This window comes from Microbispora sp. NPDC088329, from assembly GCF_040685655.1.
In the GTDB taxonomy this organism is placed as follows: domain Bacteria; phylum Actinomycetota; class Actinomycetes; order Streptosporangiales; family Streptosporangiaceae; genus Microbispora.
Window position 1 is genome coordinate 112416 of record NZ_JBFBIP010000020.1, and the last position, 57161, is coordinate 169576.

Annotated in this window: 48 protein-coding genes (1 of these 48 only partly in view); 20 read left to right on the forward strand and 28 right to left on the reverse strand. The window is 71.1% G+C overall.

Features of this window, described 5'->3' with window-relative positions; genetic code table 11:
* The 3 genes from AB0O28_RS30475 to AB0O28_RS30485 form a co-directional block, all read right to left on the reverse strand.
* Window positions 1–679 carry the start of an AAA family ATPase gene (locus AB0O28_RS30475; RefSeq protein ID WP_363645999.1) on the reverse strand. It extends 2579 nt beyond the left edge of the window, so 679 of the gene's 3258 nt are visible here — the first part of the coding sequence; its start codon is at window positions 677–679; its stop codon lies beyond the left edge, outside the window.
* A 72-nt stretch (window positions 680–751) separates the two neighbouring features.
* Window positions 752–1543, reverse strand: coding sequence for an alpha/beta hydrolase (locus AB0O28_RS30480; protein ID WP_363646000.1), 792 nt, complete (start codon window positions 1541–1543; stop codon window positions 752–754).
* A gap of 98 nt (window positions 1544–1641) precedes the next feature.
* Window positions 1642–2286, reverse strand: coding sequence for a dihydrofolate reductase family protein (locus AB0O28_RS30485; protein ID WP_363646001.1), 645 nt, complete (start codon window positions 2284–2286; stop codon window positions 1642–1644).
* A 99-nt stretch (window positions 2287–2385) separates the two neighbouring features.
* Here AB0O28_RS30485 and AB0O28_RS30490 point away from each other — a divergent pair, with 99 nt between their 5' ends.
* Window positions 2386–2883: a helix-turn-helix domain-containing protein gene (locus tag AB0O28_RS30490; protein WP_363646002.1), complete on the forward strand. Its 498-nt coding sequence runs from the start codon at window positions 2386–2388 to the stop codon at window positions 2881–2883.
* A gap of 18 nt (window positions 2884–2901) precedes the next feature.
* The gene (locus AB0O28_RS30495; protein WP_363646003.1) at window positions 2902–3579 is read left to right on the forward strand and encodes a cyclase family protein; all 678 of its coding nucleotides are present in this window, start codon (window positions 2902–2904) and stop codon (window positions 3577–3579) included.
* 120 nt (window positions 3580–3699) lie between these two features.
* Here AB0O28_RS30495 and AB0O28_RS30500 read toward each other — a convergent pair whose 3' ends face one another.
* The 3 genes from AB0O28_RS30500 to AB0O28_RS30510 form a co-directional block, all read right to left on the reverse strand.
* Window positions 3700–5613: an acetoacetate--CoA ligase gene (locus AB0O28_RS30500; protein ID WP_363646044.1), complete on the reverse strand. Its 1914-nt coding sequence runs from the start codon at window positions 5611–5613 to the stop codon at window positions 3700–3702.
* Window positions 5614–5675: 62 nt separating this feature from the next.
* Window positions 5676–6551, reverse strand: coding sequence for a serine hydrolase (locus AB0O28_RS30505; RefSeq protein WP_363646004.1), 876 nt, complete (start codon window positions 6549–6551; stop codon window positions 5676–5678).
* Window positions 6552–6559: 8 nt separating this feature from the next.
* Entirely contained in the window at window positions 6560–7507 is a 948-nt protein-coding gene (locus AB0O28_RS30510) for a LysR substrate-binding domain-containing protein (RefSeq protein WP_363646005.1), read from the reverse strand.
* Window positions 7508–7615: 108 nt separating this feature from the next.
* Here AB0O28_RS30510 and AB0O28_RS30515 point away from each other — a divergent pair, with 108 nt between their 5' ends.
* Entirely contained in the window at window positions 7616–9163 is a 1548-nt protein-coding gene (locus tag AB0O28_RS30515; protein WP_363646006.1) for a penicillin-binding transpeptidase domain-containing protein, read from the forward strand.
* Between the two features lie 19 nt (window positions 9164–9182).
* Here the strand turns inward: AB0O28_RS30515 and AB0O28_RS30520 are convergent, their stop codons facing one another.
* The 3 genes from AB0O28_RS30520 to AB0O28_RS30530 all read right to left on the reverse strand — a co-directional run bounded on the left by AB0O28_RS30520 (window position 9183) and on the right by AB0O28_RS30530 (window position 12231).
* Window positions 9183–10670 (reverse strand): SMP-30/gluconolactonase/LRE family protein, encoded by a 1488-nt coding sequence (locus tag AB0O28_RS30520; RefSeq protein WP_363646007.1) that lies wholly within the window; start codon window positions 10668–10670, stop codon window positions 9183–9185.
* Window positions 10671–11073: 403 nt separating this feature from the next.
* Window positions 11074–11322, reverse strand: a complete 249-nt coding sequence (locus AB0O28_RS30525) for a hypothetical protein (RefSeq protein WP_363646008.1) — start codon at window positions 11320–11322, stop codon at window positions 11074–11076.
* 189 nt (window positions 11323–11511) lie between these two features.
* Window positions 11512–12231 carry a haloacid dehalogenase-like hydrolase gene (locus tag AB0O28_RS30530; protein WP_363646045.1) on the reverse strand — a complete coding sequence of 240 codons (720 nt, stop codon included), beginning with the start codon at window positions 12229–12231 and terminating at the stop codon, window positions 11512–11514.
* Between the two features lie 304 nt (window positions 12232–12535).
* Between AB0O28_RS30530 and AB0O28_RS30535 the strand changes: the two genes are divergently transcribed.
* Genes AB0O28_RS30535 through AB0O28_RS30545 form a run of 3 tightly spaced genes read left to right on the forward strand, consistent with a single transcriptional unit; the run spans window position 12536 to window position 23476 of the window.
* Complete coding sequence (locus AB0O28_RS30535) at window positions 12536–16666, forward strand: LamG-like jellyroll fold domain-containing protein (RefSeq protein WP_363646009.1); 4131 nt, start codon at window positions 12536–12538, stop codon at window positions 16664–16666.
* 26 nt (window positions 16667–16692) lie between these two features.
* Entirely contained in the window at window positions 16693–23040 is a 6348-nt protein-coding gene (locus tag AB0O28_RS30540) for an RHS repeat-associated core domain-containing protein (protein WP_363646010.1), read from the forward strand.
* A 1-nt stretch (window position 23041) separates the two neighbouring features.
* Window positions 23042–23476 (forward strand): hypothetical protein, encoded by a 435-nt coding sequence (locus AB0O28_RS30545; protein ID WP_363646011.1) that lies wholly within the window; start codon window positions 23042–23044, stop codon window positions 23474–23476.
* 4 nt (window positions 23477–23480) lie between these two features.
* Here the strand turns inward: AB0O28_RS30545 and AB0O28_RS30550 are convergent, their stop codons facing one another.
* From AB0O28_RS30550 to AB0O28_RS30595, 10 genes are all read right to left on the reverse strand, one after another.
* Window positions 23481–24113: an HAD hydrolase-like protein gene (locus tag AB0O28_RS30550; RefSeq protein ID WP_363646012.1), complete on the reverse strand. Its 633-nt coding sequence runs from the start codon at window positions 24111–24113 to the stop codon at window positions 23481–23483.
* Window positions 24114–24163: 50 nt separating this feature from the next.
* A complete protein-coding gene (locus AB0O28_RS30555; RefSeq protein ID WP_363646013.1) occupies window positions 24164–24670 on the reverse strand; it encodes a hypothetical protein in 507 nt (168 codons plus the stop codon).
* A 33-nt stretch (window positions 24671–24703) separates the two neighbouring features.
* Window positions 24704–25378 (reverse strand): HAD family phosphatase, encoded by a 675-nt coding sequence (locus AB0O28_RS30560; RefSeq protein ID WP_363646014.1) that lies wholly within the window; start codon window positions 25376–25378, stop codon window positions 24704–24706.
* Between the two features lie 55 nt (window positions 25379–25433).
* On the reverse strand, window positions 25434–26753 hold the full coding sequence (locus tag AB0O28_RS30565; protein ID WP_363646015.1) for a glycoside hydrolase family 3 protein: 1320 nt from the start codon (window positions 26751–26753) through the stop codon (window positions 25434–25436).
* Window positions 26754–26821: 68 nt separating this feature from the next.
* Window positions 26822–28552, reverse strand: a complete 1731-nt coding sequence (gene ptsP, locus AB0O28_RS30570) for a phosphoenolpyruvate--protein phosphotransferase (RefSeq protein WP_363646016.1) — start codon at window positions 28550–28552, stop codon at window positions 26822–26824.
* A gap of 5 nt (window positions 28553–28557) precedes the next feature.
* A complete protein-coding gene (locus AB0O28_RS30575) occupies window positions 28558–28815 on the reverse strand; it encodes an HPr family phosphocarrier protein (protein WP_363646017.1) in 258 nt (85 codons plus the stop codon).
* Between the two features lie 24 nt (window positions 28816–28839).
* Window positions 28840–29475 (reverse strand): HAD-IA family hydrolase, encoded by a 636-nt coding sequence (locus tag AB0O28_RS30580; protein WP_363646018.1) that lies wholly within the window; start codon window positions 29473–29475, stop codon window positions 28840–28842.
* Complete coding sequence (locus tag AB0O28_RS30585) at window positions 29475–29921, reverse strand: PTS glucose transporter subunit IIA (protein ID WP_363646019.1); 447 nt, start codon at window positions 29919–29921, stop codon at window positions 29475–29477. The genes AB0O28_RS30580 and AB0O28_RS30585 overlap by 1 nt, the downstream gene beginning before the upstream one ends.
* Window positions 29922–30000: 79 nt before the next feature.
* Window positions 30001–30237 (reverse strand): PTS glucose/sucrose transporter subunit IIB, encoded by a 237-nt coding sequence (locus tag AB0O28_RS30590; RefSeq protein ID WP_363646020.1) that lies wholly within the window; start codon window positions 30235–30237, stop codon window positions 30001–30003.
* A gap of 52 nt (window positions 30238–30289) precedes the next feature.
* Complete coding sequence (locus AB0O28_RS30595) at window positions 30290–31324, reverse strand: SIS domain-containing protein (protein WP_363646021.1); 1035 nt, start codon at window positions 31322–31324, stop codon at window positions 30290–30292.
* Between the two features lie 153 nt (window positions 31325–31477).
* On the opposite strand from AB0O28_RS30595, the gene AB0O28_RS30600 reads away from it, so the two are divergent.
* From AB0O28_RS30600 to AB0O28_RS30610, 3 genes are all read left to right on the forward strand, one after another.
* A complete protein-coding gene (locus AB0O28_RS30600; RefSeq protein WP_363646022.1) occupies window positions 31478–32218 on the forward strand; it encodes a GntR family transcriptional regulator in 741 nt (246 codons plus the stop codon).
* A gap of 42 nt (window positions 32219–32260) precedes the next feature.
* Complete coding sequence (locus AB0O28_RS30605) at window positions 32261–33628, forward strand: PTS transporter subunit EIIC (protein ID WP_363646023.1); 1368 nt, start codon at window positions 32261–32263, stop codon at window positions 33626–33628.
* 262 nt (window positions 33629–33890) lie between these two features.
* The gene (locus AB0O28_RS30610) at window positions 33891–34364 is read left to right on the forward strand and encodes an Rv3235 family protein (protein WP_363646024.1); all 474 of its coding nucleotides are present in this window, start codon (window positions 33891–33893) and stop codon (window positions 34362–34364) included.
* Between the two features lie 89 nt (window positions 34365–34453).
* Here the strand turns inward: AB0O28_RS30610 and secA are convergent, their stop codons facing one another.
* Window positions 34454–37255 carry a preprotein translocase subunit SecA gene (secA, locus tag AB0O28_RS30615; RefSeq protein WP_363646025.1) on the reverse strand — a complete coding sequence of 934 codons (2802 nt, stop codon included), beginning with the start codon at window positions 37253–37255 and terminating at the stop codon, window positions 34454–34456.
* 217 nt (window positions 37256–37472) lie between these two features.
* On the opposite strand from secA, the gene AB0O28_RS30620 reads away from it, so the two are divergent.
* Window positions 37473–37745 (forward strand): HGxxPAAW family protein, encoded by a 273-nt coding sequence (locus AB0O28_RS30620; protein WP_363646026.1) that lies wholly within the window; start codon window positions 37473–37475, stop codon window positions 37743–37745.
* Between the two features lie 68 nt (window positions 37746–37813).
* Window positions 37814–39028, forward strand: coding sequence for a crosslink repair DNA glycosylase YcaQ family protein (locus tag AB0O28_RS30625; protein WP_363646027.1), 1215 nt, complete (start codon window positions 37814–37816; stop codon window positions 39026–39028).
* A gap of 2 nt (window positions 39029–39030) precedes the next feature.
* Here AB0O28_RS30625 and AB0O28_RS30630 read toward each other — a convergent pair whose 3' ends face one another.
* Together AB0O28_RS30630 and AB0O28_RS30635 are read right to left on the reverse strand one after the other, a co-directional pair.
* Window positions 39031–39735, reverse strand: a complete 705-nt coding sequence (locus AB0O28_RS30630; RefSeq protein ID WP_142623623.1) for a response regulator transcription factor — start codon at window positions 39733–39735, stop codon at window positions 39031–39033.
* Window positions 39736–39983: 248 nt separating this feature from the next.
* Complete coding sequence (locus tag AB0O28_RS30635; protein ID WP_363646028.1) at window positions 39984–40328, reverse strand: hypothetical protein; 345 nt, start codon at window positions 40326–40328, stop codon at window positions 39984–39986.
* A gap of 209 nt (window positions 40329–40537) precedes the next feature.
* On the opposite strand from AB0O28_RS30635, the gene AB0O28_RS30640 reads away from it, so the two are divergent.
* Window positions 40538–40696 (forward strand): hypothetical protein, encoded by a 159-nt coding sequence (locus AB0O28_RS30640; RefSeq protein WP_363646029.1) that lies wholly within the window; start codon window positions 40538–40540, stop codon window positions 40694–40696.
* 152 nt (window positions 40697–40848) lie between these two features.
* A complete protein-coding gene (locus AB0O28_RS30645) occupies window positions 40849–41172 on the forward strand; it encodes a hypothetical protein (RefSeq protein WP_363646030.1) in 324 nt (107 codons plus the stop codon).
* Window positions 41173–41445: 273 nt separating this feature from the next.
* Here the strand turns inward: AB0O28_RS30645 and raiA are convergent, their stop codons facing one another.
* The 5 genes from raiA to mtrA all read right to left on the reverse strand — a co-directional run bounded on the left by raiA (window position 41446) and on the right by mtrA (window position 47625).
* Window positions 41446–42117 carry a ribosome-associated translation inhibitor RaiA gene (gene raiA / locus AB0O28_RS30650; protein ID WP_363646031.1) on the reverse strand — a complete coding sequence of 224 codons (672 nt, stop codon included), beginning with the start codon at window positions 42115–42117 and terminating at the stop codon, window positions 41446–41448.
* Between the two features lie 527 nt (window positions 42118–42644).
* Window positions 42645–43391 (reverse strand): phosphoribosyltransferase family protein, encoded by a 747-nt coding sequence (locus AB0O28_RS30655; protein ID WP_363646032.1) that lies wholly within the window; start codon window positions 43389–43391, stop codon window positions 42645–42647.
* Window positions 43392–43435: 44 nt separating this feature from the next.
* On the reverse strand, window positions 43436–45202 hold the full coding sequence (locus AB0O28_RS30660; protein ID WP_363646033.1) for an LpqB family beta-propeller domain-containing protein: 1767 nt from the start codon (window positions 45200–45202) through the stop codon (window positions 43436–43438).
* Entirely contained in the window at window positions 45192–46931 is a 1740-nt protein-coding gene (gene mtrB / locus AB0O28_RS30665) for an MtrAB system histidine kinase MtrB (protein WP_363646034.1), read from the reverse strand. Before mtrB ends, AB0O28_RS30660 begins: the two co-directional genes overlap by 11 nt.
* A gap of 16 nt (window positions 46932–46947) precedes the next feature.
* Window positions 46948–47625, reverse strand: coding sequence for an MtrAB system response regulator MtrA (gene mtrA, locus AB0O28_RS30670; RefSeq protein WP_363646035.1), 678 nt, complete (start codon window positions 47623–47625; stop codon window positions 46948–46950).
* 293 nt (window positions 47626–47918) lie between these two features.
* Here mtrA and AB0O28_RS30675 point away from each other — a divergent pair, with 293 nt between their 5' ends.
* Genes AB0O28_RS30675 through AB0O28_RS30695 form a run of 5 tightly spaced genes read left to right on the forward strand, consistent with a single transcriptional unit; the run spans window position 47919 to window position 53316 of the window.
* Window positions 47919–49253, forward strand: coding sequence for a glycerophosphoryl diester phosphodiesterase membrane domain-containing protein (locus AB0O28_RS30675; RefSeq protein ID WP_363646036.1), 1335 nt, complete (start codon window positions 47919–47921; stop codon window positions 49251–49253).
* Entirely contained in the window at window positions 49253–49885 is a 633-nt protein-coding gene (locus AB0O28_RS30680) for a DUF4129 domain-containing protein (protein ID WP_363646037.1), read from the forward strand. The genes AB0O28_RS30675 and AB0O28_RS30680 overlap by 1 nt, the downstream gene beginning before the upstream one ends.
* Window positions 49882–51021 carry a DUF4350 domain-containing protein gene (locus AB0O28_RS30685; protein WP_363646038.1) on the forward strand — a complete coding sequence of 380 codons (1140 nt, stop codon included), beginning with the start codon at window positions 49882–49884 and terminating at the stop codon, window positions 51019–51021. The genes AB0O28_RS30680 and AB0O28_RS30685 overlap by 4 nt, the downstream gene beginning before the upstream one ends.
* The gene (locus AB0O28_RS30690) at window positions 51018–51983 is read left to right on the forward strand and encodes a MoxR family ATPase (protein ID WP_363646039.1); all 966 of its coding nucleotides are present in this window, start codon (window positions 51018–51020) and stop codon (window positions 51981–51983) included. The genes AB0O28_RS30685 and AB0O28_RS30690 overlap by 4 nt, the downstream gene beginning before the upstream one ends.
* A gap of 7 nt (window positions 51984–51990) precedes the next feature.
* Window positions 51991–53316, forward strand: coding sequence for a DUF58 domain-containing protein (locus AB0O28_RS30695; RefSeq protein WP_363646040.1), 1326 nt, complete (start codon window positions 51991–51993; stop codon window positions 53314–53316).
* A 31-nt stretch (window positions 53317–53347) separates the two neighbouring features.
* Here AB0O28_RS30695 and AB0O28_RS30700 read toward each other — a convergent pair whose 3' ends face one another.
* On the reverse strand, window positions 53348–54340 hold the full coding sequence (locus tag AB0O28_RS30700; RefSeq protein ID WP_363646041.1) for a stage II sporulation protein M: 993 nt from the start codon (window positions 54338–54340) through the stop codon (window positions 53348–53350).
* Between the two features lie 181 nt (window positions 54341–54521).
* On the opposite strand from AB0O28_RS30700, the gene AB0O28_RS30705 reads away from it, so the two are divergent.
* Both AB0O28_RS30705 and AB0O28_RS30710 read left to right on the forward strand, forming a co-directional pair.
* A complete protein-coding gene (locus tag AB0O28_RS30705; protein WP_363646042.1) occupies window positions 54522–55433 on the forward strand; it encodes an RDD family protein in 912 nt (303 codons plus the stop codon).
* 858 nt (window positions 55434–56291) lie between these two features.
* Window positions 56292–57161: DUF222 domain-containing protein (locus tag AB0O28_RS30710; RefSeq protein ID WP_363646043.1), on the forward strand; the 870-nt coding region annotated here is incomplete at its 3' end.

The following is a 57161-nucleotide window of genomic DNA, read 5'->3' on the forward strand; positions in this document are numbered from 1 at the left end:
GCGCGCCGACCTCCTCCCGCTCGAGCCCGGTCAGCGACACCGTGGTCGCCCGCGCCGCCAGCGGAAGCACGAGGGGCCGCAGCGGATGGTCGGCCGACTCCACCTCCACGTCCCGGTAGGTGCCGACCAGCAGCACCCGCTCGAACCAGGTGTGCTGGGCCGCGAACTCCAGCAGCCTGAGTGACGCCGTGTCCGCCCAGTGCAGGTCTTCCAGCACGACCACCAGGGGACGATGCTGCGACACCGCGACCAGGGCGCTCGTCACCGCGTCGTACAGCCGGAAACCCTCGGCGGCGTCGGCGCCGGACGACTCGCCGAGCAGCGCGCCCAGGCCGGCGCCCGCGGCCTCCTCGGCCGCCGCCCACTCTCCGGGCCCGGCGCACCGCCGCATGCTCCGCAGGACCTGCACCCACGGCCAGTACCCCGGGGCGCTGTCGGAGTCCCAGCACGATCCGCCGAGGACCAGCGCGCCCAGCCGCCTGGCCTCCTCCGCGGCATCGGCGACGAGCGCGGTCTTGCCGATGCCGGCCTCACCGGCGACCAGGATCAGGCCCCCGTGGCTGCCGACGACCCGTGTGATCTCGGCACGCAGCATCGCGGCAGGATGCTCCCTGCCGATCAGTCCGGTGCCGATCAGTTCGGTGCCCATCAGCTCAGTGGTCGCGCCGTCGATTCGCATGCCGACTCGAAGGTAACCGCTCGCTCCGACAATTTCCCACCGTCCCGCGCGGGCGTGTGCGCGGGCAGGCGCTCAGCCGAAGAACTTCGTCAGGATCTGCGCCAGTGCCGCCGGACGCTGCAACACCGCGTGGTCCTCTCCGGGCATCACCGTCAGCTCGGCGCCGGGCACGGTCGCCGCGACGGCCTTCGTCCCCTCCGCCAGGTTCGGCGCGGTCCGGTCGCCGTAGACCGCCAGCACCGGCACGCCGACCCCGGCGAGCCGGTCGTACGGCATGACCTGCCAGGGCGCGCTGACCAGCACGTCGTACGGCAGGCTGGGCGCCTTGTCGGCCATGAACGCCCACCCCTCCCCCGCCTTCATCCCGGCGATGATCTCCGTCGGGACCCCGACCGCCTCGTGGAGGAACAGCTCCACCGCGCCGTCACGGTCTCCCGCGGCCACCAGGGCCTTGAGCCGGTCGTAGATGTCGGCCGCCGGCCTCGGCTGGTTCTCGTCGGCGCAGTACGGCGGCTCGTAGACGGCCACCCGATCGACCGGCAGCCCGCGCATGGCCCCTTCGAGCACGAGGACCGCGCCCGAGGAGTGGCCGAACACCGAGGCCCGGCCGCCCACGTGCTCGATGACGGCCGCCAGGTCGTCGACCTCGTTGGCGACCGCATAGTCCTCGCTCCTGTCGTCGCTGCCCACCCGGCCGCGCCGGTCGTAGGTCACGACGGTGAACGCCGACGCGAGCTCGGCGGCGAGCCCGGCCACCGTCGAGCGGTCGTTGAACGCGCCGCCGACGAGGATCACCGGCGCGCCCTGGCCGGCTGTGTCGACGGCGAGCGTCGTGCCGTCCTTCGACGTGATGTTCGTGGTCATGTTTTTCCGCCTTTCCGCGCCGCCGTACGCGGCGGCAGTCGAGTGATCGGGGGGGACGACGCGCAACCGTACGGGAGAGTTACGACACTCTCCCGGGATCACCGTCGCGTGAAGGTCATGTGGGTGACGCCGCTAGGACCGGTCACCGACTCGATCCGGAAACGCTTCTCGAGTCCTTCGAGACCGTCCCACAGCCGCTCGCCGCGGCCCAGGGTGATCGGGACGACGGCGATGTGCATGTGGTCGACCAGGTCCGCGGCCAGGAACTGGCGCACGGTGCTCGGCCCGCCGCCGATCCGCACGTCGAGACCGCCCGCGGCCTCGCGGGCCTGACGCAGCGCCTCCTCCGGGGTGGCGTCGACGAAGTGGAACGTGGTGCCGCCCTCCATCTCCACCGAGGGCCGGGGGTGATGGGTCAGGACGAAGACCGGCGTGTGGAACGGCGGGTTCGGTCCCCACCAACCGGTCCACTCGTGGTCCTCCCACGGGCCGCGCTGGGGCCCGAACTTGTTGCGGCCCATGATCTCCGCGCCGATGCCCGCGTCCCACTGACGGACGATGGCATCCTCGACCCCCTCGCTCCCGCCGGTCTTCCCCTGCATGGCGCGGAAGGTCCGCGTGTCGAAGAACCACTCGTGCAGCCGTCCGCCGGCGTGGCCGAACGGCTCTTCGAGGGTCTGTCCCTCACCGGTGGCGAAGCCGTCCAGGGAGACGGCGAAGTTGTGCACCCTGACACGAGACATGGCGTGATCTCCTGGTTTCGACGAGTGGTTGCGGATTGCAATCACTGAGAAGAAGCGTAAGCTAGGTAGTAGCAAAATGCAATCACTTTGGAGGTGGCCGTGCGAGAAGGACCGCGATCCGGCTGTGCGATCAACGCGGCGGTGGAGGCGCTCGGGGACCAGTGGAGCCTCATCGTGCTGCGCGACGTGATCTTCGGCGGACGCCGGCACTTCCGTGACCTGCTCACCAACTCCGAGGAGGGGATCGCCTCGAACATCCTCAGCAGCCGCCTCAAGGCCCTCGTCGCCGCGGGCCTGCTGACCCACGAGGACGCCGGGCGGGGACGGCGGGGGACATACAGCCTCACCGAGGCGGGCATCCAGACCGTGCCGGTCATGGTCGCGCTCGGCTCCTGGGGCCTGCGGCATCGGCCGACGACACCGGAGCTCGGCATCCGGTCCCGCCTGCTGGAGGAGGGCGGCCCACCCCTCTGGGACGACCTCATGGACGAGCTGCGCGAGCAGCACCTGGGCATCCCCCGTCCCGATCCCGATCGCCCGCGCGCGTCCCAGCTGCTGCGGGAGGCGTACGAACGCGCCCTGGCGACGTCGTCCTGATCACATAGGGTGATCCACGTGACATCTCACCCGGGCGGCCGTGTCGTCGACCTCAGCCACGTGATCCGGCACGGCATGCTCACCTATCCGGGCGTGCCCGGGCCGGAGATCGGCGACTATCTGACGCGCGAGGACTCCCGCGGCCGCTACGCCCCGGGCACCGAGTTCCACATCGGCCGCATCTCCATGGTGGCGAACACCGGCACGTACCTCGACACGCCGTTCCACCGGCTCGCAAACGGCGAGGACCTGGCCCAGGTCGACCTGTCCCGGCTGGTCGACGTCCCCGGTCTGCTGATCGACGCGTCCGGCGGCCCCGGGCGCGGCATCGACGCCGACGCGTTCGACGGCCACGACGTCACGGGGCGCGCGGTCCTGCTGCGTACGGGCTGGGACAGGCACTGGGGCGGCCCGTCCTACGGCGACCCGGACCACCCCTTCCTGACGGCGGACGCGGCCGCCCTGCTGGCCGACCGGCGGCCGGCCGTCGTCGGCATCGACAGCGTCAACATCGACGACGTGGCCGACGGCCTGCGCCCGGCCCACACCGCCCTGCTCACCGCGGGCATTCCGATCATCGAGCACCTGCGCGGGCTGGAACGGCTGCCGCGGACCGGGTTCCGCCTTCACGCGGCGCCCGTCGCCGTGTCCGGCATGGGGACCTTCCCCGTCCGGGCGTACGCCCTCGTCCCCTGACCGCCTCACCCGCTGTGGCGCGAAAAGGAGGTTGGCGATGTCAGAGGGCGCCAACGAGCAGTACGACATTCAATTCTTAGAAGTCGGCTTCTAAGGAGTCTACTTATACACGTAGCCGTCCTACTGCTGTGGCGCGAAATGGGGGAGGACTTCGGGGTTGGCCATGGCGTCGGGGTTGGCGGCCTTCTCGACCGGGGTGCCGAGCAGGATCTTCCGTACGGGGACTTCCAGCTTCTTGCCCGACAGCGTCTTCGGGATGCCGGGGACGACCTGGATCTCGTCGGGCACGTGCCGGGGCGACAGCTCGGTGCGCAGGGCCGTACGCAGGCGGGACACCAGCGAGTCGGACAGGGACGCCCCGTCGGCCAGGGTGACGAACAGCAGCAGCCTGCCCTCCCGGCCGAGCTGCCCGGTGTCGATGACCAGGCTGTCGGCGATCTCGTCGAAGCGCTCCACGACGCGGTAGAACTCGCTGGTGCCCATGCGCACACCGCCGCGGTTCAGCGTCGAGTCCGAGCGGCCGTAGATGACGCAGCCGCCGTCGGGGAGGATCTTGATCCAGTCGCCGTGCCGCCAGACGCCCGGGTAGTCGGCGAAGTACGACTCCCGGTAACGGTCGCCGGAGGGGTCGTTCCAGAACATGACCGGCATGGACGGCATGGGCCGGGTGATGACGAGCTCCCCCACCTCGCCCACGGTCGAGGCCCCGGTGGGGTCGAAGGACTCGACGGACGCGCCGAGGCAGCGGCACGGGATGACGCCGGCCCGGATCGGCAGCAGCGGCACCGCGCCGACGAACCCGGTGCACACGTCGGTGCCCCCGGAGAACGAGCCGAGCTGCACGTCGGGCTTCACATCCGAATAGACCCAGGCGAACCCCTCGGGCGGCAGCGGCGAGCCGGTCGAGCCGATGCCACGCAGCCGCTCCAGCCCCTCCGGCTTCACCCCGGCCTTCATCGACGCCATGATGTACGGCGCGCCGGTGCCGAAGTAGGTCACCCCCTCCTCGGCGGCCAGCCGCCACAGCGCGCCGGTGTCGGGGTGGGCCGCGCTGCCGTCGTACAGCACGACGGTGGACCCCACCAGCAGCCCGCCGATGAGGTAGTTCCACATCATCCAGCCGGTGGTGGTGTACCAGAAGAACACATCGCCCTCGCCGAGGTCCTGGTGGAAGGACAGCGACTTGAGGTGCTCAAGCACGATCCCGCCGTGACCGTGGACGATGGGCTTGGGCAGGCCGGTGGTGCCCGACGAGTACAGCACCCACAGCGGGTGGCCGAACGGCACCCGCTCGAATTCCAGCGGCGCGGTCTCGGCGCGCAGGTCGTCCCAGCTCAACCCGTCATCACTCGCATCGGCGCCGAGGACGGGGATCCAGACGGTCGCCTCCAGCGTCGGCAGCTTCCCGGCGATCTCGCGCACCACCGCCGCCCGGTCGTACGCCTTGCCGCCGTAGCGGTAGCCGTCCACCGCGACCAGCACCTTCGGCTCGATCTGCGCGAACCGGTCGGTGACGCTGGGCGCGCCGAAGTCGGGCGAGCAGGAGGACCAGATCGCCCCGAGTGAGGCGGTGGCGAGGAAGGCGATGAGAGCCTCGGGGACGTTCGGGACGTAGGCGGCGACCCGGTCGCCACGCCCCACGCCCAGCCGCACGAGCCCCGCCCGGACCCTGGCGACCTCCTCGCGGAGCTCACCGAGCGAATACTGCCAGCGGCTGCCCGACTCGTTGCGGAAAATCACCGCCGTCCGGCCGGGATGGCCGCGCAGCGCGTTTTCGGCGTAATTGAGGGTCGAGCCCGCGAACCATTCCGCGTCCGGCATCGTTGCCTGGATGACGGGCCCGTCGCCACGCGTACCCACCACGCCGAAGTAGTCCCATATGGAAGTCCAGAAGTCGGCCGGAGACTCGACCGACCACTTCCACACGTCCTCGTAGTCGCCCGGACGGCCCAGTCGTTCCATGTAACGGGTGATCCGGGCCGCGCGTACGACGTCGGGCGTGGGTTCCCAGAGCAGAGCGCCTTCCTCGACCATGCTCCCATCTTTGCCACGCTTGGGCCGCATGTCACCCTCCCGGCCCACATAGAAAGGGTCTGTCATATGTGGGTTCTGAGCTGGTCGATCGCCATCCGGGCGGCGGCCCCGATCGCGGCGTCGGCGCGCGGCTGGTTCTGCGCCGTGCTGAGCGACCGGGTGAACACGGCCACGGCGTAGCGCCCGCCGTCGGGATACTCCACCACCCCGACCTCGTTGCGGAGCGTGGGCAGCGTCCCCGTCTTGCCGCTGACCGCGACGTCGTCGAACGGGAACCCCGAGGCGAGCCGGTGCGGCCACACCTGCAGGCCCATCAGGCGGCGGATCGCCGCGCAGGACGTCGCTCCCGCCGCCTCGTCGCGCCAGACCATGGCAAGCAGCCGGGTCATCTCGCGCGGCGTGCTCCGATTGCTCAGCGCCGGATCGAGCGCGCGCAGCCGCGCCACCACCTCGGGGTCGGTGCACGCCTGATTCACGTCCGACTGCTCCGCCACGCCCGTGTCCACCCACAGGCTGGTGAGCATGTCGCGGCAGTCGTGCACCACCCGCGTCGCCGTCAGCCCGAGGCCGTCGAGCAGCGTGTTGACCGCCTCCCTGCCCACCCGGGAGAGCAGCACGTCGGCCGCCGCGTTGTCGCTCACCGCCATCATCAGGTAGGCCAGGTCGCGCAGCGACAGCGTGGCGTCGTCCAGCATCGCCGCCAGTCCGGTGCCCCCACCCGTACGGTCCGCCGCCGGCACCCGGACGCGTTCGGCGAGGTCGAGCAGGCCGCGATCGGCCTGGCGGTGCAGTTCCAGCAGCAGGGGCACCTTGAAGACCGACGCGAGCACCACCGGCTCGTCGGCCCGCAGGCCCACCTCGCGCCCGCCGTCGATGTCGACCGCGTGCAGCCAGCCGGTGACGCCGGCGTTGCGGAACACACGCTCCAGGGGACTCATGCCGGCGTTCATGCCAGGAACCCGGTCGCCGGGCGCGGCGCGACGCGAGGAGCGGGCGGCGCTCCTTCGTCCACCATGCCCGCGCTGCCTTTCAGCACCTCTACGGCCACGGCCGTGAATTCTCGCACGTACGGGCTCGGCTCGCCCCGCCAGGCCGGTGAGCACCGCCACGCCAGGGGCGTGCCCGCGAGGGGCCGCCACACCACGCCCGGCACCTCGGCGGGGACGCCGAAGGCGACGGCCGTGCCGGACAGGACCAGACCGAGGGCGAACTCCGCGCGGTCGGTGCAGGTGATCTCGGTGGGGACGAAGCCGCCGCGGCGGCAGGAGACCAGCGTGTCGTCGTACAGGCCGGGCTCCGCGTCGCGGGAGAACAGCACCAGGTCCCGCCCCGCCAGGTCGCCCAGGTGCACCGTCGCCCAGGCGGTCAGCTCGTCGTCCTCCGCCAGCAGGACACCCGGATGCCGGACGAGCACCGGCCCGTAGGCGAGCCCGTTGGCGGCGACCGGATGCCGCAGCAGCCCGACGTCGAGCCTGCCCTCCAGCAACGCGGCGACCTGCGGGGCCGTGCCCATCTCGGCCAGCGACAGCCGTACGTCGGGGCGCCGCTCGCGGAACCTCGCGATGAGCGCGGCGAGCACGGCGGCGCCGAGGTCGGCGGGGACGCCCGCCCGCACGACCGCCGTGCCGCCGCGCGCCAGGTCGGACATGAGGTCGCGCATCCGCTCGGCCCGGGCGACGATCTCGCGGGCCTCCGGCACGAGCAGCCGTCCCGCCTCGGTCAGCGCGACCCGCCGGCTGGACCGCTCGAACAGGCGCACGCCCAGTTCCTCCTCCAGACGCCTGATGCGCTGGCTCAGCGGCGGCTGGGCCATCCCCAGCCGCGCGGCCGCGTTCCCGAAATGCAGCTCTTCCGTAACGACGAGGAAGTAGCCGAGATGCCGGACCAGGTCCACGAGCTGGGATCATATCGGAACCGCACATGAAGCGCGTTGATATCCATATTGGACATACTCCCCGTGGGTCTGCTGCTCTTGGCGTGCACTCGACTCAAAGGGGGACGCATGCGAGAGCGACGGCGCTGGCCGTACGTCACGGCGGCGGTGCTCGTGCCGGTGGTGGCCGCGGGGGCGGTCGTGTGGGCGATGCGCACGAAGGGCTCACCCGAACAGACCGCGCGGGACTTCCTCGCCGCCTGGTCGCGTTCGGACTATGCGACGATGCGGACGCTGACCGCCGACCCGCCGGCCGGCTTCGAGAACACCTATCGCCGCTTTCACGACGACCTGAAGCTCACCGGGCAGCGCTTCCGGGTGACCGGTGTGCAGGAGGAGACGGTGCGGTTCCGTGCCCGGCTGACCGGCCCGCTGCCCATCGCGTACGACGGGAGGCTCCGCCTGGTCGAGCGCGACCGCGCCTGGAAGGTGGCCTGGACTCCGGCGGCCGTCCACCCCCGGCTGACCGGCGACGCGCGGGCCAAGCTCGCCACCGTGCCCGCCAAACGCGCACCGATAACCGCCGCCGACGGCACCCGCATCGACACGCCGGACGCCCCCGGCTCCGTGCAGCAGATCGCGGAGGCACTCGGCGAGCAGTACGGCTCCCGCCTGAACGGCACCGCGTCCGCACGGGCCGACCTGGTCGACGCCACGACGGGCGCGAAGATCGTCACGCTCGCCGAGGGCGGAGCGAAGCCGGGCAAGCCGCTGGCGACCACGCTCGACCTGCGGGTGCACCGGGCGGGGGCGCGGGCCCTTGACGGCGTGGACAAGCCCGCCTCGCTCGTCGCACTGCGCCCGTCAACGGGCGAGATCCTCGCCGTGGTCAACAAGCCGGGCGGCTACAACCGCGCCCTGCTCGGCGCGTATCCGCCCGGGTCCACCTTCAAGATCGTGACCGCGTCCGCGCTGGTGGCGGGTGGTGTCACGCCCGGTCAGACCGTCGAGTGCCCGGCCGAGAAGACCATCGGCGGCTTCCCGTTCCACAACGCCGAATTCCACGACTACGGCACGCTGCGCTTCGTCGACGCCTTCGCTCACTCGTGCAACACGACGTTCGGGGCGATGGCGGTGGAGCGCCTCGGCGCGGATCGCCTGGCCAAGGTGGCCGCCGACTTCGGGTTCGGGGCCAGCATCAAGATCGGGGTGCCGGCCGTGGACGCCGCCTTCCCCGCGCCGCACGACGACACCGACCTCGCGTCCGCCGCGATCGGCCAGGGGCGCGTCCTGGCCAGCCCGCTGAACATGGCCGCGGTCGCGGGCGCCATCGCCGCGGGCACCTGGCGGCAGCCCCGGCTGGTCCCGGCCTCGCTCGCCCCGGCGGGCGGCACGCCGCCACGGGCGCTGGAACCCGCGGTGGCGTCCGCGCTGCGCCGCCTCATGCCCGCCGTCGTCAGCGAGGGCACCGCGAGCGGTGTGTCCTTCCCCGCCGGTACGGCCGGCAAGACCGGGACGGCCGAGTACGGCTCGGCCGGGAACGGCGAGAACCCTCCGACGCACTCGTGGTTCATCGGCTACAAGGGCGACCTGGCCTTCGCCGTCGTGGTCGAGGGCGGCGGCACCGGTGCGCAGGTCGCCGCCCCGGCCGCCGCCCGATTCCTCAACGCCCTGTGACGCTGACACCCTGTGACGCTCAGTACGGCCAGCCGGGGACGTTCAGCCGGACGCGGTAGAGGCCGAAGTTGCCGGTGTTCCCGCCGCGCGAGGGTGTGCCCGAGGTGATGTACAGCGTCTTGCCGTCGGGGCCGCCGAAGGCGAGGTTGGTGGTGTTCTGCCCGGCGGAGATGGTGCCGATCTGGACGCCGGACGGCGCGTACACGTGGACCTTGCCGTCGTTGAAGGAGGCCTGGTAAAGGTTGCCGGCGCAGTCGATGGTCACGCCGTCCGAGCCGTTCAGGGACGCGAAGTCGGTGCGGGTGCCGACGCTGCCGTCGGAGTTGACGGGCCACTTGTAGATCCGGCCCGTGCCGTTGCCGCCGACGTAGAGCGTCTTGCCGTCGGGGGAGAGCGCGATGCCGTTCGGCTCCCGGATGGTGTCGTCGATCAGCGAGACGACGTTGTTCTTGACCCGGAACACCCCGGTGCGGCCGGACATCTGGTCGGCCCGGTTGGCGCGCTGGAAGTCGGGGTCGGTGAAGTAGACGGTGCCGTCGGCGCCGACGGTGAGGTCATTGGGCGAGTTGAAGGCGCGGCCCTGGTAGGAGGAGGCGACCACACCGCGCGTCCGGTCGGGCAGGTGGAAGGAGGAGACACTGCGCTGGTCGTGCGTCGCGGCCAGCAGGGTGCCGCCGTCCCGGGTGAGGGCGAGGCCGTTGCTGCCGGCGTTGGGAATGAAGGTCTCGAAGGTGTTCGGCTCGGTGAACCGCAGGACGTCCGAGGGCTGGACGTTCTCCGACCCGGTGCCGTCACGCATGAGCGACAGCAGCAGGGTCTGGGTGGCGGAGTCCCAGACCGGGCCTTCCAGGAAGTTGAACCCGTCCCGGATCTTGGTGGCGGTCACCGACGACGACGGCAGCGGGTTGGGGTAGGTCGCGCCCGGCGTGCACGGTCCGACGCCGGGGCGCGGCGTGCCCGGCGTGGGGGTGACGGTCGGGCTCGGGGAGGGACTCGGCGTGGGACTCGGGGTGGGGCTCGGCGTGGGGCTCGGGGTGGGGCTCGGCGTGGGACTCGGCGTGGGACTCGGCGTCGGGCTGAGGGACACGGGGCCGCTGCACATGAAGCCGTTGAGCCAGAAGGTGGTGGGCACGGGGTTGGCGCCGGTGAGGTTCGCGGTGAATCCCATGCCACTGGCCGTGGCGTTGGTGGCGATGGAGCCGTTGTAGGACAAGCTGGTGGCGGTCACGTGCGTGCCGGACTGCGTCCAGGTGGCGTTCCAGCCGGACGCGATCCTCTGGCCGGAGTCGGGGAAGTCGAATTCCAGCTTCCAGCTACCGACCGGGTCGCCGAGGTTGGTGATGGCCACGTCGCCCTGGAAGCCGCCGCCCCATTGGCTGACCGTTTTGTACGTCACCTTGCATCCGGCGGCGGCCGCGGCCGGCATCGTCACCATGGCGACTCCACCGGCGGCGACCAGCGCGGTGGCCAGTCCGGTGGCCAGTCCGGTGGCGAGACTTCGTCTCATCAGGAAGTCCTTTCGGGACACGACGACGGGCGGCTGCCGCCCGCGTCAGGGTGCCGGCCGAGGGCGGAAGGCCACCGGCACGCCACGCCGCGCACCGCCGGCCACACGTTCCGAAATTAGGTGACCACGTGGGCGGCCGCGATCGGCCGCCCGGTGCGGCGTTCAGCGGGTGAGACGCGGTGTGATCACCACCGTTGCGGTGACCGATCGTGCGCCGCGCCGCCGACCGCCGCGACCTGGGTGAACGCGGCGGCCCGCCCATCGGGCGAGCCGGCCGGCCGCCGGAAAGAACCCAGGCCGCGGCGGTGAAACGTTCAGCCCGCGCCGGGCGCGCCGGGGGAACACGAGCGGCCCGGCGCGCGGGTCGCGGCCCGATTCCTGCGGGCCGTGCGGACGGCCCTGGTCAGTTCACGTACGCCCACAGGTCGTAGGTGGGGTTCCAGGGGTCGTTCTGCGGCTGATGCGTGCTGCACCACCAGGTGCCCCACTGGCCGTTCTGGTAGCCCGACTGTCCCCACGAGATGCACAGCGAGTAGGGCAGGCTGGAGTAGACGCGCTGGAGGGTCGAGGCACTCGCGGGGGTGGCCGAGGCCACGGCCGGGACGACGACGGCCGTGGCGAGGATCAGCAGGGCTGCGAGTCGGTGACGCACGTGATCTCCTTTGGAGAAGGTGGCGATCAGACACTCGCATTGCACGGTGCGGAGGAACGCCTGGCAACGCCCCCGCGCGCCCGCCGCCGGCACGCAGCGCCGATGCCGGATGCCGTGACACGCGACGTGTAACTTTCACCCGGCGGAGCCCGCGGAGACCGGCCTGCCCGCCCCGAGCCCGGAACCGCGTCAGCGGGCCGTACGGCCGGCCGGGGTGGTGAGGCGGGCGACGGCGGCGACGACCTCGGAAGGGTTGGACAGGTCGGGCAGCACGATGTCGGCGCCCGCCTCCCGCAACTCGGCGGACGTCGACCTGCCCGACGCGACGGCGATCATCGCCGCCCCGCCGATCTTCGCCGCCTGGACGTCACGGGTGGAGTCGCCGATCAGCACGGTGTTGCCGGCGGTGAAGGCGGCGCCGTACCGGGCCTTGGCCCGCCCCTGGGCCACCTGGAGCAGGGTGGCCTTCGGGTACACCTCCTCGCCGTAGCCGCCCACCTCGACGTCCATCCACTTGTCCAGCCCGAACGCCTTGAGCTTGTGCACGGCGTTGCTCTTGATGGTGCCGGTGAGCACCGACTGCACGACGCCGTCGAGGCGGGACACCGCCTTGAGCGCGTCCTTGGCGCCGGGCAGGGCGCGGCCGTCCCTGGCCAGCCGGTCACGCCGCTCGGCGAAGCTCACGGCCAGCGCGTCGAGGAACCTCGGCAGGTGGTGGTCCTCGACGGCGATGCCGTTGACGGCCAGGGTCTCGAAGACGACCTCCGAGTCGGGACGACCCGCCGCAGGCGCGAGCTTCACCAGCGGCCGCCCTGTCACCATCCGGAACGCGTCCGCGTAGGCGTCGCGGGTGACGATGGCGACGTCGACGAGCGTCAGGTCGATGTTCCAGAGAACGAGGCGGTTGATCGGGGGCCTCCGTGGGGTGCGGTGTGGATCGTGCCCAGCGTACGGCCCGCGCGGGGCGCCCGCTGTATCCGCAACCACCCCGTAAGCGAGAGACCGGCCGAAATCCGCCCCGGCGCTCGGTCACCACGCCCGTTACCCACCGGCCGTCGTGACCGGAACGTGATCGAAACCGTCCACCACCCGGCGAACAAGATATTGACAAGTCATGTCACCGGCGGTTCCCTTAATGATCAGTAAACGTTTTTTGCACCTTCCGCGCGGTTCTTAGCTCTCGTCCCACCCTGTCCAGAATGAGGCGGACGTCGTGTACCGAAAGCTGGGTTCTACAGTGCTGGCCGCGGTCCTCGCGATCGGCCTGACCGTCACCGCCGAGGGCGGGAGCACGGCGTACGCCGCTCCTCGCGCCGCGCAGGCCGATCCTCAGGCGCCGGAGGACGGGGCGCCCACCGACGAGGCCGCCGGACGGGCCGCCCGCGAGACCGGCCGCCCGGTCGAGGTGCTGGCCAAGCGCGGTGAGGACCGGGAGACCTACGCCAACCCCGACGGCACCTTCACCACGGTCGAGCATCTGCGCCCGGTGCGGGTGCGGCAGGGCGATTCCTGGGTCGCGCCCGACACCACACTGGTCAGGCGGCCGGACGGCTCGATCGCACCACGCGCGAGCACGATCGGGCTGGCGTTGTCCGGAGGCGGCGACGCTCCGCTGGCCCGTATCGCCAGGGCCGGCCGCGAGATGGCGCTGAAGTGGCCCGGCGGGCTGCCGGAACCCGAGCTGAACGGCGACTCGGCCGTCTACCACGACGTCATGAAGGACGTCGACCTCGTCGTACGGGCCGACGTGGACGGCTTCTCCCACACTCTCGTCGTCAAGACCAGGGAGGCCGCCGCCAACAGCGCGCTGACCCGGCTCACGCTCGGGCTCGGCGGCGCCGGCGTCGGCGTGCTGACGAAGGAGGGCGGCGCCGTCCAGGCGGTCGACACCGAGGGCGGCGGGGCGCTGTTCGAGGCGCCCGCGGCGGTCATGTGGGACTCCGGCACCCCGGCCCCCGCGCTCAAGGCGGCGGCCTCGGCTTCGCTGGAGCGCGGCCCCTCCGACACCTCGAAGGTCGCCTCTTTGAACGCGGCCGTGGAGGGCGGGAACCTCACGCTCACCCCCGACCGGGCGCTGCTCGACGATCCCGGCACCCGCTATCCCGTCTACATCGACCCGGTGTGGAAGACGGTCAAGGCGTCGGCCTGGGCGTACGTGTCGCGCACCTATCCCAGCCAGTCGTACTACAAGTTCGGCGGCAAGGCCGACTCGGGCCTGGGTCTGTGCTCGGGCGACTCGAAGTGCGCGCCGTCCGACGTCAAGCGCATCTTCTACCGCATGCCGACCAGCGCGTACGCCGGCAAGTACATCATCTCGGCCGATTTCGTGGCCAAGGAGACCTGGTCGTACTCCTGCGACGGCCGCACCGTGCAGCTGTGGCGCACGAAGGGGTTCGTCGAGAGCTCGACGTGGAACTCCACCAAGGACAACTGGCTGGAGCACCTCGACACCCGTGACGTGGCCAAGGGCTGGTCGTCGAGCTGCCCGGCCGGCGACGTCGAGTTCAACGCCACCAAGGCCGTCAAGGACGCCGCGGCCGGCAAGTGGTCGACCACGACGTTCGGCCTGCGCGCGGGCTACGAGACCGACGCCTACGGCTGGAAGCGGTTCGCCGACGACGCCTACCTGCGCGTCAACTACAACACCCCGCCGCCGCAGCCGAAGATGTCGGACCTGTCGATGAACCCCGGCGGCAAGTGCGTCTACTCCCCCGCCCCCGCCGTGCGCGTGCCCCCCACCATCTCGGCCGTCCTGCACGACGCCGACTCCGCCGACGCCAAGAAGGTGTACGCCGAGTTCGGCGCGACCTGGGACGGCGCGCAGAAGTGGTCGTCGGGAAAGATCGGCCCGAAGACCACCGGCTCGACCTTCCAGGTCACGCTGCCGGCGTCGATCCCCGAGAAGAAGACCATCAACTGGTACGTCCGCACCTGGGACGGCTACCAGTACAGCCCGTGGAGCTACGCGGGCGACGCCACCGCGTGCTACTTCAGCTACGACAAGAGCGTGCCTGCGGCTCCCACGCTGTCGTCGACGGCGTACCCCCAGTCGGACCCGGAGAACGAGGCCGATCCCTGGTATGACGGCGTGGGCCGTTACGGCCGTTTCACCGCGGCCTCGTCCTCGGCCGACGTGGTCACGTACTGGTTCGGCGTCAACTCCAACCCGACCTCGGCGAACGAGCGCAAGCCGTCCAGCCCGGGCGGGGCGGTGATCATCGACATCGCGCCCGACCACGCCGGTCCGAACTACCTGACGGTCAAGGCGTTCGACGCGGCCGGCAACTCCAGCGAGATCGGGCGCTACGTGTTCCGTGTGAAGGCGGGCTCCCCGGCCAAGGCCCAGTGGGCGCTGGACGAACCGATCGACTCCCCGCAGGTGACCGACGTCGCGGGCGCGTACCCGGCGACCGTGTACGGCGGGGTGACGCTCGGGGTGGACGGCGTGTCGAAGACCGCCATGCAGACCAACGGCACCACGGGATACGCGAAGACCGCCGGGCCGGTGCTCGACACCACCAAGGGCTTCGCGGTGTCGGCCTGGGCGCGGCTGCCCGCGACCAAACCCACGCACGCGGGGATCGTCGCCACCCAGATCGGGAGCCTGCGCAGCGGGTTCGAGCTGTACTACTCCTCCAGCTACGACCGGTGGATCTTCAACCGCTACAACAACGACACGACCGACGGCACGATCACCCGGGCCGTCGGCACCGCGTCGCCCCAGGGCAGCGAGTGGACCCACCTGGTCGGCGTCTACGACGCGGTGGCCAAGAACATCAAGCTGTACGTCAACGGTCAATTGCAGGCGACCACGGCCTACACCACACCGTGGAACGCCACCGGCCCGGTGCAGATCGGCACGGGCTGGTACGGCAAGCTCGACGCCTTCTTCCCCGGCGAGATCGACGACGTGCGACTGTTCGACCGCATCGTCACGCCCGAGGAGGTCGGCAACCTGTTCACCCAGCATCCGGTGGTGGCCGCGCGCTGGAAGCTGAACGACTCCGCCTCCGCCGTACGGGCGGCCACCGCCTACTGGAAGCTGGACGAGGCGGCCGGAGCCCCACGCGCGGAGGAGGCGGGCGGCGCCTACCCGGCCGGTCCGCAGGGCGGCGTCACGTTCGGCGCGGCGGGACGGTTCGGCAAGGCCGTGCACCTCGACGGCACGACCGGTTATCTCAAGACCACCGGACCGGTCCTGCCCGACACCACCAAGAGCTTCTCGGTGTCGGCCTGGGCGAAGCTCCCGGCCACCAAACCGGCCCACGCCGCGATCATCGCGACCCAGGCCGGCTCCCAGCGCAGCGGGTTCGAGCTGTACTACTCCTCCAGCTACGACCGGTGGATCTTCAATCGCTACGACAAGGACACGACCGACAGCACGATCACCCGGGCCCAGTCGACGGCCGTACCCGAGGGCGGCGTCTGGACCCACCTCACCGGCGTGTACGACGCGGCGAACAAACAGATCAGGCTCTACGTCAACGGCAAGCTCAACTCGACGACGGCCGTGGCCACGCCGTGGAAGGCCACCGGCCCGGTGCAGATCGGGGCCGGCTGGTACGGCAAGCTCGACGCCTTCTTCCCCGGCGACATCGACGACGTGCGGCTGTACGACCAGATCATCAGCGACTCGGAGATCGCGACGCTGGCCTCCGGGGCCTCGCTGACCATCGCCGCCGACGACGGCCCGTCCGGGCGTCACGTCACGCTGAACGGCAACGCCAGGATCGACCAGGGGGCCGGCTGGGTGGGCATCCCGCCGGGCGGCCTGGTGCTGGACGGCGACGGCGACTACGCCGCCACCTCCGTCCCGGTCGTCCGCACCGACGAGAGCTTCACCGTCGCGGGCTGGGTGACCACCGCGGGACGGCCGTCCAGGGCCGCGGCGGTCTTCAGCCAGGAGGGCTCGGTCAACAGCGCGTTCACCCTGCGCTACCGGCCCGATCCGGCCGACCCGGCCAACGCGGGCGGCTACCAGATCGAGATGCCGGACAAGGACGCCACCGGCGCGGCCCGGCCGACCGCTGAGCACTCGGCCTTCCAGTCCGGCTTCGACTGGGACCACGTGGCGATCGTGTACGACGCCTTCCAGGACGAGATGCGGCTCTACGTCAACGGCGAGCTCGAACAGGTCGAGGACGCGGTGTCCTGGCGCCACAACGTGCTCGGCTTCAACGCCGGCAAGGGGCTCCAACTCGGCCGCACCAAGGCGGACGGCGCCTGGGGCGAGTACTGGCCCGGCGTGATCGACGACGTGTGGGCCTTCCAGGGCATCGCGACCGAGGAACAGATCCAGATGCTGGCCGGCGGCACCGAGCTGGACACCGACACCGGCCTGTAGAGAACCGGCGACTCGAAAGGTTGCGCATGAACGGGTTCCCCCACCCGGCACGACGTGCCCGCCGCCTGTTCAGCCGGCGGTTGAGGCAGCGGTTCAGACGCCGGGTCGCCGCGGTCACGGCACTGGCCACCGTCGCCGCGTCCCTGGTCGCCCAGCCCGCCCAGGCGACGGCCCCGGACGCGGGACGCCCGGAGGTGAACAGCGCCGAGCGCGTGGTCCGCGGCGAGACGCTGGGCGCCAAGCCCCGCCGCCCCGACCCGGCGGGCACCCCCGCCAAGCGGCCGCCCGCCTCCGGGAAGGTGAAGGTCACCTCCCCCGCCGCCGTGCGGATGCTGGACGGGGCCGCCGCCGAGCGCGCGGGCGTCGACGGCGCCCTGTTCACCCTCGCCCCCGTCGCGAAGGCGACGGACAACGGCGCCGCCAAGGACAGTGCCGCCAAGCACAGCGCCGCCAAGGACACGGCGGCCGGCGGCACGACGAGTGTCACGGTCGACTACTCGGCCCTCGCCGACGACTTCGGCGGCTCGTACGGCAGCCGCCTGCGCCTGGTCCGGCTGCCCGCCTGCGCGCTGACCACCCCCGACCAGCCCGCCTGCCGTACGGAGACGCCGGTCCGCGCGCGCAACGACACGGCGAACCGCACACTCACCGCCACCGTCCCGGCCGCCCCTGAAGCGGCACCGGAGGCGGCACCGGCGGGGACAGCGGCGGCGGGGACGGCCCTCGCGGGTGAGCAGCCGACGGTGCTGGCCGCCGTGTCCGGCGATTCCAGCGACAAGGGCGACTACAAGGCCACGAAGCTGTCGCCGTCGGCCACCTGGACCGTGGCCGAGCAGTCGGGCGACTTCTCCTGGTCGTATCCCCTGCGGGTGCCGCCCGTCCCCGGCGAGCTGACGCCCAAGGTGGAGATCGGCTACTCCTCCGGCGCCGTCGACGGCCGCACGTCCAACACCAACAACCAGCCGTCCTGGGTGGGCGAGGGCTTCGACTACTGGCCCGGCTACATCAAGCGCGCCTACAAGCCCTGCGCGGACGACGGGGCGCCCAAGGACCAGTGGGGCACCCCGCCCGGGGACCAGTGCTGGGCGTACGACAACGCCGTGATCAGCTGGAACGGGCGCGGCGGCGAGCTGATCCAGGCCTCCGACGGCACCTGGCGGCTGAAGACCGACGACGGCACCCGCGTCGAACGCCTGAAGGACACGGGCAAGGCCAACGGGGACGACGACGGCGAGTACTGGAAGCTCACCACGCCCGACGGCGTGCAGTTCTTCTTCGGGCTCAACCGGCTGCCCGGATGGAGCAGCGGCAAGCCCGAGACGAAGTCGGCCTGGACGCATCCCGTCTTCGGCGACGACGCGGACGAGCCGTGCCACGCCTCCACCTTCGCCTCCTCGTGGTGCCAGCAGGCCTACCAGTGGAACCTCGACTACGTCGTGGACCCGCGCGGCAACGCGATCTCGTACTACTACCAGCAGGAGGGCAACCACTACGGCCGCGATCTCAAGCCCGGGGACGAGACGCCGTACGTGCGCGGCGGCTGGCTCGACCGCATCGAGTACGGCCAGCGCTCCGACACCCTCTTCACCGCCAAGGCCCCGGCGCGCGTGATGTTCGGCGTCTCCGAGCGGTGCCTGAAGACCGACTCCTTCGACTGCGACCCGAGCAAGATCGGCTCGAACCCCACGAAGTGGCCGGACGTCCCGTACGACCTGAACTGCGCCTCGGGCACCGAGTGCAAGGGGACGCACGGCACGCTCGCGCCCACGTTCTGGTCGCGCAAGCGGCTCACCGGCGTCACCACGCAGGTGATCAAGGCCGACGGCACCTACCGCGACGTCGACAACTGGACGATCGACCACCTGTGGGGCGACGCGGACATCGACCAGGCCCTGCTGGTCAAGTCGATCACGCACAGCGGCCGCGCGACCGGCAGCCCGGTGGCGCTGCCCTCGGTGACGTTCAACCATGTGCAACTGCCCAACCGATTGGACAGACGGGGCGACGACATCGCGCCGTTCGTCAAATACCGCCTGGGGGCCGTCTACGACGAGTCCGGCGGGCAGATCGACATCAACTACTCCGACGCCGACTGCACGCTCGACTCGCTGCCCACGCCGGAGACCAACACCCGGCGCTGCTTCCCGGTGAAGTGGACGCCCGCCGGATACGACGACCCGATCACCGACTGGTTCCACAAGTACGTCGTCACACAGATCGTGCAGACCGACCGCACCGGCGGGTCCCCCGACGCGCTGACGACGTACGAGTACCTCGACGGCGCCGCCTGGCACTATGACGACGACGACGGCATGACCAAGGAGAAGTACAAGACCTGGTCGCAGTGGCGCGGCTACGGCCGTGTACGGGTGAGGACCGGCGGCTGGAACGACCTGCGCTCCCAGGTCGAGACGCGCTACCTGCGCGGCATGAACGGCGACCGGCTCGCGCCGAGCGGCGGGACGAGGAAAATCACCGTCTCCGACGGCGAGGGCGGCAGCGTGGTGGACGAGGACCCGCTGCAGGGCTTCGAGCTCAAGCGGACCGAATACGAGGGCGTGGACGGCGCGGTCGCGGTCAAGACCGTCAACACGCCCTGGCACCAGGAGACGGCCAAGCGCACCCGGAGCTGGGGCACGGTCACCGCGAACATCGTCAACGTCGCGAAGTCGCACACGTGGACGGCGATGGACGGCGGCGGCTGGCGTGAGACCGAGACCGAGACGAAGTACGAGCCCGTCGCCGGCCTCACCACCCAGGTGGACGACAAGGGCGACCTGTCCACCACCGCCGACGACCGGTGCACCCGCACCACCTACGCCCAGAACACCAAGGCGTGGATGCTGAAATATCCGTCCAGGGTGGAGACCGTCGCGGTGGCGTGCTCGGCCACCCCCGACCGGTCCAAGCACGTCATCGCGGACGACCGCAGCTTCTACGACAACGGGGCCTTCGGGGCCGCGCCCACCAGGGGCGACATCACCCGCGTCGAGACGATCGCCGCGCACGACGGCGCCACCGCGACGTACGTCGCCAAGGAGGTCTCGACGTACGACTCCTACGGCCGCGAGCTGACCACCAAGAACGCGGCCGGGTACGTCACGACGACGGCTTACACCGACACCGGAGGGCTGAACACGGGCGTGAAGGTCACCGGCCCGCCGGTGGTCCCCGGCGACGCCTCGACCGCCCACGTCACCAGCCAGGAGAAGGACCCGGCGTTCGGATTCGAGACCGTCAAGATCGACGCGAACGGCAAGCGCACCGACCTGGAGTACGACGCGCTCGGCCGCCTCATGAAGGTGTGGATGCCCGACCGGTCGAAATCGGCGGGCCAGACGCCGAACCTGGAGTTCGGCTACCGCATCGTGGACGGCGAGATCGTCGCCATCGGCACGAAGAAGCTGGACGCCGAGGGCGGCCAGACCCCGCCGACGTACGAGCTGTACGACGGGCGGCTGCGGCTGCGCCAGACCCAGGACCCCGGGCCGGACGGCGGCCGCCTGGTCAGTGACAAGTTCTACGACTCCCGGGGCAACGTGGCCCGCGAGTACGGCCAGTACTACTCGACCAAGGCCCCCTCGACGACGTTGTTCGGCGCCTACGAGGGCGACGTCGAGTCGCAGAAGGTGTTCGACTACGACGGCCGCAACCGGGTGACGCTCGAGCGGTTCCTCGTCGGCAACGGCGAGACCAAGGAGAAATGGCGCACGGTCACCAGCTACGGCGGCGGCAGGGTCACCGTCGACCCGCCGACCGGCGACACGCCGGTGACCACGCTGACCGACGCGCGCGACCAGATCGTCGAGCTGCGTCAGTACAAGGGCGACTCCCCCACCGGCGACTACGACAAGACGACCTACACCTACACGCCCGCCGGCAAGCTCTCCACCGTCAAGGACCCGGCGGGCAACGTCTGGACGCACTTCCACGACCTGCGCGGGCGGGAGATCGAGGTCCGCGACCCCGACAAGGGGACGACGAAGACGACCTACGACGACCTCGACCACGTGCTGACCACCACCGACGCACGCGGCAAGACGATTTTCAACGTCTACGACTCGATGGGCCGCAAGACCGAGACCCGCGAGGGCTCGGCGACCGGCCCGCTGCTGGCGTCGTGGACGTACGACACCGTGCGCAAGGGACAGGCTTCCAGCGCCACCAGGTATGTGAACGGTCAGGAGTACACGACCACGTTCAACGCCTACGACAACCTCTACCGGGCCATCCGCACTACCGTGACGATCCCGTCCGCGGAGGGCGCACTCGCGGGCAGCTACGTGTTCGACACGCGCTACAAGCTGGACGGCACCGTCCAGTCGGCCACCTATCCCGACGCGGGCGGCCTGCCGGCCGAGACCGTCGTCTACTCCTACGACGACCTGCGCCGGCCCACCACCATGTCGGGCCTGTCGCCGTACGTCACCGCCTCCGTCCACAGCCTCACCGGCAAGCCCGAGCAGTACGAGCTGTCGACCGGCGGCAAGAAGACCTGGTTCACCTACTCCTACGAGTACGGCACCCAGCGCCTGCGGTCGTCGCGGGTGGACCGCGAGGGCGTGGCGGGCGTGGACCGCAACGCCACCTACACCTACGACGCCGTGGGGAACATCGTCTCGATCTCCGACGTGTCCCGCGCCGGCACCGACACCCAATGCTTCACGTACGACTACCTGCGCCGCCTGACCGAGGCCTGGACGCAGGGCACCCAGACGTGCGCGGGCGCGCCGAGCGCGAGCGTCGTCGGCGGCGTCGCGCCCTACTGGCAGTCGTTCGGCTACGACGTGACCGGCAACCGGACGAAGGAGGTCGAGCACGGCGTCGGCGGCGCGGCCGACACGACCCGGGCCTACGACTACCCGGCCCCGGGCTCGCCGCATCCGCACGCCCTGTCGGGAGTGACCCAGACAGGCGCGGGCGCCCGCACCGAGTCCTACGCCTACGACGAGACCGGCAACACCACCGGCCGCACGATCGGCGCCACGGACCAGACCCTGGAGTGGGACGTCGAGGGCCACCTGGCCAAGGTGACCGAGGGCACGAAGGTCACCTCCTACCTGTACGACGCCGACGGCAACCGGCTGGTCCGCCGTGACCCCGGCGGCACCACGCTCTACCTGCCCGGGATGGAGCTGCGCCTCGACAACGCCACGGCGAAGGTACAGGCGACGAGGTACTACACCCACGACACCGTGACGGTCGCGGTGCGCACCACCTCGGGCGTGAAGTTCCTGGCCGCCGACCAGAACGGCACGGCGGAGCTGGCGATCGACGCGGCGAACCAGTCGCTGTCGCAGCGGCGGTTCAAGCCCTTCGGCCAGCTACGGGGCGCGCCCCCGGGCTCCTGGCCGAGTGAGAAGGGCTTCGTCGGCGGCACCGTGGACGAGTCGACCGGTCTCACCCACCTCGGGGCGCGCGAGTACGATCCCGCCACCGGCAGGTTCATCAGCGTCGACCCGATCATCGACCCGCACGACCCGCAGCAGATGAACGGCTACGCCTACGCCGGCAACAACCCCATCACGTTCACCGACCCCGACGGCAAGTTCTGGGGCAGCTGGCTGGCGATCCTGCTGGCGATCATGCGGGCCCTGCTGGCCGCGCTCAATCACGGCGGCGGCGGGAGCCACGGCGGCGGGGGCGGAAACCACGGCGGTGGCGGCGGCTACACCGGCGGAGGCGGCGGCGCTCCGCACCGCTCCGGCCCGAGCTTCAGCTCCACCGTCAAATCCAACACCTGGTCGAGCGTCGATCCGCGCAAGTTCACCGCCCTGGGCTGGCTGGCGTACGGACTGGGCGGCCCTGGGGACTTGCTCCAGACCTGGGGCGAGAACTTCAAGGAGAGCCGCCGCGTCATGGCCGGTCTCTACAAGCTCAAGTCGGTCAGCTACCCCGAGGGCAACTGGCTGACCAAGTGGCTGTGGCAGGGGCTCAGCAAGTGGTACGACTCCAAGGCCACCCGAATCGAGGCGCGCGGCATCAAGTGGGGCAGCCGGATCGCCAAGGCGGGCAAGTTCGTCGGCTGGGCAGGCGTCGCGGCCACCGCCATCGACGGTGGGATCACCCAGTGGAAGAGCGACTCAGGCTCCGGCCTCAACGGTGGTGAGAAGTTCGCGCGAGCGGCCATCCGCGGCGTGGCCGTGGCGGGCGGCGCCTACGCCGGCGCCACGATCGGCGCGGCCGCGTGCAGCCCGGGCGTCGTGCTCGCCGCCGTTTGCGGTGCCGCCGGCGCCTACGTCGGCGGTATGGTCGGCGGCGTCGTCGGCGACACCGCGATCGCCGCGTACAACCACGCGCGCAAGCCGGTGATCAACACCGTCAAGTCGGTCGGATCGGGTATCAAGAAGGGATGGCACAGTCTCTTTGGTTAGCATGACGGGCGCCCTGGCCGGTCTGGCCGACACCCCCGCCGAGGTCGCGGGCTACCCGCACGCGCCGGTCTGGGCGGTGCTCGCCGCCGCCCTGCTCGCGATCCTCGGCTTCGTCAACCACGTCAGGTTCGTCCGCAGCGGGCCCGGCGGCACCTGGGCGGCGCGCTACCTCGACACCGACAACCCCAAGGAGCTGCGCAACCTGCCGTTCGCGCAGCTCCCCGGGGCCGTCATGCTCGCGATGTGGGCCGTGATGCTCGCCTACACCCGGGTCTCCGGCCAGGAGACCTGGGACGCGCTCATGGGCCTGTTCCTGTTCGCGTCGTTCGTCTTCGGCGGTGTGGCGGTCAAGCGGCTTTACCGGCCGCCACGCAGGGCCAAGCCCCGCTGGCTCCTGGAGATGGAGCGCGCGGAGGAGGAACGCCAGGCCCGCTGACGCGTCAGACGAGGTCGAGGGCGTCGGCCAGCGAGTCCACCACCGGGACCCCGACGCCCTCCAGTTCGGCCCGCCTGGTCATGCCGCCGGTGTAGAGGATGGCGCGGGCGCCGACGTGCTGCGCCGCGTGGGCGTCGTCCACGCTGTCACCGATGACGACGACCTTCGCCGAGTCGAGGCCGAGCGCGCGCAGGTGCTCGACCATGTGCTCGGCCTTGTGGCCGCCGGTCGCCGAGCGCGACCCGTCGATCCTGGTGAAGTGGCCGTCGATGCCGAACTCGCCCGTCTTGCGGACCAGCCGTTCGTGGCCCCACATGGACAGCAACGACTGCGTGCGGCCCGACTCCTCCCAGGCGCGCAGGCTCGACAGCGCCCCCTCGGCGAGGCTGCAGGCCTCCATGAGCCGGTGGTAGTGATCGTGGAAGCCCGTGTCGAGCAGCTCCCATTCGCCCTCCCTGAGCGACCGCCCGAGCATCCGCTCGTACGCCACCCAGATGGGGCGGGTGTACACCTCGCGGAAGCCCTCCACGTCGTACGGCCCCAGGCCGTACGGCAGGAAGAGCTCGTTGGTCGCGCCGACGACGGCGTCGATGTCGTGGAAGAGCGTTCCGTTCCAGTCCCAAACTATGTGTGTCATCTCGCAACCAGCTTAGACGCCGACTGTGACGAAACCATGAACGCAGCTGGTCAGGCGAGCAGATCCGGGATCTCCTGCGTGGCGTACCACAGCAGTTCGTGGTCCTCCGTGCCGTCCACGACGAACTGCGCGTCGTCGTCCCCGGCGTCGGCCGCAGGCAGCGCCGCGATCGCGGCCTCCACGTCGGGTACGGCATCCGCGTCGTCCACGTGGACCGCGGCGACCAGCCGCATCGGGATCGGCTCCAGCACCCGCACACGGGCGCGCTCCTCCAGATCGGCGCCGGCCTTGACGGTCTCGTCCGGCACCTCGGCCGCGATCACCACGCGCCGCGCGACCGCCTCGACGCCGTCCTCGCGGTCGGCCGCCAGCATGCGCAGCGAGGCCCGCGCGGCCTCGGTCAGCGCGACGTACTCCAGTTCCTCGGTGTCACCCGAGACGTACCACTCGATCAACGCGGGAGTGACGGCGAAGCCGGTCAACGGGGCCGGGGCCAGCTCCCCGGCGGCGACGACGCGCGCCAGCGCGGGGATCGTGGACGGCAGATACACGCGCATGCGTTCCTCGACTCGGTCTCTTGATGGTTGCGGCTACAGACGGGCGGCGGCGCCGGGCTCGCGGAGAGGCAGGCCGAACAGGCGCTCCAGCTCGTCGATGGTCGCCACGGGATCGCTGTGGTGGACGCCGACCAGGCCGATCGCGCGGGCCGCCAGGATGTTCGCCTCGATGTCGTCGACGAACACGCACTGCCCCGGCTCCAGCCCCAGCAGGCCGAGCGCGTGGCGGAAGATGCGCTCCTCGGGCTTGCGCATGCCGACCTCGCCGGAGATGACGACCGCGTCGAAGACGGCCTCCCAGCCCTCGCGCGCGTAGTGGTCGCCCCACGAGTTGGACACCAGGCAGGTGCCGAAACCGGCCGCGCGGGCCAGGCGCAGCATCTCGTTCATCTCCTCTACCGGCCGGAACCCGGCGAACATCCGGGCCAGCAGGCCGTTCGCCTCCGGCGGCCCGCCGTCGAGGGTCACCAGCCGGTCCGCCAGGGCGCGCTCGAACTCGAGAACGGGGATCTCACCCCGCTCCAGCGCGTGGATCGGGTTCTCCGCGCCCGGCTCCGCGCCCTCCCGGTACGCCTGCGCGACCAGGGCGCGCATCACCTCCCGGTAGTGCCGTGGGTCGATGCGGTCCGCCTCGATCCACTCCGCGATGGACTCGGCCAGGCTCGTCGTCAGAACCCCGCCCCAGTCGATCAGCACACCCTTGAGCACCGCGCCTCCCAGCCGACGTGCCTCAAATACTAGGTCGTGCGGCCCGCCGGCCCGCTCATCCGGCGGCGGCGTAGACGCGCTCCGCGACCTTGAGGTGCGCGGCTGACTTCAGCGCGCCGGGGTCGGTGCGGATCGGCCCGAAGACGCCGCGTTTCTCCTTCAGCCGCAGGATCCGCAGCACCGACTCGTCGATCCTGCGTTCGGTGATCCGTCCCGACTTCACCGCGTCGAGGACGGCGTCGTACGCCTTGCGCAGGTTCGGCGGCATGAGCAGCATGTCGGCCCCGGCGAGCACGGCCCGCACGGCGACCTCGGCGTCGCCGTACTTCTCGCGAACCCCCGCCATGTCGAGCGCGTCGGTGCTGATCACACCGTCGAAGCCGAGCTCCTCGCGGAGCAGGCCGGTGAGGATGCGGGGGGACAGCGTCGCGGGGTCCCCCGAGGGGTCGAGCTTCGGCATCACCACGTGGGCCGACATGATCGCGTCGACCCCGTGCTCGATCGCCGCGCGGAACGGCGGCGCGTCCAGCTTCCGCCACTGCGTCTTCGAGTGCGTGATGACCGGCAGGCCGGTGTGGCTGTCGACCGAGGTGTCCCCGTGGCCGGGGAAGTGCTTGGCGACGGAGGCCACGCCGGCCGCGTGGAAGCCGTCGACGGCCGCCCCGACCATCGCGGCCACCTTCCCCGGGTCGGAGCCGTACGCGCGGGGGCCGATCACGGGGTTGCGGGGGTTGATGTTCACGTCGGCGACCGGCGCGAAGTCGAGCGAGATGCCGAGGTCGCGCAGCTCTTCCCCGGTCGCCCTGGCGACGTCGCGCGCGTTCGCCGTCCTGCCGGTCGCGCCGATCTCCGACGCGCCGGGGAGCTTGGTGATGAGCGGCTTGAGCCGGGAGACGAGGCCGTTCTCCTGGTCCACGCCGATCATGAGCGGTGCCTCACCGGATCTGGCCGCCGCCTCACGCAGGCCGGTCGTGAGCGCGGCCACCTGGCTCGCGCCGGACACGTTGCCCGCCCAGTCGAAAAGGATCACTCCGCCGGGGCGGAACTTCTCCACCACTTCCGCCGGCGTCGCCACGCCGTACCTCGCCTCGTTCTCCCTGCTCCCCGCCTCGGCCTTCGGGCCCCACACCACGATGGTGAAGAGCTGGGCGACCTTGTCCCGCAGGCTCATCGCCGCGAGCGTCCGCTCGGCCGGGCCGCCCGAGGGACGCACCGACGGCGAGGGGGACGACAGAGGCACGGACGACGTGGACGACGTGGACACGGACGACGACGGTGTCTGCGGAGCCGCCGGTGACACGGCGACCGGCGAAGAGGCCGAGCAACCGGTCACGAGGAGGGCGAGCATGACGACACCGTGTCTGATTCGTGGCACGTTCTTTACCGTAGCCGTGCCCGGCCGTGACCGAGCCAGGAACCCGGTCACGGCCCTGCTGTGGGCTGTCAGAGCGCGAGTGCCTCCAGGCCCGGCAGCTCCGCGCGGGCGGCGGCCTTGGCGGCGGGCGCCGAAGCGGCCGAGCGCGCCGCGGCGGCGGCGTCGCGGCACTGCGCGAGCGTGTGCCGCGCCAGGCAGGCCCGCACCCAGGGCAGCGCGGGGGCGCCCATGGACAGCGAGGTGACTCCCAAGCCGACGAGCACGCAGGCGAGCACCGGATCGGCCGCGGCCTCACCGCAGACCCCGCAGCCCTTGCCCGACTCGGAGGCGGCCGAGGCCGCCATCGCGATCAGGTCGAGCACGGCCGGATGCCACGGATCCTGCAGCCCGGCGACGGCACTGACCTGGCGGTCGGCCGCGAGCGCGTACTGCGTGAGGTCGTTGGTCCCGATCGAGAAGAAGTCGACCGCCCGGATGAGGTCCGCCGCCCGCAGCGCCGCCGACGGCACCTCGATCATGACACCCGCCTCGCCCAGCCCCGCCGTACGGCAGGCCTCGGCGAACCACTCGGCCTCCTCCACGGTGGCCACCATCGGCGCCATGACCTGGACCTTGGCCGACACGCCCGCCGCGGCCCGGGCCAGCGCGCCCAGCTGTGCGGTCATGATCTCCGGATAGCGGCGGAACATGCGCAGGCCACGTTCGCCGAGCGCCGGGTTCGGCTCCTCCTCCGGGGGCGGCAGGAACGCCAGCGGCTTGTCGGCGCCGGAGTCGAGCGTGCGCACCACCACCCGGCCCCCCGGGAACGCCTCGAACACCGCCCGGTAGGCCTCCTCCTGCTCGCGCCCCGACGGCGCGGTCTCGCGGTCGAGGAAGAGGAACTCGGTGCGGTAGAGGCCGACGCCCTCGGCGCCGTTGGCGAGCGCGCCGTCCAGGTCACGGGGGCCGCCGACGTTGGCGAGCAGGGGCACGGGATGGCCGTCGGCGGTCGCGCCGGGGCCGGTGGCCGCCGACAGCGCCGCGTGCCGCGCCTCGTCGGCGGCGCGCGCCTCGGCGACACGGGCCGGGTCCGGCGCGACCAGCACCTGCCCGGACGCGCCGTCGACCAGCACGGGAGCGCCGGGGGCGATCGCGGTGGCGCCGGCGCAGCCCACGACGGCGGGCACGCCCATCGACCGGGCGAGGATCGCCGTGTGGCTGGTGGGCCCGCCCTGCTCGGTGACGAACGCGGCGACCACGTCCTTCGACAGCAGCGCGGTGTCGGCCGGGGCGAGGTCCTTGGCGACGAGCACGAACGGCTCGGCGGCACCGGTCGGCACGCCGGGCATGGGCATGCCGGTGAGCACGGCGATGACCCGGTCGCGGATGTCGTCGAGGTCGGTCACGCGCTCGGCCAGATAACCACCGGCCGCCGCGAGCAGGTCCCGATACTTGCCGAACGCGTCGAAGACGGCGCGCGGGGCCGCCACACCCCCATCGATGAGCTCGCCGACCTCCACGGCCAGGCTCGGGTCGCGGGCCATCAGCGCCTGCGCGCCGAGCACGTCCTGGGCCTCGCCGCCCGCCCTGGCGCCCCGCGCCTCCAGGTCGGCCGCCACCTCCTCGACCGCCCGCTCGGCGCGGGCCCGCTCGGCGGCGGCGTCGCCGTCGTGGCGCGCCTCCTTGTCGGGCTCGGGGATCTCACCCGCGAGCACATGGGCCGGGCCGTACCCGGCTCCGGGGCTCACCCCAGTACCGGCCAGCGCCCGCGCGCCGTTCTCGTCCCCCGCCGTCGTCCCCGTCTTCCGCTGTCCGTCCACCGGCGTCAGGAGGCCGAGGCGATCTGGGCGAGCTCGTCGAGCAGCTCTTCGGCGCCCTCGCCCTCCGCGCTGATGACGATCGACTCCCCCTGCCGTACGTCGAGCGCCAGAACCGACAGGATGCTCTTCGCGCTCACGGGCGCGCCGCCCGCCTTCGCGATGGTGACGTCGAAGGACGCCTTCGCCGCGGTCTGCACGAACGCCGCCGCCGGACGGGCGTGCAGCCCGACCTCCGACTCGACGCTGACTGTGCGTTCGGCCACGTTTCCTCCTCCTGCGGCGGTGGTCTAGACCGCCGGTAGTTCCGTCAAAGGCCAGTCAATACCCGACATATCGGGGATTACCAGGTCCGCGTGCGACAGTTCATCCGGATGATGGGTGGTGGCCACCGCAACGCAGGTCATACCCGCGGCCCGCGCCGCCGCTATCCCGGCGAGCGAGTCCTCGAACACCACGCACTTGGCCGGGTCCACCGCGAGCAGGTCGGCCGCCATGAGATAGCCGGACGGATCGGGTTTGCCCACGGTCACGTCCTCGGCGGAGACGATGGTCCGTACCACCTCCACGACGCCGATGTCGGTGAGCCGCTCCAGCGCCCACCATCGCTGGGCCGAGGTGACCAGCGCCAGCGGAGCCCCCTGCTCCGCGACCCGGGACACCAGCTCCGCCGCCCCCGGAACAGGCACGATGTCCGGCAGATCCGGGTGGTCGTAGTAGGAGCGGATCTCCTCTATCAGCGCCTCCGGATCCACATCGGGCAGCACCTCGGGGATGACGTCGACGCCGCGGCGGCCCATGAAGCGCCGCAGCAGCGTCTCGTCGCAGGAGATGCCGTGGTTGTCCAGGAGCATCCGCCACAGCGCCAGGCTGCGGATCTCCGTATTGATCAGGGTGCCGTCGAGATCGAAAAGCGCCGCCTCCATCACGACCACTCGAACAGGTCGTCACCGGCGTTCACCGCGCCCTCGGCGACGCCCCCGATCGAGCCGGCCGCCGCATCGAGCGCCACCACCGGGCAGACCGGCGAGCGCCCCCCTGCCTCGACCGCCGCGGGGTCCCAGGCCACGACGGGCCGCCCGGCGGCCACGCGGTCCCCCTCGGCCACGAGCAGGCGGAACCCCTCCCCCTTGAGCTGCACCGTGTCGATGCCGAGGTGCACCAGCACGCCCCTGCCGTCGTCCCCCACCACGACGTACGCGTGGGGGTGCAGCTTCACGATCGTGCCGCTGATCGGGGCCAGAGCCTCGACGGGCCGCCGGAGGGGGTCGATCGCGGTTCCCGGGCCGACCATCGCCTGGGAGAACACCGGGTCCGGCACGGCGGCCAGGCCGATGGCCACCCCCGCGACCGGGGCGAGAACAGTCGTCAATGAAGCGCCCTTTCCTGGGACCGGGCAGGCGTCACCGATAGGTCCGCCGGATATCGGCGGACCTGCCGTGACCTCCCGGTCAGCCGATGATGTCCTCGATGTCGCTGGCGATGGTGTCGGCCTCGGGGCCCACCACGACCTGGACGATGTTGCCCGCCGCCATCACTCCGTGGGCGCCGGCCGCCTTGAGCGCGGCCTGGTTCACCTTGGAGGCGTCGTGCACCTCGGTGCGCAGCCGGGTGATGCACGGCTCCACCTCGATGATGTTGTCGGCGCCACCGAGCCCGGCGATGATCGCCTCGGCGTCTGCAGCCATGGGGGGTCCTCCTGTTGTTCGGCCGGTCTGTCGTTCGGTCGGTCCCGGTCGTTCAGTCGGTCTGGGTGACCTTCTTCAGACCGCGGGGGGAATCGGGGTCGATACCGAGCCTGCGCGCGAGCGCTTCGGTGAGCAACTGCCCGGGGACGATGAGTCCCAGCGGAGCCACCCACTCGGGCAGGTCCGGACCGTTCAGTGCGGCGGTCGAGGCGGCGGCGAGCCGTTCGCCGCCCCCGACGCCGAAGGCGGCGGCGCCCGCGCCGGTGACCCGCTCGGCCAGCGCGACCGTGCCCGCCAGGGTCGGGCCCTGCCCCGCCGCCACCAGGATCGCCGGGGTCTCGGCGTCCACGACCGCGATCGGGCCGTGCAGCAGGTCGGCGTACGACAGGCCCATGGCGTGCAGGTAGCACGCCTCCTTGAGCTTGAGCGCCAGCTCCAGCGCGGTCGAGAACGCCAGGCCGCGGCCGGAGACGACGACCCCGGGCTTGTCGGCGAGGCCCTCGACCACGGCGTCCAGGTCACCGGGGTCGGAGATCAGCTTCTCCACCGCGTCCGGCACTGCGCGCAGGTCGTCGGGGTCGACGTCGGCGCCGAGGCCGACGGCGAGCACGGCGAGCGCGGCGAGCTGCGTCGTGTAGGTCTTCGTGGCCGGGACGGCCTTCTCCTCGCCGGCGAGCGTGCACAGCGCGAGGTCGGCGGCCTGGGCCAGCGGCGACTCCTCGCCGCCGTTGGTGATCGCGACGGTCTTCGCCCCGCAGTCCTTCGCCCACTGGAGGGTCTCGACGATCTCCTCCGTACGGCCGGACTGCGACAGGCCCACGGCCAGCACGCCGTCGAGGTCGAGCCTGCGGCGGTAGGTGGTGGCGACCGAAGGAGCACCCATCGCGGCCATCCGGCCCGCCCGGGCTTCGATCAGGTAGCGGCCGTAGACCGCCGCGTTGTCCGAGGTCCCGCGGGCGACGAACAGCAGGTGGCGGGTGCCGCGTGCGACCGCCTCGACGTCGCCGGTCCTCGGGAGGAGGGCGTCCAGCGTCGCCTGGATCGCCGCCGGCTGCTCGGCGATCTCACCGCGCATTCTGGTCGTCATCGATGATCATCCCTTGCTTGGCGAGATTTGTCCGTTACCGATCCGTCGCCGGCCCATACATTGACACACATTTCCCGGCTGTGGTCTAGTCCGGACTAGACCAGTAAGAACCTTAACTTATTCGGACGATCCACAGCGAGAGGGGAGGGATCAGTGGCCCAGATCGATCCGGACAGCCCGGTGCCCAAGTATTTCCAGCTACGGGAGATCCTGCTCGACCTCGTCGAGAGCAACGAACTGCCGATCGGCGCGGCGATCCCCTCCGAACGTGAGCTCAGCCAGCGTTACGACCTGTCCCGTATGACGGTACGGCAGGCCGTCGACCACCTGGTGTCCGAGGGCCGGTTGCACCGCGTTCCGGGCAAGGGCACGTTCGTCGCCCGGCCGAAGATCGAGCTGGCGCTTCAACTCACCTCCTTCACCGACGACATGCGGGCGCGCGGCATGGAGCCGGGCTCCCGCGACCTGGACCGGCGGGTGGTCCGGGCCAGTGCCCACCTCGCACGGCAACTCGGCATCCAGCCGGGGGACGCCGTCCATTTCATCGAGCGGCTGCGCACGGCGGACGGGGAACCGCTGAGCATCGAGCGCGCCCACATCCCGGTCGCGCTCGCGCCCGATCTCGATGCCTACGACCTGACCGGACGATCCCTGTACGCCCTGCTCGAGTCGCGCTACGGGCTCGTGATGGACGCCGGGGAGCTGACCATCGACGGCGGCCTCGCCGATCCGAGCGACGCCGACCTGCTCAAACTGCCCCGGGGCGGGGCCGTGCTGCTGCTGCAGCGCCGGTCCTTCGCCGGCGGGGTGTGCGCCGAACTCGGCGTCTCCACCTACCGAGCCGATCGCTACCAGCTCCGGACGCTCCTTGGAGCCCCGGCCAGACGACTCTGACACTCCTCCCTGTTCTCCCCCACCCCCTGGAGGAACACCCCGATGAGTTCCACCTCCGCCGACGCGGGCCTGCCCGCCGCACCTTCCACCAGTTCGCGCGTGATGGGCGTGCTCCAGCGGCTGGGGCGCTCCCTCATGTTGCCCATCGCCGTGCTTCCCGCCGCCGCGCTCCTCCTGCGCTTCGGCCAGCCGGACATGCTCGGCTCCAACGGCCCGGATCCGGGTGGTCTGGCCGACGTCGCCGGGTTCGGCTGGATGGCCAACGTCGCGAAGGTCCTCGCCAACGCCGGTGACGTGCTGTTCGGCATGCTGCCGCTGTTGTTCGCGATCGGTGTGGCCGTGGGCTTCGCCCGCAAGTCGGACGGTTCGACCGCCGTCGCCGCCCTGGTCGGTTACCTGGTCTTCGACCGGGTCTCGAAGGGCCTGTTCTTCGACGCGCCCGCGACGGACGCGGTGCACAAACGCGTCGCGCAGCAGGTGCTCGGCGCGGACGGCAAGGCCGCCGACGCGATCAACTGGGCGGCGGGCAATCCCACCGGCGTGCTCGGCGGCATCGTCATCGGCATCACGGCGGCCCTGCTCTGGCAGCGCTACTACCGCATCAAACTCCCCACCTGGCTGGCGTTCTTCGGCGGTCGCCGCTTCGTGCCGATCATCACGGCCTTCGCGGCGGTCATCCTCGGTGTCGTCTTCGGCCTCATCTGGCCGCCCGTCGGTGAGTGGATCAACAGCTTCGGCAAGTGGCTCGCGGACAACAGCGCGACCGGGGCGGGCGTCTACGGCGTCGCCAATCGCCTGCTGGTGCCGGTCGGCCTGCACCACATCATCAACTCGATCGTCTGGTTCCAGGTGCCTGGTTGCACCGTCAACGGCACCCAGTTCGCCGGCGACCTCACCTGCTACCTCCAGGGCGCGGACGGCTCGGGCGCCTTCATGGCCGGCTTCTTCCCGGTCATGATGTTCGGTCTCCCGGCCGCGGCCCTCGCGATGTGGCGGGCGGCTCCGGCGCACCGCCGGCCGGCGGTCGGCGGCATCATGATCTCGGCGGCCCTCGTCTCCTTCGTCACCGGGATCACCGAGCCGATCGAGTTCGCGTTCATCTTCGTGGCCCCGCTCCTGTTCGCGGTTCACGCGCTGCTCACCGGCGTCTCGATGGCTCTGGTGAGCTTGCTCGGCGGCAAGCTCGGCTTCGGCTTCTCCGCGGGTGCCACCGACGCGCTGTTGAACATCGGCAAGTCCAACACGCACAACTTCTGGCTCATCATGGGCATAGGCGTGATCTACGCCCTCGTCTACTACTTCCTCTTCAGCTTCCTCATCAAGAAGCTGAACATCATGACGCCAGGCCGGGAACCGGAGCCCGACGTGGACTCCGGGGAAAGCGCCGACACGGCGCCCGCCCGCGCCTGACGCGTCACGTCCCCTCTCAGGGAGCAGGGGTGCCCGGCGATCCCGGGCGCCCCTGTTGTGTTTCCCGTCATTGCGGATGCCGCTAATCGCCGATCATTCCGTGCGAAAATCCGGAACGATCACGCCAACCCGGATGGACTTTCCCGACAAACGGCGGCGAAGATCCTCGCAGGTCGGCAAAGTTGGCGTTCCCCGTATCAGGAGGGATGACCGCAACCTCTATTAGGCGTCAGGTTCACGGCGCACGAGAGCGGAGTCCCCGATGCCCAAGCCCGTCCCCCTGCCGCGGCTCGCGTCCGTCCCCCCGGCCGACCCGCCGTACGACGAGCACGACGCCGGTGCCGTCACACGTCCCGCCCCGCATCCCGGCACCTATCCCGGCACGTATGGCGCGCTCGCCCTGGCCCCGCCCCCGCGGAGTCCGGGCACGCCCACGGACGAGCGCCGTCTGCGGGGGCTCGGCCAGGCCCTCGCGGAGATCCTGGCGGGTCGCAGGCCGCCGGAGACCGTCGCCGGCCGGCTCACCGAGCGGGCCTACCGCGAACTGGTCCGGGCCGGGAAGATGATCGAGGCCGAACGGCCGCCCCTCACGGGCCTCCCCCACGTGCAGCGGCCCCGCGAGGGGGTGATCGAGATGTGCCTGCTCGTCCACTGCGGGCCGCGCAGTCACGTGCTCGCCGTACGGCTGGAGCGGCAGGGCGTGCAGTGGCTGGTCACCGAGTTCGAGACCGCATGACCCGAGACCGCATGACCCCGGCCCACGACGCGAAGGACCCCGCCGGGCAGGCCCGGCGGGGTCCGTCTCAGGTCACGCACCTGGTCGCGTCACGCCTGCTGGTTGCGCGGGTCACCATGGCAGCGCTTGTACTTCTTGCCCGAGCCGCAGGGGCAGGGCGCGTTGCGCTCGGTGTCGCCGTACGCGGCGCGCTGCTCGGGGGTCGACCGCACCCGGCTGACCTCCACGTCGCCGCTCTCGCCCGGCGCGCTGTAGACCATCTCGGCCGGCCGCGACGGCTGCCGCAGCGCCCTGGCGATGATCGAGCCGGTCTCGGAGAGCTCCGCGTCGTCCTCGGCGTTCTCCTCGACGATCGGGTTGGCCTGCACCTCGACCTCGAGGTTGAACAGGTAGCCGACCGACTCCTCCTTGATGCCCTCGAGCATCGCGGAGAACATCTCGTAGCCCTCGCGCTGGTACTCGATCAGCGGGTCCTTCTGGGCATAGGCGCGCATGCCGATGCCCTCCTGGAGGTAGTCCATCTCGTAGAGGTGCTCGCGCCACTTGCGGTCGAGCACCGAGAGGATGACCCGGCGCTCCAGCTCACGCATCGCCTCGGAGCCGAGCTGCTCCTCGCGGCGGTCGTAGGCCGCGAGCGCGTCCTCCTTGACCTTCTCGGCGATGAGCTCCGCCGTCAGCTCCTCCCGGTCGCCGCCGACCTGCTCGATGAGCTCGTCGACGGTGAAGGAGATCGGGTAGAGCTGGCCGAACGCCTTCCACAGCTTCTCGAGGTCCCATTCCTCGGCGAAGCCCTCGGCGGTGGCGCCCTTGACGTACTCGTCGATGACGTCGGTGACGAAACTGCGGACCTGCTCGTGCAGGTCGGCGCCTTCCAGCACCCGCCGCCGCTCGGCGTAGATGACCGTGCGCTGCCGGTTCATCACCTCGTCGTACTTCAGGACGTTCTTGCGGATCTCGAAGTTCTGCTGCTCGACCTGGTGCTGCGCGGAGGCGATGGCCTTGGACACCATGCCCGACTCGATCGGCACGTCGTCCGGGATGTTGAGCCGCGTCATGATCATCTCGACCCTGGCCGAGTTGAACAGCCGCATGAGGTCGTCCTCGAGCGAGAGGTAGAAGCGCGACTCGCCGGGGTCGCCCTGACGGCCGGAACGGCCGCGGAGCTGGTTGTCGATGCGCCGCGACTCGTGCCGCTCGGTGCCCAGCACGTAGAGGCCGCCGGACTCGGTGACCTCCTCGTGCTCGGCCTTGACGGCCTCCTTGGCCTTCTCCAGCGCCTCCGGCCAGGCCTTCTCGTACTCCTCCGGAGTCTCGGACGGCGACAGGCCGCGCTGCTGGAGCTCCAGGTCGGCGCGGAACTCGGGGTTGCCTCCGAGCATGATGTCGGTGCCTCGACCGGCCATGTTGGTCGCCACGGTGACCGCGCCCTTGCGGCCCGCCTCGGCGACGATCGCGGCCTCACGGGCGTGGTTCTTGGCGTTCAGCACCTCGTGCGGCACGCCCTGGCGCTTGAGCATCCGCGAGAGCTTCTCGGACTTCTCGACGCTGGTGGTGCCGACGAGGACCGGCTGGCCCTTCTCGTAGCGCGCCTTGATGTCGTCGACGCACGCCTGGAACTTGGCGTCCTCGGTCTTGTAGACGACATCGGGCTGATCCATGCGGACCATCGGCCGGTTCGTCGGGATCGGGACGACGCCCAACTTGTAGGTCTGGTGGAACTCGTTGGCCTCGGTGGCGGCCGTACCGGTCATGCCGGAGAGCTTCTCGTAGAGGCGGAAGTAGTTCTGCAGCGTGATCGTGGCGAGAGTCTGGTTCTCGTCCTTGATCTTCACGCCTTCCTTGGCCTCGATGGCCTGGTGCATGCCCTCGTTGTAGCGGCGGCCGTGCAGGACGCGGCCGGTGAACTCGTCGACGATCAGGACCTCTCCGTCGACGACGATGTAGTCCTTGTCCTTCTTGAACAGTTCCTTCGCCTTGAGCGCGTTGTTCAGGAACTGCACGAGGTGGGTGTGCTCGGGCTTGTAGAGGTTGTCGATGCCGAGCCAGTCCTCGACCTTCTCCACGCCCGCCTCGAGGATGCCGACGGTGCGCTTCTTCTCGTCGACGACGTAGTCGCCGGTGCTCTCCTCGCCGTCCTTGCCCTCGGTGCCGCGCCGCAGCCTCGGCACGATCTTGGCGAACTCCTGGTACCACTTGCCCGACTGCTCACCGGGACCGGAGATGATGAGCGGAGTCCTGGCCTCGTCGATCAGGATCGAGTCGACCTCGTCCACGATGGCGAAGTTGTGGCCGCGCTGGACGCACTCCTCCATCGACCACGCCATGTTGTCGCGGAGGTAGTCGAAGCCGAACTCGTTGTTCGTGCCGTACGTGATGTCGGCGTTGTACGCCTTGCGGCGCTCCTCCGGCGACATGTTGGCCAAAATGACGCCGACCTCCAGGCCGAGGAACCGGTGGACGCGGCCCATGGTCTCGGCGTCGCGCTTGGCCAGGTAGTCGTTGACCGTGACGACGTGGACGCCCTTGCCCGAGATCGCGTTGAGGTACGCGGGAAGCGTACAGGTGAGCGTCTTGCCCTCACCGGTGCGCATCTCGGAGATGTTGCCCATGTGCAGGTTGGCGCCACCCATGAGCTGCACGTCGAAGTGGCGCTGACCGAGGACCCGGCGGGCGGCCTCGCGGACGGTCGCGAACGCCTCGGGCAGCAGGTCGTCGAGAGACTCACCGTCGGCGTGGCGCTGCTTGTACTCGTCGGTCAGGGCGCGGAGCTCGGCGTCGGACAGGCTCTTGAAGTCCTCTTCGATGGAGTTGACCTGCTCGGCGATGCGCTTGAGCTTCCGCAGAGTCTTGCCTTCGCCGGCGCGAAGGATCTTGTCGAGAATGGCTGGCACTTTTGTAAAGCTCCTCGCAGGTCTACCCCGGCCGATCACCGGGGTGTGAGGACGAGACATACTTCCCCGCTAGCCATCGTAGGCGGTTCCCGTACCAGACACACCCACCTGCAATCGACGGAGCGCCGCGGCACAATCGCGTATCCCATAAGGGAAAACCGCGCCCAAGGTTCCCCCGATGTTCGGACCACCTCCGTCATCAGGTAGAAAACGGGGTATGGCACAGAGCGGACACCAGGGCAGCCACGCGGGAAGCGCCAAATCATGGCTTGCCGTCATCGTCATCCTCATCGGCTTCACATGCGGGGGCGTGGCGCTGACCCTCGGCCCGAACTGGCTGTTCGTCTGGGTCGGCGTGGGCATCTGCGCCGTCGGCGGGCTGCTCGCGCTCGCGTTCGACATCTTCTCGGACGTGATCGTGGACGCTCCCCGGGAGATCCCGGTGCAGGAGCACCACTCTCCGTTCGAGCACCGGTCGATCAGCTCCTGAGGTCCGCGGCGCCCGCGACCGAACCGGCGTAGGCGTTTTGTCGGTCACCGCGTCTAGCATCTTCGGCTGTGACCGATCTGACCGCCGACCTCACCGCTGACGAGGCCCGCAGGATCATCCTCCGGGCCCAGGGTTTCCTCGGCGCCGCCGCCCGCGGCGGCGGCGTCCCCGCCATGTTGCGGCGCATCGGCGCCGTCCAGCTCGACACCATCTCCGTCCTCGCCCGCTCCCACGAGCTCGTCGCGTACGCGCGCCTCGGGCCGGTCGGTCGCGCCGCGGTCGAGCGGGCCTATTGGGACGACCCCGCCCGGGCCTTCGAGTACTGGTGCCATGCCGCCTGCGTCCTGCCCATCGAGCAGTGGCCGCTGTACGCCTTCCGCCGCCGCGCTTACCGGGAGCGGCGGTTCCGCTGGCACGAGGTGCCGCCGGTCGTCGACAAGGTCCTGGAGCAGGTGCGCTCGGACGGCCCGCTGACGACGGCCGACATCGGCGGCGCCAAGAATGGAGGCCCGTGGTGGGACTGGTCGGACACCAAGATCGCCATCGAGTTCCTGCTCGACATCGGTGAGGTCGTCTGCACCCGCCGCGTCGGCTGGCGGCGCGTCTACGAGCTGGCCGAGCGCGCGGTGCCGGCGGAACTGCTCGCCCAGGACCTGTCCGACGAGGAGTGCGTGGCCCGGCTGACCGCGATCGCCGGGCGGTCGCTCGGCGTGGCGACCAGAGCCGACCTGGTCGACTTCACCCGGGTCAAGGGAAGCCACGCCGCCATGCTCGACGAGGCGCTGCTGAGCGGCGCCGCCGGCCTCGTGCCCGTCAGCGTGTCGGGCTGGCCCGCTCGGCGCGGCGCCGCCGCGAACGGCCCCAATGCCTGGGCGGACCCCGCGGCGCTGGAGAGCGAGCCGCGCGGGCGCCACCGCACCACGCCGCTGTCGCCCTTCGACTCGCTCATCTGGGAGCGGTCGCGGGCCGAGCGCGTGTTCGGTCTCAACCACCGTCTGGAGGCGTACGTCCCGAAGGACAAGCGGGTGCACGGCTACTTCGCGATGCCGGTGCTCGCGGGCGGGCGGATCATCGGCCGGGTCGACCCGGCCCGCGAGGGCGCCACGCTGGTCGCCCGGCAGGTCGGATTCGAGCCGGGCGGCGGCCGCACGAGGGCCGTGGAGGCGATGAGCGAGGCCCTGTGGGAGGCCGCGAGCTGGGTCGGCTGCACCGACGTGCGGGTGGACCGGGTCGGCACGCCGGACCTGGAGGCCCCGCTACGCGCCGCCATAGCCGCGCGGTAGCGTCAGGTGATCTCCAGCAGCCGCTCGCGAACGGCGTAGACCACGGCCTCCATGCGCGAGTGCAGCTGGAGCTTCTCCAGGATGTTGCGGACGTGGTTCTTCACCGTGTTCTCGGAGATGAACAGGTCCTTGGCGATCTCGCGGTTGTTCATGCCCTTGGCGACGAGACGCAGGACCTCCATCTCCCGATCGGTCAGGCGGGGAACCGGGAGCTGAGGGGGCCGCTCGGCCTCCTTGCGGCTCATGTTCGCGAACTCGCTGATCAGCTTGGCCGCCATGGCGGGGTTGATCAGCGACTGGCCCTCGTGGACGCCGCGCACGGCGTCGGGCACCTCGTCGATCTGGACGTCCTTGAGCAGGTAACCGGTCGCGCCCGCCTTGATCGCCTCGAAGAGGTCCTCCTCCTCGTCGCTGACCGTCAGCATGATGATCCGGGTGCTGGGCACGGATTCCTTGATCTTCCGGGTCGCCCCGATGCCGTCCAGCCTCGGCATGCGCACGTCCATCAGGACCACGTCCGGCATCAGGCGATCCGCGAGCTCGACGGCCTCCTGGCCGTCGCTCGCCTCGCCCACCACCTCGATGTCCGCCTCCGCGGCCAGCGCGAGCTCCAGGCTGCGGCGGATCAACGCGTGATCGTCGACGATCAGCACACGGATCGGCTCGCTTCGACCGGCTGCGCGGGCCGCCTCGTCGGGTCGGGTCACGGAACCTCCTTGCGGGGGTCAAGGACGCTGTCGTTCCGCCCCGGCGAACCGTGGCGGTCAGCGCGCTGACCGCCATCATGGCACGGTTCCGGACCCGATGCGGATCTTCGTCGTGGCGTTACTACCCCCGACACCAGGACATACCTGGGCGAACGACACCTCACATCGCACGCATGCGTACCGCCTCACGATACGTGCCCGCACCCCCGGCTCACGCGCTCAGACTCGGCGTCATGCGGCCAGGCTCGTCAAAGGAGGTCGTACCTGGCGAACACGTCCACAACGATGGGACCCACCGGACTTATCTGGCGGAGAACCTTCCTCAGCAGGTCCTGCCGGGACATCAGCGACTGCAGTGGGAGCCCCGGCGTGACCGTGTCGGGGACGGCCGCCGCGGCGCCCCTGAGCGCCGCGGCCCGTTCACGCAGGCTGCCGCTGACCGTTCCTGCGCCGCGCCGCATCGCCCCCAGCTCGGCCCGCACCCGGTCCCGATGCGGGCCCTTCCAATGCATCCGGTCCATCAGTGCGCCGACCGGCTGAAGCACCTCGTCAATGGCCTCGGCCAAATCCTCGTGTTCATGTGCCGATCGCATTGCAGCGTCATCCCCGTTATTCCATCCGATCGAGTCGGGCGGCTGCTAGGTTCTTGTCTCGTGGATCCGGAACGGGTGGCCGACGCCGACGAACTGGAAATGTTGGCCAAGCCGCTCACCGACAAACGACAACTCGCGGAGCAGTACTGCACCCGGGCCTGCCACCTCGTCGGACAAGCCCAGGCCACCTCGCTGGCGGCCATGCTGCGATGGGCCGGGACACCGCCACCGAGCTGGGCAACCGCGCCGCGATCGTCCGTTACGGGGAAAAGGGCGGAGACCCGTTCGGCGCATTGTCGACATTCGGCCTCACCACCGCGATCGGCACAGTTTCCAGTCAGGATCGAACACGGCTGGAAAAGACCTGAAGTCAGTCATCGACCACAACGCGACAGCCCGCCCGGAACAACGCGCGGAGGCGATCAGGAAATTCTTCGGGAAACCGACCGCGGCCGAGCGAGCCTCGCTCGCGATAGGGCAGCCCGAGGTGGTCGGGCGGTTGGACGGTGCTCCGGCCCCGGTGCGCTACGCCGCCAACCGGCCCCTGATCGAGCGTGCCCTCGCGCATGACCAGAAGGACCTGACCGCGTTGAAGGCCACCGACCCCAAAAATGCTCAAGTGGCACTCCTGGAGAAGCGAGTGGCCCGCATGACGGAGTTTCTGCAACCCCGGGTGACCGGCGACGGGTGCGTACAGACCTTCATGGGGTCGCCGAAGCTGGATGACGAGCAGTTCGGCGCCGGCAACGCACGGGTTCTGGTCAAGGAACAGCAGAGCAGGGGTTCCGCAGTGGAAGGCGGGAATCCGGCGCCGAACGCGCGGGTGTGGGTGGCATCAGCGTAGGGGTGCCGGATTCGCCTGTCGGCATCAGCATCGGGGGCGACACGGAATGTGTGAAGAATCCCGGCGACTGATCTGACCTGACGGCGGCTCGCCGTCGAGGCGACCGTGCGGCGATCCCTGATTCCGCCTCGGGACCCGTGGAAGAGACGCCGGATCCAACCGGGCGCCGGGGGTGGGAGGCGTTCCGCCGGGCGAACGGTCCGGCTCACGCGGGAGTACGGGACGCGGGCCGGGCCCCGCTGGCGCGAGGTCCGGCCCACGAAGGGCGAGGTGTCAGCTCTCGACGAGCCTGAGGACTCCGTAGTCGTAGCCGCGCCGCCGGTAGACGACGCTCGGCTGGCCGCCTTCCTTGTCCCGGAAGAGGTAGAAGTCGTGCCCCACCAGCTCCATCTCCAGGAGCGCCTGGTCGATCGTCATGGGGTCGGCCTTATGGAACTTCTCGCGTACGATCAGCGGTCCTTCGCCGTCCATCTCGATCGGCACGATGGGCTCGGAGCCTTCGCTCATCTCCGCGGCGGACTCCTCCGGGATCTCGGCGACCGGCGACGGCTCCGGTTCCACCCGGAGGGTCTTGAGCTCCCCCTCCTGGACCTCCGCCACCGCGGTGTACGAGGCCACCGAGCGAGGATAGTTCTTCCCATGGTGAATCTTGCGGCGGTCGGCGAGGCGCCGAAGCCGCTCCTCCAGCTTGCCGATGGCGATGTCCAGCGCCGAGAACCGGTCGTCCGCACAGGCCTCGGCGCGGATGGCGGGGCCCCGCGAGTGGATCGTCAGCTCCACCCGTTCGCGCTGCCCGCTCTGCCGGTGATTGGGCTCCTTCGAGACCTCTACGTCGATCTGGATGAGCTTGTTGTTGAGCTTCTGGATCCTGGCCAGCTTGGACGTCACTTGATCGCGGAACCGGTCACCCACAGTGGTGTGCCGCCCCTTGACGATGATTTCCACGCAAAGCCCCCCTTCGCACATCGACGGTGGTACACGTGCTCGATGGACACCCGTCCGGCCGACCTGGTCTTCGTCCCCACATCCGCCTGCTGAGGGGTTCGCAGCTCACTCGCCACTACTGCCCTTCTCCTCTTACGGGGGACATCTGGACCCCCGGGAGGGCAGGACTTACCTCTAAGCCGCACCGTGATCGGTCGACCAAGAGTCGCCTTACGTGGGCCGTTTCGCCTGCGGCTGGCATCGGCTAACCAGGCCGGACTCCACAGGGGAGTCGGCCCGGCGCAACCACGGACCCGAACGGGTGCCATGTCTGAACGCTAGTCGCTACCACCTTGGATGTCAGCCAGGAGATCGGCTAAACGATCACTTTGCGTGATCCGGGTTGCCGTCTCGCCGATGGAAAATTCGCGGTCATGTTCTGGGAATCCCCACTGGCGCGTCGCCCACACCTGGATTGAGCAGGCAAGTCGCCACGAATGCGGCCCGCGACCGCTCCCCTGCGACACACCTCAGGCTTGCCCCAGTATTTACTGTCTGTGATATTCAGCATTCCGACGTATCCGACGTCTCCGGCGTGTCGCGGCGACGGTCACCGCCGCGGCGGGCTCGGTGCCCGCGGCGCGCAACGCCCTGGCCGCCTCCGCCAGCGTCGTCCCCGTCGTCACGACGTCGTCCACCAGGACCACGGCGACGTCCTCCAGGCCCCGGCCACGAGGCCGTGGCCGCGCCGCCGCCCCCCGCCCGGCCTCGAAGGCGCCGGAGAGGTTGGCGGCCCGCTCCGCCGATCCCAGCCCCGCCTGGTCGGCGACACGCCGGCTGTGCCGCAGCAGGGGTGCGAGGGTGGCGGGCCGGCCTCGCCGGCACAGCTCTCGGGCCGCCGCCGCGGCGACGGCGCGTACGGGATCGTGCCCGCGGCTGCGGGACGCGGCCCTGGCGCTCGGCACCGGCACCAGCCACACCTCGCGGGCCGCTGCTCCCCCGCCCGGCGGCAGGGCGGCCGCCCACGCGGTCACGCAGGCGCTCACGGACGCGGCCAGGACCGGCACCAGGGCCGTACGGCCGCGTTCCTTGCAGGCGAGGATCATGCGCCGGGCCGCGCCGTCATAGGCGGTGGCCGACCAGCACTCCGGCAGGCCCGGAGGCGGCGGGTCCGGTGGCCGGGGAGCGGGCTCCCGCAACAACTCGGCCGTACAGGACGGGCAGGCCACCGCGCCCGGCGCGCCACATCCGGCGCACCGGGACGGAAGGATCAGGTCGAGCAGGGCCGCACGCACGCCCCCAGCGTGCCGCCCGCCACCGACAAAACGCTTCCGGCAGCTCAGCCGAGGGGGTAGATGGGCGTGGCGGCGCCGTTGTCGGCGCGCGGGGTCCACGCGTGCTTGTCCATGCTGTAGGTGAGGACCTGGCCCTCCTCGGCCGCCGCGAGGATGTGGTCGGGGACGGCGGCGATCGACTTGATCTTCGAGTCGAGCTTGATGGGGCCGTCGTTGGGGACGACGCCCTCCATGACCGACCAGGTGGTGAGTTCCTGGCCGCTCTTGCCTTCGGCCAGCACGAGCAGGTCGGCGGCGTCCTGCCAGGCGATGTCCTTGATCTTCTGCGCGTCGCGCGGCTCGATGAGGGTCTGTACGGACTCGATCCGCGTCTGCAGGCCGTTGCGGACGATCGTGCCGATCTTCACGGAGGTGCCGAGACCGTCGTCGACGATCGCCGCGATCCGGGCTCCGTCGCGGGAGACCCGCAGCTTGACGATGCGCCCGTACGCAAGTTCGTCGTTGATGTCCACACGGTGGGCCCGGCCGTTCTCGGCCATCCAGACCCGGCTCTCGTGCGGGCTGACCCTCTCGGCCGACCAGACGGTGCCGTAGCGGTCCCAGGAGGGCGGGCTCATGTCCCCGCCCGCGATCCACCGCTGCCACTGGCCGCCCGTGGACATCGGGGCGACGTAGACGCCGTCGCCGTTCATCAGGGCGGCCACGAGGGGCGGGAACTCGTTGGTGCTCGAGACGGCCGGCTGGGAGAACTTCACCGCCTGCTCGCCCGCCGCGCCGGGCACCGGCGTGCCGTCGCCCTTCTCCCTGAACTGCAGCAGCCTGCCGCCCTGCATGTAATAGGCCTGCACGGAGCCGGTCAGCACGTTCGGGTCGTACCGCGCGTAGTCGGCGGGCCGGAAGCGCGCGCCGGACCCGCCGTTCACGCGGATCTCGACGGTCCGGCCGGTGACCAGTTCGCCGAGCGTCCACACGAGCTGCGCCTTCAGCGCGTCGAGACGGTCGGAGGGCACCGACTCCAGCGCCGAGGAGAAGTCGAGCACGACCGTGTCGCCCTCGACGGTGATCCGGTTGAGCCCGGCGCCCGGCGGGAACGCGCTGCTGACCGCGTTCCTGATGGACGAAGTCGGCCCGGCGAGCAGGCGGCGGACCAGCGTCTCGGGCACCCCCCTGCTGGGTTCGATCGGCACCCACACCCGGTCGGCCACGAGGCCGGTCTCCCGGGTGGCCGGCGGAAAGTACAGGTCCACCTTCCGATACGCGCGCCACAGGTCGTCGTACGACAGCAGGCGGGCGTCGGGCAGCGTGTCGATTCGCCACTCGCCGTTCAGCTTCACCAGCGTGAACGGCTCAACAACCGGGCCGGCGGCCGGGGTGGACCTGCCCTCCGGGTCGATTTTGGCGACCGCGGTGCCCTTCAGCGTCACCGTCGTCCGCGTGGCCTCCTGGAGGTCCAGCGTGCGGTCCGGCTCGAACTTGCCCTCGTAGATGCGGGTCTGCCGCCACGGGTTCCAGCGCTTGGCCGCGTCCGGGGTGAGATAGTCCCTGGCGACGCTCAGCTCTCGGTCGTCGAAGGCCGCCATGGCCGCCTGGAAGCCCTTGACGATGTCTTCGGGCAGGGCGCCCTTCTTCGGCCGGGTCGCGATGAGCCGCACGTACGGCTGGCTGAGCGTGTCCTTGCCGTGGTCCTCCTGGGCCGGGCGGGGGCTGCCGCCCGTGGGCACGGTGGCGCACCCCGCCCCGCCGGAGACCAGGACGAGCGCCGCGCCCGCGGCCGCGGTGAGACGACGGGCGCGGAGCCGCTCACTCAGCATCAAAGGCTCCCGCGTCCACGTTCTCCCGCATCCTTGGTGCCGTCTCCACCGGCGCCGGGGTCAGGACCGGCGTGGCGTGGCCGCGCCACGTGCGCCGCATCTCGACCTCCGGCGGCACGAGCGGGAGCGGCGACCCGCGCAGCGGAGCTCCCGCCACGCGCGGCAGCGACAGGCGGAACTGGCTGCCCTCCCCCGGCGCGCCCCACGCCTGGAGCCAGCCGCCGTGCAGCATGGCGTCCTCCCGCGAGATCGCCAGGCCGAGTCCTGTGCCGCCGATGGTCCGCGCGCGGGAGGGATCGGCCCGCCAGAAGCGGTCGAACACCATCGTCTCCTCGCCCGATTTGAGGCCGACCCCGTGGTCGCGTACGGCCACGGCCACCGCGTCGCGGTCGGCGCCGAGCGTGACGACGATGTCCTTGCCCTCGCCGTGCTCGATGGCGTTGAACAGCAGGTTGCGCAGGATGCGCTCGACTCTGCGGCTGTCCACCTCGGCCATGCACGGCTCGTTGGGCAGGCGCAACTCGAACCGGGTGGCCTGCCGCTCGGCGAGCGCCTCGGAGTCGCCCACCGCGCGCAGGACCACGTCGCGCATGTCGACGGGATCCAGGTCGAGGGTGGCCGCTCCCGCGTCGTAGCGGCTGATCTCCAGCAGGTCGGCGAGCATCGACTCGAAGCGTTCGAGCTGGTTCTGCATGAGCTCGGCGGCCCGGGCGGAGGCGGGGTCGAAGTCCTCGCGGCCCTCGTACAGCAGGTCGGCGGCCATGCGGACGGTCGTCAGCGGTGTGCGCAGCTCATGGGAGACATCGGAGACGAACTGCCGCTGCACCTGCGAGAGCTCCTCCAGCTGGTGGATCTTCACGGCGAGATTGGACGCCATCTCGTTGAACGAGGTCGCCAGCCGGGCGAGGTCGTCCTCCCCGCGCACCTTGAGCCGCTCCTCCAGCCGGCCGGCGGCGAGCCGTTCCGCCGCCTGGCGCGCGAGCCGTACGGGCGTGACCACCTGGCGGGTGACCAGCGAGGCGACTCCGGCGAGCAGCAGCACGAGCGCGGCTCCCGCGCCGAAGACCATCCGCTGGACGGTGAGCAGCGTCTTCTCCTCGTCGCCGAGCGGGAAGACGTGGTAGATCTCGTAGGCGCCGTTCACCCGGGCGCCGACCACCATGCCGCTCTCGGGCTGCTTCGCGCCGATGTACCGGATCTTCGTGAATGCCTTGGTGAGCGACTGCTCTTCGCTGTTCTGGACCTTCGCCCGCAGGGATTCGGGGATGCTCGTCCAGTCGACCTGCCCGGACGCCCGGCCCTCGCCGGCCGAGCTCTCGTTGAAGACGACGACGTCATAGCGGCCGCCGGAGCGGTCGGTCAGGGCCTTGGCCGCCGCGTCGACGGGGTTGACCGTCTGTCCCTGAGCCGTCGCGTCCTGGGCCATGTCGGTCACATCCGTGGGCTGAGTGAGGTAGCCGCTCGCGGTGGCGACGTTCGCCCGCGACTCCTCGACCGCGGCCACCTCGCTGGTGGTCAGCACCGACGCGCTGATCGACTGCATCAGGAAGACGCCGAGAACGACCACGACGGCCATCGACAGCACCAGCGTGCTGGTGACGACGCGAAGCTGGAGCGAGCGGCGCCAGACGCGCCGCAGCCGGCCCGCGAGGCGGCGCGCGCGTCTGCGGACCCCGCGGCCGATCTGGCCCGGGGTCCGGCGGCGGCGTTTCCTCGCGGGGACCGGCATGGCGATGACGTGCGGCTTAGGCCGGGCCGGCCTTGTAGCCCACACCCCGGACCGTCACGACGATCTCCGGGTGCTCGGGGTCCTTCTCGATCTTCGCGCGCAGGCGCTGGACGTGCACGTTGACCAGGCGGGTGTCGGCGGCGTGCCGGTAGCCCCAGACCTGCTCCAGCAGTACCTCGCGGGTGAAGACCTGACGGGGCTTGCGGGCCAGCGCGACCAGCAGGTCGAACTCCAGCGGCGTGAGATTGATGGTCTCCTCGCCCCGCTTGACCGAGTGGCCGGCGACGTCGATGGTGATGTCGCCGATCTGCAGGATCTCGGGCGTGGGCTCGTCGGTGCGGCGCAGGCGGGCACGCACGCGGGCGACGAGTTCCTTGGGCTTGAACGGCTTGACGATGTAGTCGTCCGCGCCGGACTCCAGGCCGAGCACCACGTCGATGGTGTCGCTCTTGGCGGTGAGCATCACGATCGGGACCCCGGACTCGGCGCGGATGCGACGGCAGACGTCGATGCCGTCGGCGCCGGGGAGCATCAGATCGAGCAGGACGAGGTCCGGCCGGGCGTCCCTGAAGGCGTCGAGCGCCTTGTCGCCATCGGACACGAACGACGGTTCGAAACCCTCCCCGCGCAAGACGATGCCGAGCATCTCGGCGAGAGCGGCGTCGTCGTCGACGACCAGCACGCGTCCTTTCATGGCCCCTCATTCGTACGCGTATGGGAGATTTGGGCGTTTATCACAGGTTCCCCCGCAGGCTACCGTGGCGACGGCTTTGGTGTTACCCGACCATGACAGTGGATGGAGTTTAGGCGCAGCAGACGAAGCGCGCGATTACCTGACCAGATGCGGTCACACCGGCGGGAATCCCGTGGTGCGGTCACGTTCCAAGTGTGCGCCCGTGCCCCCCGTTTCGGCCATCCCCGAGGACCTTCCGCCCGAGAGCCTTGACGTTCGCGCGGCAGGCCCGTACATCATGCCAGGATTGGGACATGACAGACGGCCCCGGCTCTACCCCCGACGTGCCCTCCGGCTGGGCGGCCGAGCAACCTCCCCCGTACGGCGGGGCAGCCGGGTCCTCCTGGACCTCTCCCGGTCCGTCGCAGAGCGCGTACCCGTCCGCACAGTATCCGTCCGCGCCGCATCCGTCCGCGCAGTATGCGCCCCAAGCGGGCGGGCCGTACGGATACCGGCCGCCGGACGCGCCGCGGCCGGGCGTCATCCCGCTGCGGCCGCTGGCACTCGGCGACATCCTCGACGGCACGATCAAGCTGATCCGGTCCAACCCCAAGGCGACGCTCGGCCTGTCGGCGATCGTCGCCGCGATCACCGCGATCCCGACCGCCGTCGGGCAGGCCTTCTCCTTCGGTGCGATCGGCGAGTTCGTGACCGACCCGTACACCGCCGGCACGGCGGATGATCCCCTCGCCGGAGGGGCGTCACAGCTCATCGGCGGGGTCCTCGGCTACGTCATGACGTTCGTGGGCACGACGATCCTCACGGGCGTCCTCACCCGGGTGCTCGGCCGGGCGGTGTTCGGCGGGCGCATCACGGTGGGCGAGGCGTGGCGCCTGGCACGGCCGCGGGTGCCCGCGCTGTTCGGACTGGTGCTGCTGCAGGCGCTCATCCTTCTGTTGCCGCTGCTGGCGCTCATCGCGGTGCTCGTGGGTGTCACGGCGGCCGGCGCGTTCGACGGCGCGGACAGTGCAGCCGTGGGCGCCGTGGTCGTCGCCGTCCTGCTGTTCTTCGTGGCCTACGTCCCTTATCTGCTGTTCCTTTACACGCGCCTGTCGCTGGCGGCCCCCGCGATCGTGCTGGAGGGGCGCGGGGTCACCGACGCCATGAGCAGGTCGTGGCGGCTGGTGAAGGGCGACAGCTGGCGGGTCCTCGGCATCCTGCTGCTCACCTCCCTGCTCGGAGGCATCATCAGCAGTGTGCTGGCGATTCCGTTCACGTTCGGCGGCATGCTCCTCGGGATGCTGAACGGCACCGCCGCCGGGACCGCGGCTGCGGCGTTCCTCCTGGCGGTCGGCCAGGTCATCGCCTCCATGATCACCTACCCCTTCCAGGCGGGCGTGACCGGGCTGTTGTACGCCGACAGGCGGATGCGGGCCGAGGCGTTCGATCTCGTGCTGCAGACGGCGGCGGCACGGGACCAGGCGCAGGGCTGGGTCCACGCCGGGGTCGACGACCTGTGGCACCCGAGTTACGCCCTCGGGGCCGGGCCCTACTACGGGGCTCCGCCGAACGGCCCTTATGACCAGCACGGGCCGTACGACCAGCACGGGCCGTATGGACCGTATGGACCGTACGGGCCACAGTCGTGATGACCGTGCGGGCGGCGGCGTTGCTCGCCTCGCCCGTGGACGTCGGCCGCGGCCAGGCCGCGCGGGAGGCGGCGCGGGAGCTGTCCGGGGCGGGCTACCAGCACGAGTCGCTGGTCGACCGGCTGCAGCGGGAGATCTCGCAGGTCCTCGGCGACCTCATGAACGGCGGCACGGGCGAGGGCGGCGTGGTGTCGCTCGTCGTGATCGTCGTCGTTCTCGCCGTCCTGGCGATGCTCGTTCTGTGGGCCCTGCGCCGCTTCTCCGGAGGCCGGCGTACGGAGAGCGGAGCGGTGTTCGGGCAGCGTGAGCGCACGGCCGCGGAACATCGCGCCGAGGCCGAACGTCTGGCGGCCGAGGGCGGATGGGCCGGCGCCATCCAGGAGCGGCTGCGTGCGGTGGCCCGCGAACTGGAGGAACGCGCCGTCGTCCGCCCGATGCCCGGCCGAACCGCCATGGAACTGGCCGAGGTCGCCGGTCAGGCGCTGCCGCCCCACGCGGCGGACCTGCGCACGGCCGCGCGTCTGTTCGACGACGTCACCTACGGCGGGGCCGGCGGCACCCGGGAGGGTTACCTGACGCTCACCGCCCTGGACGAGCGCCTGCGGTCGGCCCGCGCGGGCGTGGCCTCGTGACCGCGGCCAACGCCACGAGGGGGCGGCGGGCGGCCTGGGCCACGCTGCTGGTGGTGCTCGTGCTCGGCGCGGCGGCGCTGCCGGTGCTGCTGACCGGGGGACAATCCGCCGGCCGCGCCCTCGACCCGGCCGACACCTCCCTCAACGGAGGCGCCGCCCTCGCCCGGCTGCTGGAGGCGCACGGAGTGGAGGTGGCCCGCGTGGAGACTCCCGCCGCGGCCATGTCCGCCGCCGGGCCGTACACCCTGCTGCTGGTCACCGAGGCGAGCTTCCTGGACCGCGGCACCGCCGGCCGCCTCGCCGTGGCTTTCGGCGACCGGCTCGTCGTCGGCTTCGTGCCGTACCTCGACGTGCTCGCCCCCGGCGTACGCGAAGACGGCCAGGCGCGTACCCGCTCCCGGTCCCCGCGGTGCGTACTGCCGGAGGCGGTACGGGCCGGCGACGCCTACACCGGCGGCACGTCCTTCACAGGCCCCCCGGGGTCCACGGGCTGCTACCCGGCCGGAGACGGCCACACCCTGGTCCGCTACACGACCGACGGGCACACGGTGACCGTGCTGGGCGACGCGTCGTTCATGACCAACCTGCGCCTCGCCGAGGACGGCAACGCGGCGCTCGCGTTGAACCTGGCCGGGGCACGGCCGAAACTGGTCTGGCTCGCCGAGCCGGACGACCCCGCCGAGGCCGGTGCCGGGACGGACGAGCAGACCCGTTCGCTCGGCGACCTCATCCCCGGCGGCGTGAAGTGGGCGGTCCTCCAGCTCGTCGTCGCGGTGGCCGTGGCCGCCCTGTGGCGGGGGCGCAGGCTCGGGCCGGTCGTGGTCGAGCGCCTGCCCGTGGTCGTACGGGCCGCCGAGACCGTCGAGGGGCGCGGGCGCCTGTACCGGTCCCGCCGCGCCAGGGACCGGGCGGCCCTCGCGCTGCGGGCCGCCGCGGCCGACCGGCTCGCCCCTCGCCTCGGACTGCCCACCACAGCGACCGCTGAGGAGGTCGCCGTCGCGGCGGCGGCGCGTACCGGCCGGGACCCCGAGCCCGTGCTGGCGCTGCTGTGCGGCCCGCCGCCCGGCGACGACACCGCGCTGGTGGCCCTCGCCGCCCACCTGGACACACTCGAAAGGCAGGTACGAGACTCGTGACCACACCTGATTCGGACGCGGACGCCGCACGCGAGGCGCTCGCGGCGCTGCGGGCGGAGGTGGCCAAGGCGGTCGTGGGCCAGGACCCGGTCGTCACCGGCCTGGTCATCGCGCTGCTGTGCCGGGGTCACGTGCTGCTGGAGGGCGTGCCCGGCGTGGCCAAAACCCTGCTCGTACGCACGCTGTCGGCCACGCTCGCGCTCGACTTCAAGCGGGTGCAGTTCACCCCCGACCTGATGCCGGGCGACGTCACGGGGTCACTCGTCTACGACGCGCGGACGGCGGAGTTCGAGTTCCGCGAGGGACCGGTCTTCACCAACCTGCTGCTCGCCGACGAGGTCAACCGCACTCCGCCGAAGACCCAGGCCGCTCTTCTCGAGGCCATGGAGGAACGGCAGGTCAGCGTCGAGGGCGAGGCCCGCGCGCTGCCCGATCCGTTCATCGTCGTGGCGACGCAGAACCCCGTCGAATACGAGGGCACCTATCAACTCCCCGAGGCGCAGCTCGACCGGTTCCTGCTCAAGCTCACCGTGCCGCTGCCGCCGCGCGAGCAGGAGATCGCCGTCCTCGAACGGCACGCGCTCGGTTTCGACCCGCGCGACCTCACGGAGATCAAGCCGGTGGCGTCCGCGGCCGACCTCGCGGCGGGACGCCGGGCCGTCGCGCAGGTGCACGTGGGCCCCGAGGTGCTCGGCTACATCGTGGACGTCGCCCGGGCCACCCGGCAGTCGCCCTCGCTCCAGCTCGGCGTCTCACCCCGGGGGGCCACCGCGCTGCTCGCCGCCGCGCGGGCGTGGGCATGGCTGTCGGGCCGGTCGTACGTCACGCCGGACGACGTGAAGGCCCTGGCGCGGCCCGCCCTGCGCCACCGGGTGGGGCTGCGTCCGGAGGCCGAACTGGAGGGCGCCACCCCCGACGGCATCCTGGAGGGCATCCTGACCGCCGTACCCGTTCCCCGGTGAGGGCCACGTGGCGCTGACCGGACGCGCGGGCCTGCTCGCCGCCCTCGCCGCGATCGTCGTGCTCCTCGCCCCCGCGCCCGGCCTGGTCGTGACGGCCGCCGCTCTGGTGCTCGCCGTGCTCGTGGTGGCCGATCTGCTGCTCGCGGGCGGCGTACGCGGGCTGCGGTTCGAGCGCGACGGCGAACGGCGGGTGCGGCTCGGGCAGCCGGTGACGATCGGCCTCATCGTGGACAACCCCGGCCCCCGGCGGGTGCGGGGCGTGCTGCGCGACGCCTGGCAGCCCTCGGCCGGGGCCGCTCCGCGCCTCACGAGGCTCGACGTGCCGCCCCGCGAGCGGCGGCGCCTGGTCACGACGCTGACGCCCACCCGCAGGGGCGACAGGGAGGCCGTGGCCGTGACGGTCCGCTCGGTCGGGCCTCTCGGCCTGGCGGCGCGGCAGCGGACGTTCCACGTGCCGTGGACCGTCCGGGTGCTGCCGCCGTTCCTCAGCCGCAGGCATCTGCCGGCGCGGCTGGCCCGGCTGCGCGAGCTCGACGGACGGCACCCCGCGCTGGTGCGCGGGCAGGGCACCGAGTTCGACTCGCTGCGCGAGTACGTGGTGGGCGACGACGTCCGCTCGATCGACTGGCGGGCGAGCGCCCGGCGCAACGACGTCGTCGTACGCACCTGGCGGCCCGAGCGCGACCGCCGCGTGCTGATCGTGCTCGACACGGGCCGCACCTCGGCGGGCCGGGTCGGCGTGGCGCCGGTGCCCGGTTCCGGCCCTTCCGGGTGGCCCCGGCTGGACTGGTCCATGGACGCCGCGCTGCTGCTGGCCGCCCTCGCCTCGCGGGCCGGCGACCGCGTCGACTTCCTCGCCTACGACCGGGCCGTACGGGCCCAGGTGTCCGGCGCGTCGCGTACCGAACTGCTGTCGTCGCTGGTCGACGCGATGGCGCCGATCGAGGCGGAGCTGGTCGAGGCCGACGCGGCCGGGATGGTGGCGGCCGTGCTGTCCAGGGCCAGGCGGCGCTGCCTCGTGGTGCTGCTGACCGACCTGAACGCGGCGGCGATGCAGGAGGGCCTGCTGCCCGTGCTGCCCGGCCTGTCGTCCCGGCACATGGTTCTGGTGGCCTCCGTCGCCGACCCGCGGGTGGCCGGCATGGCGGCCGGGCGGGGCACCGCCGAGGCCGTCTACGACGCCGCGGCGGCCGAGCGGCTGCGCGGCGAGCGGCGCGAGATCACCGCCGTGCTGCGCCGCCACGGCGTGGAGGTCGTGGACGCCCTGCCCGAGGACGTCGCCCCCGCGCTCGCCGACGCGTACCTCGCGCTGAAGGCCGCCGGCCGGCTCTGAGCTCCTGCACGCCGTTTTCGGGGGGTGATCTTCAGGCGGTGGGCGCGAGGTCGGGGGCGTGCTCGATGTCCCCCGTCTCGTTCGCGCGTTCCGCGCGGCGGCCGAAGACGATCACGTACGCGAGGAAGAGCGCCTCCGCGAGCGCCCCGATGGAGATGCGCGCCCAGGTCGGCAGGCCGGACGGGGTGACGCCCGCCTCGATGAGCCCGGAGACGAGCAGCACCACGACCAGGCCGAGCGCGACGCTCATCACGGCCCTGCCCTGCTCGGCCAGCGCCTCGCCGCGCCGCCTCGGGCCGGGATCGACGATCGTCCAGCCCAGCCGCATTCCCGCGCCCGCCGCCAGGAAGATCGCGGTGAGCTCCAGCATGCCGTGCGGCAGGATCAGGCCCCAGAACACGTCCGCCTTGCCGTGCGAGTGCATCAGACCGCCCATGAGCCCCACGTTGGCCGCGTTCTGGAACAGCATCCAGGGGATGGGCAGGCCGAGCAGGATCGCCGAGACCACGACCTGCACGGACAGCCAGGCGTTGTTCAGCCACACGTGCCCGGCGAACGACGCCGCCGGATTCTCGGAGTAGTAGTCGGCGAAATCGTGTTCGACGATCTGCCGGATCTCCTCGGGCGTGCCGATGAGGCTCTGCACTGCGGGATCGCGCGCCACCCACACGCCCACGACGTACGCGACCGCGAGTGAGGCCAGCGTGGCGCCGATCCACCACCGGCGCGCCCGGTAGGCCACCGCGGGGAACGACACCGTGAAGAACCGGGCCACCTCCCGCCAGGCCGGGCTGTGGGCGCCCGTGACAGCCGACCGCGCCCTGGCCACCAGCGACGACAGGCGTCCGACGAGAAGGGCGTCGGACGACCCCGACCGCACGATGGACAAGTGGGTCGCCGCCCGCTGGTAGAGCTCGACCAGTTCGTCGACCTCTTCTCCGCGCAGCGAGCGCCGCCGCCGTACGAGATCGTCCAACCGGTCCCAGGACGGCTTGCTCGCGGCGACGAACGCATCGATGTCCACGATCGGACCCTATCGCCGGCGCGAGGCGCGCCGCCGTGTCCGAACCGGGGAGCGCGGCCCGAGCGGCGACGGGGGCCGCTCACGGTGGGCGCCGCCGGCGCGAACGCGGGCTTTCGGCCGGTCGCAGGCCGCCGAAGTCGCGGCGGTTGGAGCCGGTGATGAAGACAGTAGGGTGCGCAGTGTGTCCGAAGTCGTGACCGGCGAGGCCGTCGTCGTCGAGGTTCGCATCGCCCAGTTCTCCAGCCGCGCCCTGGCCTTCCTCATCGACTGGGCCGTCCAGTGGACCGTGATCATCCTCGCGACCGTACTGGTCGCGCAGGCGTCCCTGGTGACCGACGAATCTCTGGCCGTCGGTCTGCGCATCCTGTTCGTCGTGCTGGTCACGGTGGGCTACCCGGTCGCGTTCGAGACGATCAGCCGGGGCCGCTCGCTGGGCAAGCTCGCCCTCGGCCTGCGTGTGGTGAGCGACGACGGCGGACCGGAGCGCTTCCGGCAGGCGCTGTTCCGCGGGCTCGCCGGGTTCCTGGAGTTCTGGACGTTCTTCGGCGCCCCCGCGCTCATCACCTCGCTCCTCAACCAGCGCGGCAAGCGCCTCGGGGACGTGTTCGCCGGGACAACCGTCATCGGGGAGCGCACGCCGGGCCAGGCCCCGCCGCCGGAGATGCCTCCGCCGCTCGCCTCGTGGGCCGCGACCCTGGAGCTGTCCGGGCTGTCCGACGACCTGGCCAACACCGCGCGGCAGTACCTGTCCCGGTGGCACCAGCTCAGCCCGCGAATGCGGGATGAGATGGGGATGCGTGTGGCCGGACAGATCAGCGCACAGGTGGCACCGCCGCCCCCGCCCGGCGTTCCGCCGTACGCCTACCTGGCCGCCGTACTGGCCGAACGCAGACGCCGCGAGGAGATGCGGCTCGCCCGAGCCCGTTCCACGCCCCCGCCGTACGGCCGGCAGGCGTACGGCCGGCAGGGGCACGGGATGCAGGGGCACGGGGGGCCGACGCCGACGCCTCCTTCGCCGCCTCCGGCGAGGGAGGCGGGACCGCCGCGCGGAGAGGCTCCGACGACATCGGGAGGATTTGTTCCGCCCATTTAGGTGTAGACCCGGATTTGCGGGGCACCTGTGGTCATTGCAGGTCATGGGGCATACCTGCAGTGGGGTTGAGGCGGGCATCGCCGGTGCGTGAGGGAGAGGCCGCACCGGAGGTGCCCGCCTCCTTGTCCGTGTCGCTCGTGTATGTCCACGCCCTTTGCCGGCCTGGTCTCACTGCGGAACCCGGTGTCCTCACTCCCTTCCACTCCGCTCGCTGAACCCCGGTGAACGCCTCTCGACGGCGCACCGGCTTGTTCTGTGTGGGCTGGTGCCCGCCGGGCCCCACCCCTCCTGCCGTGCTCGCGATACGAGCCCTGGCTCTTGCCTGTCGAGCATGTCCAGGGCGTTGGCCCGCAGGTCGCCGACTCCTTTGTCGGGCGATCACCGAGCGGCTTGCCGGGATCCGGCGGGTGCGCGAGATACGGAAAAGCCGGCCCTCTCGCACTCCATCTCACTGTCGAGAACGGGCTCGTCACTCGCTACCACATTTTCGAGGACAGCCTCACCGTCGCGCGAGCTCTCAGCGCCCGGCACGGAAGGACCGGACCGCGGGCAGACGAAGCCGAGCCGACCCGACCGTAGGACCTCGCCCTGATCCTTCGTGGGCCTTCAGTGTCCGTCCTTCCGGGGCGGACGGACACTGAAGGCTCCGCACATTCCAGGTTCCCGGCACATCGGCGGCAGCAACCGATAACCGGCAATTCAAAAAATTGCCGCGATTAGCCACATATGCGGCCGCAATGCCGTCAGCGCCCTTTTCTGTGACTCCAAGAAATCCCCAGGCGAACTTGCGCCTCGCTCTCGATGGATGACAGAATTCATACAAGCTTTCGAATTCAGGAGTGATTGAGGACAGGGGGCGTGATGGATCTGTTTCAGTTCGATCATAATTGCCCTCGCCACTCGAACAGCATCGACGACGGCTGGTGGGATCGCCTGATCGCCGGTTCCCCTTTCTGGTCGTCGGAGGGTTCGCTTGCCCGTGACGAATTCCCCGGTGGTCGTCTTCTGAGCGGGAACCCTGAAAGGCAGGGTTCCAAAAGCCCACGCAGCGCTTCAGTCAGTGACGGTTCGGTCAATGACAGTTCCGTCAATGACCGTTCGACCGATGCGCAGGGCGACGTGACCACTGATGGCTGTGCCGCGCGTGGCGGTGCTGACGGCACCAGAGCCGGAAGTTCCGGAGCCGATAGCGCCTTCAGGGCTGGTGCGGCGGATGCCGGGGGTGCTGGCGGTGGTGCCGACAGCGCCGATGACGCCGGTTCCGATGGCGCTGGTGCCATGGGTAGCGGTGGTGCCGGGTCTGTCGGGGATGTCGGTGGTGGTGCGGGTCGGGGCCGGGGTCGGTCGTCGGGGGTGCGGTCGTCGTGGGTGTTGGTGGCCTCGTTGCGGGAGTCGGCGCAGGCGTTGGCGTTGGCGCCGGTTCCCGACGATGCCGGTGTGTGCCTGGCCGAGGCCGAGGACCTGATGTTCGCCCGGGATCGGATCACCTCGGCGTTGGCGGATCGGGTGGGGCGGGTGCATCGGGCGGGGCAGGCCCGGCAGCATGGGCATGCCTCCACTCGCTGCTGGTTGCGTACCGCGGGTGGGTTGAGTGTGGCGGGGGCGGGCCGGCTGCTGACGTTGGGCGTGGAGCTGGCGCGGTTGCCGCGGGTGCGGGAGGCGTTTGCGGGCGGTGAGCTGTCGGCGGGGGTGGTGGAGGCCATCTGTGTGGCCACCGAGCACCTGACC

Bases quoted from the DNA above. Each gene is read 5' to 3' on its own strand.
- AB0O28_RS30480 (WP_363646000.1), bottom strand. From the start codon at position 1,543: ATGACCACGAACATCACGTCGAAGGACGGCACGACGCTCGCCGTCGAC.
- AB0O28_RS30485 (WP_363646001.1), bottom strand. From the start codon at position 2,286: ATGTCTCGTGTCAGGGTGCACAACTTCGCCGTCTCCCTGGACGGCTTC.
- AB0O28_RS30500 (WP_363646044.1), bottom strand. From the start codon at position 5,613: ATGGTCGAGGAAGGCGCTCTGCTCTGGGAACCCACGCCCGACGTCGTA.
- AB0O28_RS30505 (WP_363646004.1), bottom strand. From the start codon at position 6,551: ATGAGTCCCCTGGAGCGTGTGTTCCGCAACGCCGGCGTCACCGGCTGG.
- AB0O28_RS30515 (WP_363646006.1), top strand. From the start codon at position 7,616: ATGCGAGAGCGACGGCGCTGGCCGTACGTCACGGCGGCGGTGCTCGTG.
- AB0O28_RS30520 (WP_363646007.1), bottom strand. From the start codon at position 10,670: ATGAGACGAAGTCTCGCCACCGGACTGGCCACCGGACTGGCCACCGCG.
- AB0O28_RS30540 (WP_363646010.1), top strand. From the start codon at position 16,693: ATGAACGGGTTCCCCCACCCGGCACGACGTGCCCGCCGCCTGTTCAGC.
- AB0O28_RS30545 (WP_363646011.1), top strand. From the start codon at position 23,042: ATGACGGGCGCCCTGGCCGGTCTGGCCGACACCCCCGCCGAGGTCGCG.
- AB0O28_RS30550 (WP_363646012.1), bottom strand. From the start codon at position 24,113: ATGACACACATAGTTTGGGACTGGAACGGAACGCTCTTCCACGACATC.
- AB0O28_RS30555 (WP_363646013.1), bottom strand. From the start codon at position 24,670: ATGCGCGTGTATCTGCCGTCCACGATCCCCGCGCTGGCGCGCGTCGTC.
- AB0O28_RS30580 (WP_363646018.1), bottom strand. From the start codon at position 29,475: ATGGAGGCGGCGCTTTTCGATCTCGACGGCACCCTGATCAATACGGAG.
- AB0O28_RS30590 (WP_363646020.1), bottom strand. From the start codon at position 30,237: ATGGCTGCAGACGCCGAGGCGATCATCGCCGGGCTCGGTGGCGCCGAC.
- AB0O28_RS30595 (WP_363646021.1), bottom strand. From the start codon at position 31,324: ATGACGACCAGAATGCGCGGTGAGATCGCCGAGCAGCCGGCGGCGATC.
- AB0O28_RS30605 (WP_363646023.1), top strand. From the start codon at position 32,261: ATGAGTTCCACCTCCGCCGACGCGGGCCTGCCCGCCGCACCTTCCACC.
- AB0O28_RS30610 (WP_363646024.1), top strand. From the start codon at position 33,891: ATGCCCAAGCCCGTCCCCCTGCCGCGGCTCGCGTCCGTCCCCCCGGCC.
- AB0O28_RS30620 (WP_363646026.1), top strand. From the start codon at position 37,473: ATGGCACAGAGCGGACACCAGGGCAGCCACGCGGGAAGCGCCAAATCA.
- AB0O28_RS30635 (WP_363646028.1), bottom strand. From the start codon at position 40,328: ATGCGATCGGCACATGAACACGAGGATTTGGCCGAGGCCATTGACGAG.
- AB0O28_RS30640 (WP_363646029.1), top strand. From the start codon at position 40,538: ATGGGCCGGGACACCGCCACCGAGCTGGGCAACCGCGCCGCGATCGTC.
- AB0O28_RS30660 (WP_363646033.1), bottom strand. From the start codon at position 45,202: ATGCTGAGTGAGCGGCTCCGCGCCCGTCGTCTCACCGCGGCCGCGGGC.
- mtrB (WP_363646034.1), bottom strand. From the start codon at position 46,931: ATGCCGGTCCCCGCGAGGAAACGCCGCCGCCGGACCCCGGGCCAGATC.
- mtrA (WP_363646035.1), bottom strand. From the start codon at position 47,625: ATGAAAGGACGCGTGCTGGTCGTCGACGACGACGCCGCTCTCGCCGAG.
- AB0O28_RS30675 (WP_363646036.1), top strand. From the start codon at position 47,919: ATGACAGACGGCCCCGGCTCTACCCCCGACGTGCCCTCCGGCTGGGCG.
- AB0O28_RS30680 (WP_363646037.1), top strand. From the start codon at position 49,253: ATGACCGTGCGGGCGGCGGCGTTGCTCGCCTCGCCCGTGGACGTCGGC.